We start from the raw sequence: 56,631 nt of genomic DNA on the forward strand, positions 1-56,631 counted from the left end.
GGTCGCGCCATCCGGCATCGACGAGAGCAGTTCGGCGGTGACCATCTTCTGGGTGCTGGGCACGTCCGGGGCGTGGAGGCTCACCACATCGCTGCGCCGGAACAGCTCGGGCAGCTCGACCTTGGTCGCACCGAGCTGCCTGATCGCGTCTGCCTCCACGAAGGGATCGCTGATCAGGACCTCCAGGGAGAAGGGTTGCAGCAGCTCGGCGACCATGGTGCCGATCCGCGAGGCGCCGATGAGGCCGACGACGGCGCCGTAGTTCCCGCCGGCGGAGAGGTCCAGCGTCTTCTCCCGCCCCCGGCTGCGGCGGTGCGCGGCCTCGCGGGCGAGGCTGCGCTTCCCGGCGAGCAGGATCTGGGCGAGCGTGAACTCGGCGACCGGGACCGCATTGGCCTGCGCAGCCGTGGTGACGAGGAGGTCCTCGCGCCTCCACAGGGCCTGGGAGGCGACGTGGCGCAGGGTGCCGGCGGTGTGCACGACGGCGCGCAGCCGCGGCGAACGCTCCAGGACGGCGCCGTCCACGCACGGCGACCCCCATCCCGTGATGAGCACCTCGACCTCGGAGAGCACGGCGTCCGGCGCCGCAGCGAGATCCGGGACGGTCTGCTCCACGTCGACCTCGACCATCCGGCTCAGCTGCTCCAGCTGTTCCGGGGAGAACATCGTGTGCTGGAGCCCGTGCGGCATGGCGAGCAGCGCCTTCATCGGTCGCCCTCCGGACGACCCGGGCGCGCCAGGTCGTGCGGGAGGGCGGCGCTCCCCCGCCGGGCGGGGGTGACCAGGGATCCGCGGCGGCTCAGCGGAGATGTCGTCATCGAGCGTCCAATCGTGGGCGGGGCGTCCTGCCCCGAGTCAAACAGCGAGGGAAGACAGCAATCAAGGAGTTTTGAGGTGCGCGGCGGCGACGACGATCCCCTGGGGGACGCACTCGGTGTCCCCGGTCGCTACGCTCGGAGCGACCGCCACCGCAGGAGGAGACCCCCGCCATGCCCAGCTCGATCCCGGATCGACCGAACATCCTGCTGATCATCTCCGACGATCACGGCTACGCCGACCGCTCCTCCCGCGGCAGCGCCGATGCCCGCACCCCGCAGCTGGACCGGCTCGCGGCCGAGGGGACGGTCTTCGACCAGGGCTACGTCACCGCACCGGTCTGCTCACCCTCCCGGGCGGGCCTCATCGCCGGCGCGCACCAGCAGCGCTGGGGCGCCGAGTGGTTCGACACCTCCGCCTTCCCTCCGGCCTCGCGGCAGGTCATGCCCGAGGTGCTGGGGGAGGCCGGGTACCGCACCGGCTACTTCGGGAAGGTCCACTACGGGCCCGAGCGCCCGGGGGACCGGGCGTGCCCCGAGAACCACGGCTTCGACCAGAGCCTCTACGGCCTGGCCGGGCTCAGCATGGGCCGCCTGCACTACCTCCACCACTCCCGCGAGGCGGTCCAGGAGTACGGCGAGGCCGCCGGCGCGCACGGGGTCAGCCCGCTGTACGAGAACGGTCGCGAGGTGGACTGCGAGGAGCATCTGACCGTCGAGTTCACCGATCGCGCGCTCGACTTCATGGGGGAGGGCGAAGGCGTGGGCGCCGAGGAGGCGCAGGACCCGTTCTTCTGCATGGTCGCCTTCAACGCGGTGCACAACTTCGCCTGGCAGCTGCCACAGGACGAGCTCGCGGCCCGCGCCCTGCCGCATCACGACGACTTCGATCCCGCGGCCACGGACTACCTCGACTGGTACGACGGCGCGATCTCCCCGCGGCTCGAGAACGGCCGCGAGTACTACCTGGCCCAGCTCGAGATCATGGACCGGGAGATCAGGCGGATGCTCGACCACCTCGAGGCCACCGGGCGCAGGGAGCGCACCCTGGTCGTCTACCTCACCGACAACGGCGGCTCCACCTGCAACTACGGTGACAACGCGCCGCTGGACGGCACCAAGTACAGCCTCTTCGAAGGCGGGGTGCGGGTGCCGATGATCCTCTCGCAGCCCGGCACCGTGCCCTCCGGTGCGCGGTCCGCGGCGCTGGTCTCCGCGATGGATCTGCTGCCCACCTTCGCCGCCGCCGCCGGAGCCGAGATCCCGGCGTCCGCGCCGATCGACGGCACGGATCTGCGGCCGGTCTGGGAGGAGCGCAGCGCCGGCCACCAGGCGCTGCACTTCGACACCGGGTTCCAGTGGGCAGTGCGCACCCCGGAGTGGAAGCTGCGGGGCGTGGATCCCACCACCGGGCACCGGGACCATCTGCTCGCCGTCGAGCACACCGATATCGGCGAGGGCCTCACCCTGGTGCGGATGGGCGCGGATCCGGAGCCGGGCAGCGAATCCGCCGCGGCCGACGTCTCCGCAGCGCATCCGGAGGTCGTCGCCGCGCTGACCGCGCTGCACGAGCAGTGGCGGGCGGGCCTCGCAGCCGTCTGAGCATGAGCAGCGGCCCGGGACCAGGCGGTCCCGGGCTGTCGTGACTCGGCAGCGGGGCGAGCGGAGACCGCGCGCCGTTCCCTCAGCCGCGACCCAGCAGGGTGCCCATCGGGACGAAGTCGGTGAACTCCGCATCCAGGCCCGCTGCGGGCGCGGCCGTGGTGGCCGATTCCCCGGAGCTCTCCTCGGAGGCGTCGTTGGCCGGGGCGTCGACGACGCCCGCCCGGAGCATCGTCGTCAGCTCTGCGGCCGCCCGGCGCACCCGCGCGATCTGCGGGGTCCCGTCGGCCTGGCCCTCGGTGTCGGCCCCGAAATCGGAGGAGGCCGCGAAGACTGCGGTGGACACCACCTCGGACTTGAGGTAACCGAACATCGGGCGGATGGCGAAGTCGATCGCGAGCGAATGCCGGGCCGTGCCGGCGGTCGCGCCCAGCAGCAGCGGCTTGTTCCGCCACAGCTCCATGTCCACCGCGTCGAAGAACATCTTGAACAGGCCCGAGGGGCCGACGTTGAAGACCGGGGTGACCGCGATGACCGCATCCGCGGCGCGGATCTGCTCGATGACCATCGTAAGGCGCTCGCTGGGGAAGCGGGTCAGCAGGGCATCGGTGATGTCATGGGCGTACTCGCGCAGCTCCACCGTGGTCACCTCGACCTCGGCGCCGCCCTTCCCGAGCGCCGCCGCGGACTCGCGGGTGAGCTGATCGGTGAGCATCCGGGTGGAGCTGGGGGTGGAGAGTCCGGCGGTGAGGGCCAGGAGGCGGTAGCGGGTCATGAGGTGATCCTCTCAGGAGCGGGAAGCGGGGCGGCGAGGGGGGCGGGCAGCGATCCGGGGCCGCGCGAGGTCTTGTCCCCCGGAGGACCGATTCCGGGTCGCGCATCGGTCCTCCGGCCAGCAAGAGTCGCTGGGTCAGGGGGCCGGGGCGCGCCCGGCCGGGCCGGGATCAGTTCCGGGCGTCCTCGGCGCGCAGACCGGTCCAGTTGTCGCCGGTCTCGAACTTGTAGGCGTCGTCGAAGGCGCCGTTCTTCGCCGCGGCGTCGGCGACCCGAGCGGCGTGGGTGGGTCCGTCGGGGACGTCGGCCGGACGGCGGGCGTCGAGCTCGCGACGCAGCACCGGGACCACCTCGGTGCCCAGCATCTCGATCTGCTCGAGCACCGTCTTCTGCGGGAGGCCCGCATGGTCCATGAGGAACATCTGGCGCTGGTAGTCGCCGACGTTGTCCGCCATGGACAGGTAGCGCTCGATGACCTGCTCGGGGGAGCCGACGGTCAGCGGGGTCTGGGCGGTGAAGTCCTCCATCGAGGGGCCGCCGCCGTAGACCGGGGCGTTGTCGAAGTAGGGCCGGAACTCGTTGATGGCGTCCTGGGAGTTCTTGCGCATGAACGCCTGTCCGCCGAGGCCCACGTACGCCTGGGCGGCCGTGCCATGGCCGTAGTGCGCGTAGCGCTCGCGGTACAGCTGGACCATCTGCTTGGTGTGGCTCATGGGCCAGAAGATGTTGTTGTGCAGGAAGCCGTCGCCGTAGTACGCGGCCTGCTCGGCGATCTGCGGGGAGCGGATCGAGCCGTGCCACACGAAGGGGGCCACGCCGTCCAGCGGGCGCGGGGTGGAGGTGAACTGCTGCAGCGGGGTGCGGAACTGGCCCTCCCAGTCCACGACGTCCTCGCTCCACAGCCGGCGCAGCAGATCGTAGTTCTCGATCGCGATCTCGACGCCCTTGCGGATGTCCTGGCCGAACCAGGGGTAGACCGGGCCGGTGTTGCCGCGGCCCATCACGAGATCGACGCGACCCCCGGTGAGGTGCTGCAGCATCGCGTAGTCCTCGGCGATCTTCACCGGGTCGTTGGTGGTGATCAGCGTGGTCGCGGTGGAGAGGATGATCTTCTCCGTCTGCGCGCCGACGTAGGCCAGCGTGGTGGTGGGGGAGGAGGTGACGAACGGCGGGTTGTGGTGCTCGCCGACCGCGAACACGTCCAGGCCCACCTGCTCGGCGAGCTTGCCCTGCTCGACCATGGACTGCAGGCGCTCGTTCTCGGTCGGGACCTTGCCGGTGGTGGGGTCCGGGGTGATGTCGGCGATGGTGAAGATTCCGAACTGCATGGCGTGCTCCTCGGGTCGTGGGCTGCTCTCGGGGAGCGGTGCGGCACCAGCGGTCGGTCCCGTCCTGCTCTCCGAAGTTAGTGCAACTTTAAACTACTTTGGGGTGGGTGGCAACCCCGACGTGAGCGGCGTCGCCCGACGGGACGCTGCGCAGCGCGCGGGTCCTCGCCCGCGGCGGCTCGTGGCGGCCTCGCGGAATCGGTCGTGCGCCGGTGGTCCCGATGGCAGGATGGCATGTCATGACCTCACAGAGCATCGAGACCCTGCTGGACGCGACCCGCTTGGCCGCACTGGAGACCACCGCGGGCGGCCGGATCCTCGCGAAGGTCTCCGGCCCGGATGCGAAGGGCACCGCCTACCGCAGCGCACTCGTCGAGATCGACGGCGACCGGCTGCTCCCGCTCACCCGGGGCAGCGCCTCGGTCGGCGCGGTCGCCGCCGCCGAGGACGGCACCACCTGCTTCACCGCCCAGCGCGTGGACGAGGACGGCGAGGAGGGCGAGGATGCCCAGCTGTGGGCGCTGCCCGTGCGCGGCGAGGCGCGGGAGCTCGCCTCCCGCCCCGGCGGCTTCGGCGGCCTCGCAGTGGCCGGCCGGCACCTCGTCGTCGAGCTCGAGGTGCACTCCCAGGCCGCCGACGAGGCCGAGCACCGCGTGCTGAGCGCGGAGCGCAAGGACGCGAAGGTCACCGCCGCCCTCCACGCCGGATTCCCCACCCGCTACTGGGATCACGACCTCGGCCCCACCCGGCCCGTGCTCGCGATCGCCGCCCTGCCCGACGACCTCGCCGCCGCGGAGCGCACCGCCGCCCCCGCCGCGGACCTCACCGGTGCCGCCGCCGGTTCCGCCGCGGCGGCCGCGGGCGCGGAGGACGAGGCCGCCCCCACCCAGGTGCTGCACTTCCGCCACCTGGCCATGCCCGCCGGACGCCTGGAGAGCTGGACCGTGGACCGCGAGGGCACCCGCGCCCTGGTGGCGATGGTCGACTCCCGCGACGACCTGGTCGGCGTGCCCGACCTCTACCTGCTGGACCTCGTCGGCGATCAGCCGCCGCGGCTGCTGCGCGAGGCCACAGCGGAGCTCGAGTTCGGCCCCGGCGAGTTCAGCCCCGACGGGACCCGTGCCCTGATCGGCCGGTACCGCAGCTGGACCGAGACCGCCTCCCTCACCGCCTCCGCCGAGCTGCTCGACCTCGCCACCGGCGAGTCCCGCCCGGTGTGGCCCGAGCTGGACCACTGGATCGATCCCGTCTGGCTCGATGACACCACCCTCGTCGCGACCAGCGACGAGCAGGGCCGCGGCGCGGTGTGGAGCGGCGGCGTCGACGAGCCCGCGCCGCGCCGCCTGGCCGGCGGCCCCGAGCAGGAGCTGGCCTTCTCCTCGGCCTCCGTCGCGAACGGCGCCATCATCGCCGTCGCCTCCGGGATCGCGGTGGCCCCGCACCCGGTGCGCATCGACCCCGCCACCGGCGCCGTCCAGACGCTGCCGAACCCGGCCGACCCCGTCGACCTGCCCGGCACGCTCACCGAGGTCGCCGCGACCGCGGAGGACGGCACCGACCTGCGGGCCTGGCTGCGCCTGCCCGAGGGGGAGGGGCCGCATCCGCTGGTGGTCTTCGCCCACGGCGGGCCCTGGGGCTCCTGGAACGCCTGGACCTATCGCTGGAACCCGGGGCCCTTCGTGGCCGCCGGCTATGCGGTGCTGCTGCCGGACCCGGCGATCTCCACCGGCTACGGCCAGGCGATGATCGACCGCGGTCAGCACCAGCTGGGCGGTGCGCCGTACACCGACATCATGGCGCTGACCGATGTCACGGTCGCACGGGCGGACATCGACTCCGAGCGCACCGCCTTCGCGGGCGGGTCCTACGGCGGGTACATGGCGAACTGGGTGGCCGGGCACACCGGCGACCGCTTCCGCTGCATCGTCACCCACGCCTCCCTGTGGGACACCGAGTCGATGGGGCACACCACCGACAACGCCGGCTGGGAGCGGTCGATGCGCGGCCAGAACGCGCGGTACAACCCCAAGGACTTCGTGGCCGAGATCGTCGCCCCGATGCTGGTGATCCACGGGGACAAGGACTATCGGGTGCCGATCGCGCAGGGCCACGCGCTCTGGTACGACCTCCACGAGTTCTCGGCCACCCCGCGCGACGCCGAGGGCCGCACGCAGCACCGTTACCTGTACTTCCCCGACGAGGGGCACTGGATCACCGGCCGCGGCAACGCTCAGGTCTGGTACGAGACGTTCCTGGGCTTCCTCGATACGCATGTGCGGGGCCGGGCGTGGGAGCGGCCGGCAGTGCTGGGCTGAGCGAGGGGTGCAGCGCGCACCGGTGGACGGCGCGCCGGGGACGGCCGACGGGGCGGTATCATCTGCTGTCCCGTCGGCCGTTCCCTCGAACGTCCCGTCGGGTGCTCCAGCGGCCGCCCCGGTGGCCGTTCCGTCGTCATCGCGCACGCATCCGAGGACACAGATGTCCTCGGAATCGGCCGATGCGTCACCGATCCTCCAGGAAACAACGGAATCCTGGTGCACTATGGTGCCCCTCACATCTACTGTGGGCTCGCGCCCTCCCCGGTCATCACCTCACGTCGCGACCTGCGCCGATCTGCCGGGGCCCATGGCATGGAAAGGACCACCACCATGATTCGTAGCAACACAGCCCGCGCCGCCGTGCGCGCCGGAGCGGCACTGGCCGTCTCCGCGCTCGCTCTGGCCGGCTGCGGAGGGTCCACGGGCGGCGACGAGAACGCCGAGGAGTCGTACTCCATCGGCATCTCGCAGTACGTCACCCACCCCTCCCTGGATGCCGCCCGCGAGGGATTCGTCGCCGGCCTCGAAGACTCCGGGCTGGACGTGACCTTCGACGTGCAGAACGCCCAGGGCGACCAGGCCACCGCGAACACCATCGCCGGCACCTTCGCCAGCTCCGACCACGACCTGCTGCTGGCCATCGCCACGCCGTCCGCGCAGACCTTGGCGCAGTCCATCCCGGAGACACCGGTCCTGTTCACCGCCGTCACGGACCCGGTGTCGGCCAAGCTGGTCGAGTCGAATGAGGCGCCCGGGGGCAACGTCACCGGCACGTCCGACGCCAACCCGGTCCGCGAGCAGCTGCAGCTGATCACGGAGCTGGCGCCCGACGCCGAGACGGTCGGCATCGTCTACTCCTCGGGCGAGGTCAACTCCCAGGTCCAGGTCGACTGGGCCCAGGAGGCCGCCGCGGAGATGGGGATCGAGATCCAGGAGGCGACGGTCTCGAACTCCTCCGAGGTCCAGCAGGCGGCCAACTCGCTCGAGGTCGACGCGATCTACGTCCCCACGGACAACGCCGTGGTCTCGGCGCTGGAGTCGGTCATCCGCGTCGGCCAGGAGAAGCAGATCCCGGTGATCGCCGCCGACGGCGCCTCGGTGGAGCGCGGCGCCGTGGCCACCTACGGGATCAACTACCGCGAGCTGGGTGCCCAGACCGCCGACATGGCCGTGCGGATCCTCTCCGAGGGCGCCGACCCGGCCACCATGGCCGTCGAGACCCAGACCACGCCGGAGCTGTACGTGAACCCGGCCGCGGCCGAGAAGATGGGCGTGGAGATCCCGCAGGCGATGCTGGACGAGGCCGACACCGTCGTGGGCGACGGCGCCGAGTAGGGAGCCGCCATGACGATCGCCGTCGAACTCGGCCTCATCTACGCCATCATGGCGCTGGGGGTCTACCTCACCTTCCGCATCCTCGACTTCCCTGACCTCACCGTGGACGGATCGTTCACCACCGGGGCGGCGGTCGCCGCGATCTCGATCATCAACGGGATCAACCCGATCCTCGCGATCGCGATGGCCTTCGTGGCCGGCTTCCTGGCCGGGGTGATCACGGGTCTGCTGACCACGAAGGGCAACATCAACGGCCTGCTGGCCGGCATCCTGACCCAGATCGGGCTGTACTCGATCAACCTGCGGATCATGGGCCGAGCCAACGTCCCGCTGCTGGGGGAGGAGACCGCGATCACCCCGCTGCGGGAGGCCGGCGTCCTGGGCGGCCCGCTCGGGCTCGCCGCGTTCGGCCTGCTGTCCGTCGTCCTGGCCCTGATCCTGGTGTGGTTCCTGCACACCGACATCGGGCTGGCGATGCAGGCCACCGGCGACAACGAGAAGATGATCCGCTCCTTCGGCGTCAACACCGACAACCAGAAGATCCTGGGTCTGGCCCTGTCCAACGGGATGGTCGGCGTGGGCGGTGCGGTGATCGCGCAGTACCAGGGCTTCGCCGACATCGGCATGGGCATCGGCCTCATCCTCGCCGGCCTCGCCTCGGTGATCATCGGCCAGGCGATCCTCGGCCAGCGCACCATCCTGATCGCCGCACTGGCCGTGGTCGTCGGGTCCGTGCTCTATCGGGTGGCGATCCAGATCGCCCTCGAGGCGGGCCTCGACCCCAATGACATGAAGCTGATCTCCGCCGTCCTGGTCGTGGCCGCCCTGATCGTTCCGCAATCGCGCATCTTCCGACGCCGGCGCCGGAGGAAGGCGGCCATGGGCGCCCCGGACGCCGCTGAGGAGACGCCCGGCGCCCCCGCCCTCGCCTCCCCGGCCACCGCGCCGAGCGCGACCCCGACGACCGAGAACGGGGTGCGCTGATGCTGACCGTCTCCTCCGTGGACAAGACCTTCTTCCCCGGCACCCCCAACGAGCGGCGCGCCCTCAACGGCGTGGACCTGCATCTGGAGCAGGGCGACTTCGTCACGGTGATCGGGTCCAACGGGGCCGGGAAGTCGACCTTGTTGAACATCGTCTCCGGGGACCTGCAGCCCGATGACGGCGCCGTGACCATCGCCGGCCGGAACGTCACCCGGCTCCAGGACCACCAGCGGGCCTCGTTCGTGGGGCGCGTGTTCCAGGACCCGATGGCGGGCACGGCCCCGCATCTGTCCATCCAGGAGAACATGGCCATCGCCGACAAGCGGGGGGCGGGCCGATGGCTCGCCACCGGCGTGACCCGTGCGAAGAAGCGGCGGTTCGCGAAGGAGCTCGCCGCCCTGGAGCTCGGGCTCGAGGATCGGCTCACGGCGAAGGTGGGCCTGCTGTCCGGCGGGCAGCGGCAGGCCCTCAGCCTGCTCATGGCCACCTTCTCGCAGCCCTCGATCCTGCTGCTGGACGAGCACACCGCCGCACTGGATCCTCAGCGGGCGGAGCTGGTCACGCGGCTGACCGAGCAGGTGGTGACCGAGAAGCAGTTGACCACCCTGATGGTCACCCACAACATGGAGCAGGCCCTGCGGGTCGGGAACCGGCTGATCATGATGCACGAGGGCCGGATCATCCTCGACCTCACGGAGGACGAGAAGAAGGGGCGCACCGTCAAGGACCTCCTCGACGAATTCGCGAAGACCAAGGGCGCGACCCTGGGCGACGACACGCTGCTGAGCTGACGAGCGGTGACCCGGCGCACCGATCACCACGGCGACGAGCTCCTGCGCGCCGACGGTGGTCGGGGGGAGGGCGGTGCGTGATCTCCGCTCAGAAGGCGGGCAGCAGGGTGGCGCTGTGCTCGGTCTCGAGGAAACTGCGCACGGTGTCGCTGGTCATCGCCCGGCGCAGCACCTGGATCTGCTCGGAGTCCTGGTTGTCCTCGCGGGCCACCAGCGAGATCGTGAAGCGCTGGTCCACGAGCTCCTCGAGGAGGACCGCGTCGGCCGGGGTCAGTCCCACCTTCTTGATGTAGGAGGGGTAGCTGTAGACCAGCGCGATCCCCTCCTCGTCGTAGGCCGAGGGCAGGTTCAGCAGGTCCACCTCGACGAACTCGAGGGACAGGGGGTTGTCCACGATCTCGCTGATCCTGCCCTCGAAGCCGGCGTCCTCGGGCAGCGTGATCACGCCCGCATGATGGAGGATCGCGAGCGCGCGGCCCTGGTTGGTCAGATCATTGGGGATCGCGGCCTTCGCACCCTCGGGGATCTGCTCGACGTCGGCGTACGCCTTGGAGTAGAAGCCGACCTTCGCGTCGTAGATCCCCTCCAGCACCACCAGGTTCGCGTCGTGGGCCTCGTTGAACGCCTGCATGTACGGCTCGTGCTGGGCGAAGTTCGCGTCGACCTCGCCGTCGGCCAGCAGCCGGTTGTACTGCACGTTGTCGGTGACCTGCACCAGCTCGACGGTGAATCCCTCCTCCGCGGCGACCTCGCCGGCGAGGGTGACCACGTCGGTCATCGGCGGCAGGTGGGAGGCGACCTTGATGACGGTGTCCTCGCCGCCGTCGCCGGTGCCGCCGGCTCCGCAGGCGGCGAGGGCGAGCGTGGTGGTCCCGGTGAGGGCGGTCAGGGCGAAGGTGCGTCGTTTCATGGGGTCTCGTTCCTGGTCAGGGGCGCTCAGCGCGCCCGCTTGTCGATGAGGCGGGCAGTCAGGGTGCCCGCTCCCTGGATCAGCATCACGGCCACGATCATGAGCAGGATCATCGTGTACATGAGGTCGTACTCGTAGGTCTGGTAGCCGTACCGGATCGCGAAGTCACCCACGCCGCCGCCGCCGACCACGCCCATGATGGTGGAGTAGCTGACCATCGAGATCGTCACCGTGGTCAGGCTCAGCACCAGGCCGGAGCGCGCCTCGGGGTAGAGGAACAGGCCGATCAGCTGCAGCGGCCCGGCCCCCAGGGAACGGGCCAGCTCGATGGTCTGCTCGGGCACGTCCAGCAGGGTCTGCTCCGAGAAGCGGGCGTACAGCGCGGCGGCCACGAAGGCTAGCGGCACAGAGGCGGCGGTGGTCCCGAAGGAGGTGCCCACCAGAGCGCGGGTGAAAGGGATCAGCGCCACCACGAACAGCAGGAAGGGCACCGAGCGCACCACGTTCACGTACACGTTCAGCGCCCGGTGCAGCATCGGTCGCGGGTAGGGCCCGCCGGGCCGTGCCAGATAGAGCAGGGTGCCGATCGGCAGGCCGACGAGCAGTGCGGCCAGCAGGGAGTTGACCATCATGATCCCGGTCTCGAGGATCGAGATCAGGATCTCGCCGCGGTATTCGGTGAGGCGGGCCAGCAGGGCGCTCATGCCAGGAACTCCCGGGCCCGCGCGGCATAGGAGTCGAAGCGCTCGCGGGGCGGTGGGGGCGAGACCTCCGTGAGGGCGGCCAGCCGGCCCCGGGAGAGCACGGCGGCCCGGTCGCAGGAGGACTTGATGACCTCCAGCTCGTGGCTGACCAGCACGATCGTGGTGCCGAAGCGGTCGCGCACATCGCGCAGGATCCCCATCACCTCCTCGGTGGTGCCGGAGTCCAGGGACGAGGTGGGCTCGTCGCACAGCAGGATCTTCGGCCGCGTCACCAGCGCCCGGGCGATCGCCACCCGCTGCTTCTCCCCGCCGGAGAGCTGGCTGGGGTGCTTGTGGCGGTGGTCCGCCATCTTCACGAACTCGAGCATCCGGGTCACGGTGTCCGGTTCGCGGCGGCGCTGCAGGCGCAGCGGGCGGGCCACGTTGTCCAGGACGGTCGCATTGCCCAGCAGGTTGAACTGCTGGAACACCATGCCGATGTCGCGCCGGCGCACCCGCAGTGCGCGCGGGGACAGGGCGCCGAGGTCCTCGCCGTCCACCCGCACGGTCCCGGAGGTGGGGGCCTCGAGGTGGTTGATCAGCCGCAGCAGCGTCGACTTCCCCGCGCCGGACTCGCCCACGATCCCGAAGATCTCGCGGTCCCCGATGGTCAGGGTGATGTCCTCCAGCGCCGTCACTGCGGAGCGCCCCTGAGGGAAACTCCTGGTGACGTGGCTCAGCTCGATCATCGTCGTGCAAGCGTACCGAGCGCGCTGGTCAGGGGGCTATGTCCTGTATCACGGTCAGTGTTCAACCACCAGCTGCACCTCGGCCGCGACCTGCCCGTCCAGCAGCTTGGAGACGGGGCAGCGCGCATGCGCCGCCGCGGCCAGCTCCCGGGCCCGGTCCGGGCCCAGGGAGTCGATGTGCACCAGGGCGCGGGGGACGAAGCGGAAACCGCCCGCCGGGTCGCGGTGCAGCTCCACCTCGACGTCCACCGAGCTCTCCCGGTCCAGGCCGTGCTCGGCGAGCACCACCCGCAGCGTCTCTCCCAGGCAGGTGCTCCAGGCCATCGCCAGGAACTGCTCGGGGTTGAAACCGCTCGCGGTGGGCCGGGGGCCGCCCGTCGGCAGAATGGTCTCCGCGCTCGCCCCGGGCTCCGGGGAGCCCAGCTCGACGGAGCCGGCATCGCGCACCAGCACCCGGCCCGAGGTGCCGCCGCGGTTCTCGACGCGAGCGGTGTACAGCGCGGTGCCGGCATCCCGCAGGGAGGGATCGGGAGCGGGGGGATTCGTCATCCTGACAGGCTACGCCGCGGTCCTGGTGGCGGAGCGGAGTGCCGGAGCGGCGCAGTGGGCGCTGCCGACGGCGGAGGTGCGGTGCCGACCCTCCCCAACGCTGCACCCCGCGCGGGGAGGGAGATCCGCGGACCCACCACCGCAGCGCCTCCGGGGCGCCGCGGTCACGTCACCTGGTCGAGATCCGCGGCCCAGGTGTTGCAGGCGGAGAGGTCACCGCCGGACTCGAGACCTCGCTCGATCCAGTGCACTCTGATCTCGGACCGAATGGTGGTCGGAGGGTCGCCCTCCGACCAGCGGGACGGATCGGTCAGAGCCTCGCGCAGCGCCGCAGACGGCTCCGCCGCAGTGGGCACCTGCATCGACATGGCTGCGGCCAGGCACTGGTCCTGCAGACTGTCGCGCCGCCAGGCCTCGATGTAGCGCTCCTCGTCGGTGGTCTCGAGCTGCTCGCGCATGGCCATGTAGTAGAAGGCCACCGAGCTGTTCCAGCCCACCGGGTTCGTGTAGACGTATGCGAGGTCCCACAGGTAGGCGCCGGGGACGTTCGCCGGATCGCTGAGTTCCGGGCCGGTCCCGTAGCCCGCGGGCCAGTAGATCGTCGAGTCGAGGTTGCACATCCTGGGGAAGCCCGCCTCGAAGTGCGTGTCGCAGGCGGCGGCTGCGGGCACCTCGGGATGTGTGTAGACCACGACCGTCGGACTCACCCACGGCAGGCCGCGGTCCGAGCTGGCCGTCGCCCACAGCTGGTTCAGGCAGCTCGAGGCCGCATCGAGCACCGCCTGGAGCTCCTCGACGCTGGGCTCGACCGGCGTCGCCGGCAGTTCGCATTCCGCCAGCGCGGGCAGCGAGCCCTGGGTGAGGGGGTTGTCCTCGAGCACCGCCCACAGCTCGTCGACGGTGCCGGTCGGCGGATCGATCGGAGAGGCCACCTGGAAGCCGCCGGTCTCCTCCGTGGGCGTCATCTCCCCCTGGGGGGTCGTCGCCGCCTCGCTCGGCGACTCCGGGTCCGTGGGGGTGGAGGCGCTGTCGGCGGGGGTGGCCGTGGCGATCGCGGTGTCATCGCCCTGGCGGAGAACGAGATACGTGATCCCGCCGCCGACCACCAGGAGCAGTGCCAGCACACAGGTCAGTGCGACACCGAGCAGGATCCACGGACGCTTGCGCTGCGGCTGCTGACCGAAGCCCCCGGGTCCCTGCGGGCGGCCGGGACCCTGCGCGCTGCCGGGACCGCCGGGTCCCTGCGGGCGGCCGGGACCCTGCGCGCTGCCGGGACCGCCGGGTCCCTGCGGGCCGCCGGGTGCACCGTCGCCGGGCGCCGGGGGAGCGCCATAGCTCGGCCCGGCCGCGCCGCCCGACGGGGGCTGCTCGCCTGGGGAGGGGTATCGGCCCTGCTGCGGGGGGCCGTTCTGCTGAGGCTGGCTGGGTTGCCCGTCGTGTGGGGCCCCGTTCTGCCATGGTTCGCTCTGCGGTGCCGTGCCCGGGCCGCCCCATCCTGAGCTCGACATCAGCTCCCCCTCGCGCTCGTCGGTCCGCTGCTGCGGGCAGGATATCCGTGCAGGCCGCACCGATGGAGGCGGTTCGCGCCGATCGCCGCGGGGATCGCCGCCCGGGCTGTCGGCGCCCGCTGCCCCGCACCGCGCTGACGGGCGTGGATGCCCTCAGTGCGGGGGTCCCGATGCGGTCACGAGTCCTCGAGCAGTGAGGGTGTCAGATACGCGAATGGCCCCCGACGTGCGAATGATATCGCAGGTCAGGGGCCATTTTCAGGGCGGAGGATGGGGGATTTGAACCCCCGAGGGCGTTAACCCAACACGCGTTCCAGGCGTGCGCCATAGGCCGCTAGGCGAATCCTCCAGCGCTCGTAAGAGCAGGCATCAGCGTACCGGACGCTCCGGGGTGGTGCGAACCGGGACGGCACAGGTCACACTCGGTACGGATCGGGGTGGTGTCGCGCCTGCGCGCCCTCAGCCCGCCCCGGTCCCTGCAGATGCCCTCTGACGACTCATCGTGGGCGCTCGGATGAGTCGTCAGAGGGCATCTGCACCCGGCTCGCCCGGCGGCACAGGCTCTGCACCGGTCACCGGTCACGGGTCCCGGGCTGCCGGCGCGGGCGCGGTACGGGTTCGGGCCGGGGCCGAGGGCGGCCCAGCATGCGCGCTGCAGGGCCGGCCCAGGCGGTTGCGGGCGGTGCGGGTGCCCCGGCCGCGACGACGCTGCGCCGCAGGGCGTCCAGGAAGCGGGCCGGTTCGCGGATATCCGTCATCGTGAGCCTGCGGAATGTCCAGCCGACCGACTCCAGGGAGTCCTGTCGCGCCTGGTCCTGGCGCCAGGCGTTGCGGCTCCGGTGGATGTCGCCGTCGTACTCGATGGCGATCTTCAGCTCCGGGTAGGCGATGTCCAGACGCCGGATCTCCCCGGAATCGGGATCCCGCACCGGGAGATTCGGCGTCGGCTCCGGGAATCCTGCCCGGAGCAGGAGCAGCCGGGTACGGGTCTCCCCGGGTGATTCGACGGCGTCCCGGGCGTCCCCGAGGGCGCGGAGCAGGCTGCGGTACCCCCGTCGCCCCTCGTAGGGCGCGAGCCGATCACGCAGCATCGGACGGCGGAGAGGTCCGAAGCTCTCCTGCGGGCCGAGCACGTGATCGAGCGCGATGACCACCTCATCATGTTCCAGATGCTGCGCCAGCTCGAGGAGCATTTCACCGGGTGAGGACAGGCAGAGGCCGTGAACCCGCCGTGTCCTGCCGGGATGCATGCGATGGACGCTCACGTGCGGACCCGCGCTCAGTCGAGTCCCCGGAGGCACCCGGCAGTGCAGGCGGGGGATGCAGAGCGTGACCTCGGCGTCGCCGAGCTGCTCGAGGTCGGTCTCGGAGCGAGGTCCCGCCGACGGGTCGTCGCGGCGCCTGCGCAGGGACACCGTGCGGCGACCGGTGTGCGGGTCGCGTCGGGACAGGAGCATCCCGATCCGGCCGTCCGCAGCATGCGGCACCGGGATCCCGTAGAGGACCGCGGCGGTGGTGTGGCTGAGCACGGCACCCGGGACGACGACCTGCTGCAGTGCGCGACACATGGCGTCGAGATCGGCCGGGGAATGCCGCGGCATGTGCAGTCCGGGGAAGAGGCGGACGAACTCGTCACCGGCGAGCCGCCGCGATGAGACTCCCAGCTCGCGCCACTGGTCACGATGCAGGATGACGCCCTTCGGGAGTGGGATCGCTCGCATAGGGGGAGTCTGCAGAACCGCAGGGCGCCGGGGGGCGGTGGAGGCGGCGCAGTGGAGGAGTGTGCGCTGGGGAGGAGAGGTCGATCTCGTGCCGAGTGCGACCGCGTCCGGCGCCGAGCTCTCCACGCGGCGGATCCCCGGTCCCACGGCTCGCTCCACGCGGGCTCCGGGACCACGCGAGCTACTGGACCACAGATGCGCGCTGGCGACTCATGTCATGGATGAACATGAGTCACCAGCGCGCATCTGCACGGGACCCGGCGCGGCCCGGCGGGACCCGGCCCCGCGCGGCGGGACCCGGCGGGACCCGGCGGGACCCGGCCCGGCGCGGGCGGGTCAGTCGTCGGCCTCGGGGTGGCGGGAGAGGTTGGTGATGGCGGCGGCGAGGCCGCCCCAGACGGTCACGATCGCAACGATCATCATGATGATGGCGGAGGTGGACATGGCTGCTCCTGGTGGCTGAAGGGACAGGGGGACTGTGCGGGGGCTGGGGCTCGGGAGCCGAAGGTGCGGGACGGGGCCGGCCGATGTGCAGGACGCGGCCGCCCCCCGTCACGCGGTCACGGCGCCGAACGCAGCTCGTGCGGGGACTTCGCCTCGGGCGTGGAGACCAGGCCCTTGCCGGCCACGGCCTCCGGGGCGATCGGGTCGCCGTCGGAGTCCGCCTTGAACAGGTTCGAGCTGCGTGACCACGGGATCAGTGACAGCCCGATCGCGACGACCACCAGGCCGATCGCCATCAGCCAGCCGAACACCAGGTTGAACCAGCCGGGGTACTCGCTGTAGGTGGTCTCGGAGGTGACCAGTTCGATGGTGCTGAGGACCAAGGACACGCCGAGCACCAGCGGTGCGATCACCGCGACGCACAGCATCCAGATCTTCCCGATGGGGAAGGTCCCCCGGTGATTGAGGTGGTCGCGCAGGGTGGGCAGGCCCCGCACCACATAGGAGACGACGATCGTGGACACCGCCGCGGCGGCGACGATCCCGTACTCGTTGGCCCACTTGTCCATGACGTCCAGCAGCGGGAGCCCCATCGTGGTGGAGAACAGCAGGGTGGAGACCACGCCCATCGGGATGCTGACAGCCAGGGTCGCCGGCACCCGGGCCAGACCGAACTTGTCCTGGACCGCGGAGATGACCACCTCGACGATCGAGACCATCGAGGTGAAGCCGGCCAGCACCAGCGAGCCGAAGAACAGCACCCCGATGATGGCGCCCGCGGGGGCCTCGCTGATGATGGTCGGGAAGGCGATGAACGCGAGGCCGACACCGGAGGTGACGACCTCGTCGATGGCGACGCCCTGGGCCTGCGCCATGAAGCCCAGCGCCGAGAACACGCCGATGCCGGCGAGGATCTCGAAGCCCGAGTTCGCGAAGCCCACCACCAGGCCGGAGCCGGTGAGGTCGGTCTTCTTCTTCAGGTACGAGGAGTAGGTGAGCATGATGCCGAAGGCCACGGACAGCGAGAAGAAGATCTGGCCGTACGCCGCGATCCACACCCCCGGATCCGTCAGCGCGGCCCAGTTCGGCGTGAAGAAGGCATCCAGACCGTCGATCGCGCCGGGCAGGAACAGCGAGCGCACCACCAGGATGATGAACATGACGATCAGCAGCGGGATGAAGATGGCCGAGGCGGCGGCGATGCCCCGCTGCACACCCAGGGCCATCACCACGATCACCGCGAGCCACACCACGATCATCGAGATCAGCACGGCCGGCACGAAGTCGAAGACGACGGTGGCGTCCGCCCCGCCGAGCGCCTGGGTGTACTCGCCGAAGAAGGCTCCGGCGTCCTCACCCCAGCGCTGGTCGACGGAGAAGATCGTGTAGTTCGTGGCCCAGGCCAGGATCAGCGCGTAGTAGAGGGCGATGACCAGGGCGATGAGCACCTGCCACCAGCCGATGAACTCGGTCCAGCGGCGGAAGCGGCGCCAGGCGACGGGCGCGGAGCCGCGCCAGCGGTGGCCGATCGCGTAGTCGAGGAACAGCAGGGGGATGCCGGCGGTCAGCAGGGCGATCAGGTACGGCAGGATGAACGCGCCGCCACCGTTCTCGTAGGCGACCGCGGGGAAGCGCCAGATGTTGCCGAGCCCGACGGCGGAACCGATGGCCGCGAAGATGAAGGTGGTCCGGCCGGCGAACGCGCCACGATCTGCGCGACGGTCGGTGGTGCCGGCGGATGGGGACGTTGCACTCATGGAGAGCCTCCGGGGAACTGCGCCGCGGGGACGGCGCGAGGAGGGGCCGACGACGGTGACGGCCCGGGGAAGGGACGCCGCGAGGACGGCGTCCTTAGCGGTCGCCGGGGGCGACCGGGAACCGCGGGGTGGGCGGTCCGCACAGGATGTGCCGGTGCGGGATCGCCGCAGGGCACTGTGGAAGGGATGGTACCGGTCAGGCCTTCTTGCCGCAGGCCTCGTCCACGACCTGGTGGGGTCAGTCGGTGGGCGGCGGCGGAGGCGTCGGTGCGCCCGCCGGGGGAGCCACCCGCGGGTAACTCCGAGCAGCGGCGAGGATGGGCTGTCCCGTCGTCGAGGTGTCGCCGTGCCCTGCGGCGGAGCCGCCGACGGTCGCACGAGCAGGGGACGGATCCCAGCCGGTGTCGACGAGCCGGCGCTGCATGAGGATGGCACTGCCGAGGATCACGGCGCCGACCACGATCAGCAGCAGGATGCCGGGCAGCACCCCGGTGCGGGCCGAGTAGCCGATCAGGATGCCGAACCAGCCGAAGTCGGTGTCGCCGAAGGTCGTGTTCGCGGACCCGAAGGAGCCCAGCACCTTCAGCAGCAGTGCGGGCAGGAAGGTCACCAGCAGGCCGTTGACGAAGCCGCCGGCGACGGCGCCGCGTCGGCCGCCGGTGGCGTTGCCGTAGACGCCCGCCGCGCCGCCGGTGAAGAAGTGCGGCACCAGACCCGGCAGGATGAGGGCGAGGCCCAGCACCGGACCGAGCCATGCCCCGAGCACCAGCAGCCCGACGAGCCCGCCGGTGAAGCTGGCCAGGAAGCCGATGAGCACGGCGTTCTGGGCGTAGGGGAAGACGATCGGAGCGTCGAGCGCCGGGATCGCGCCGGGCACCACCTTGGCCGCGATGCCCTGGAAGGCGGGCACCAGCTCGCCGAGGATCGTGCGGACGCCGAACAGGATCACGGCGACGGCGATGCCGAACTGCAGGCCCTGGGTCACGGACTGCATGAGGTAGTTCCCGATGTTGCTCGCCCCGCCCTCGAAAGCCTCGAACGCGGTGGCCTGCCCGGCCCGCAGCAAGTACACGACGGCGACCACGAGGTACATGAGGACCATCGACAGGGCGGTGGCGACCATCGAGTCACGCAGGAATCGCAGGGATTCGGGAACCTTGAGGTCCTCGGTGGAGCGGCTTCTGCCCTTGGGGTCCACGACCCGCCCGACGGTGCCCGCGGCGATGTACCCGGCGGTGCCGAAGTGCCCGATCGCGATCGAGTCGTCGCCGGTGATGCGACGTGTCCAGGGTTGGGCGAAGGCCGGCAGGGCCACCATCAGGATCCCGAGCAGCATGGCGCCGAGGACCACGACCACGACCGTGGGCATCCCGGCGGAGGCCATGACCATGGTGATCAGGGTGGCCATGAACAGCAGGTGGTGCCCGGTGAGGAAGACGTAGCGCAGCGGGGTGAAGCGGGCCAGCAGGATCGCCACGATGAAACCGAGGATCATCAGCCATGCGACCTGGGCGCCGAACTCCTCCTGGGCGATGCCGACGATGGCCTCGTTGGTGGGGACGACGCCCTGGGCGCCGAGGGCGCCCTGGATCATGATGCCCAGCGGCGCGAGGGAGGCGACCACGAGTGTGGCGCCGGCGCCGATGAGGAGGAAGCCGAGGACGGCCTTGAGGGCGCCGCCGACCACCTGGCCGACGGACTTGCGCAGGGCGATGAGGCCGATCGCAGTGATCAGGCCGATGAGATAGGCGGGGACGCTGAGGAACTCGTTGACGAGGAACTCAGCGATCGCGACGAGGACGTTCATGGTGATGCTCCGTGAGGTGAGGAGAAGAGAGGGAGCCGCTCAGACGGCGTAGACGCGGCGCAGCGCGGCGTCGATCTCGGACTGCGAGGTGAAGTTCTCGATCACCTCGACCGGGACGCCGACATCGCCGAGGGTCTCGGCGATGGCGCCTGAGGTGAGGATGACGTCCGAGTCGGTGGCCCGGCCCTTGGCGGAGATGGTGTCGGTCGCCTGGATGTCGAGATAGGACGACCAGCCCCAGCGGTCCAGGACCTGCTCCGCGGTGTTCTTGAGGAACAGGCTGGTGCCCAGACCGTTCCCGCACACGGTGAGGATGAGGTGCTTGGAGGGGACGGCGTCCGGGTCCACGACCGCGGACCCCCGGCCCTCGGGAGCGGCCGAGGCGGTGGGGTCCGCGGGCACGGCGGCCGCAGCCGACGGGGTGGCAGCGGAGCTCGTGGTCTCGGCCGCGGGGGAGTCCGCGCCGAGGGCGGTGAGCACCTCGGCCGATGTCGTGGCCGTGTCCAGTGCACGGCGGCCCTCCGGATCGGCGAGCACGCCGGCCAGGGCGGCGAGCGCCGCCTGATGGGCCGACGTATCGGCGGCGGCGAGCGCCATCACCAGGGATACCGGGTCGTTCGCCGGATGGCCGAAGGGGATCGGCGCGGCCAGCCGGACGAAGGACAGAGCCGTGCGGTGCACGGAGTCGTCGGGCCGCGAGTGCGCGAGGGCGAAGCCCGGGGTGATGACGATGTACGGTCCGTGCTCCTCGACGGTGCGGATCATCGCCTCGGTGTAGTCGCTGCCGGTGGCATCGGTGGAGACCAGCAGATCGCCGGAGAGACGGATCGCTGCGCGCCAGTCCTGCGCGGAGGCGTCCAGGAGGATGGCGGAGGGGTCGAGCAGATCGCTGAGCTGTGACATGGGGTCTCTTCCGACGAGGGCCGACAACACACTGCTGCGGAGACCGGGAGAACGTCGCGCGCTCTGCGGGCCGCCGGCGAGTTCACGCAGTTCACGCCTGAGAACCACGTTCCCATCGCGCGATGAGCATCAGCCTAGCGGAGCACTCGTCATCCCGCCCGCTCTCTGCCTATGCTCGCTCGCATGGCTGAACTTTCCGCGGCGTCTGTCGGCGCTCAGCATTCCGAGGTGTCCACCGCCTATCTCGCCCAGCTCGATGAGGAGCGGGAGGCGGCGATGCGGAGCTCGTCCCATCCCGGCTCCGCCTTCGCCGGCGCCGGCGAGGCGCTCCACGAGCGGCTCGAGCAGCAGGTCGCCGCGGGCGCCGCGGAGATGAACGCCCTGCTGCTCGACCTCGCCGCGCACCCCGAGGTCGCTTTCGCGGAGCACCGCTCCGCCCGCGCGCTGGCCGACCACCTCGCCGCGCACGGCATCGAGGCGCAGGTGGGGGTGCACGGCCTGGCCACCGCGGTCCGCGCGGAGATCCGCGGCGCCGGCGCTGAGGCCGAGGGTGCTGAGTTCGACGGCGCGGGCGCGGAGGACCACGTGCCCACCCTCGCGATCCTCGCCGAGTACGACGCGCTGCCCGGCATCGGCCACGGCTGCGGCCACAACGTCATCGCCGTGATGGGGCTCGGCGCCTTCCTGGCCCTGGCGGCGCTCGCGGAGGCGGACCCGTCGGCTGTGCCCGGGCGCGTGGTGTTCCTCGGGACCCCCGCCGAGGAGGGCCACACCGGCAAGGAGCACATGGCCCGCGAGGGGGCCTTCGAGGAGCTGGATGCCGTGGTGATGGCTCATCCCTACGGCTACGACCTGGCCGATCAGACTTGGCTGGGGCGGCGGACCCTCACCGTCGAGTACCACGGGCACACCGCCCACGCCTCCGCCCAGCCGTACATGGGCCGCAACGCGCTGGACGCGGCGAGCCTGATGTACCAGGGGGTCGGCCTGATGCGTCAGCAGACCCCGCCCACCGACCGCATCCACGCCGTGATCCGCGAGGGCGGTGAGCGGGCGAGTGTCATCCCCGACCACGCGAGGCTCGACCTGTACGTGCGCTCCCAGCGTCCCGAGACCCTCCGCGATCTCTCGCAGCGGGTGGAGGACGTGGCCCGCGGCGCCGCGCTGATGGCCGGGGTCGGCGTGAGCGTGCGCTGGGACGAGCATCCGCCGTCGCTGCCGGTGCGCACCAATGAGGCGCTCACCGGGCGCTGGGTCCAGGCGCAGCGCCGACGCGGCCGGGACCCGCTGCCCCACGGGGTGGTCTCCCCCTCGCTCGCGGCCTCCACCGACTTCGGCAACGTCAGCTATCGCGTGCCGGGCATCCATCCGGTGATCCGGATCGCCCCGTCCGAGGTCGCGCTCCACACCCGGGAGTTCGCGGCCTGCGCGGTCTCCGAGGACGCCTCCGCCGCCGCGGCCGACGGGGCCTACGGCCTCGCGGCCACCGTGCTGGATCACCTGCACGACCCGGCGCTCGCCGCGGCGGTCACCGAGGAGTTCGCGGCGGCGGGCGGCGCGATCGACGTCGCGCGCTTCTTCGACTGAGTCGTCCGCCGGGGGTCGCGGCGCTCAGCTGACGATCGTGGCGTCCCCCAGCCGGGCCTGTCGCAGGTGGTCGGGTGGGTACCCGGTGATGTCGATCTCCTGGGCCCGTCCCGGATCGGAGACCAGCAGGTTCCCCCCCCCGCGTCCTCGCCCTGGGCGACGACGAAGTGGCCGTAGTCCGCGTCCTCACCGATCAGGGTGCCGTGGTGGACGTGCAGGATCACGACCGAGCCGTGCGCGGCGGCCTCCAGCCCCTCCTCGTACCGGGCGTGTGTGGCGGTGCCGTCCGCGTCGCGGATCCCCTGCTCGAGGTCACCGAGATAGGTGCCCGTGTAGTCGACCGTCTTGGTCGACGGGTCCTCCCAGGGGGACAGGCCGCAACGGGCACGCATCTCCTGGACCGCGCGGGCGTTGCCACCCCTCTCGGCGCCGTCGGCCCCGGAGATGTAGCGCTCGACCCGACGTCCGGCGGCGACCATGGCGATCACGGCCGAGGTGGGGCCGCAGTTCTCCGCGTCCCAACGCCCGGTGCCCCTCTGGTCGACGACGACGAGATCGCTGGTGGCATGCGCCTGTGTGGACGCGAACAGACCGGCGGCCGCGGTGAGGCCGACGAGTCCGAGACCGCGGAGCGCGGTGCGTCGGCTGACGGTGCTGTGCAGGGGACTGGTCATCCCGGAGACCTCCGAGGGCGGGTGAGGGGCGGTGCACGGGGCACCTCGAGGACCGCTCGTCAGCGGCGCGCCCCGCGCTGCGAGGAGGCTCCACGTTGGGGCGGGCCCGTTGCGGCAAGCTCGACGTGATTCTCCGCTCCTGCAATTCAGGCCACAGTCGGCCCGGAAGCGCGCGGAGTCTCGGAATCGCTGCTGGTCACAGCCGCGCTCCGGGAGACGGGCCCGCGGCGGGTGCCGAGTCAGGAGAGAGCGCGAAGCAGTGATGTGGGCGACCGAAGACCGTAGTGAGTCCCCGGTGGAGGAAGCCGAGCTTCTCCAGCACCCGCGCCGAGGCGGGGTTCTCGACATCGGCCAGTGAGACCAGGCGCGGCAGCTCCAGCGGTCCGAAGGCCGCCTCGATGCACAGCTGCGCCGCCTCCGTGGCCAGGCCCCGCCCCCACCAGCGGCGGGCCAGGGTGTACCCCAGCTCGGTTCCGTGGTCGGTGACTTCCAGTCCGGCGTCCCCGATCAGCTCTCCGCTCCCGCGATCCAGGACCGCCCAGAACGCGAAGCCGTGCTCCGCCTCGTGACGGCGATAGTCGGTGATCATCTCCGAGGTGGTCTCGCGGGAGACCGCCCCACCTGCGCCGACGTACCGCATCACCTCGGCATCGCCGTAGACGCGGTGGGCGGCCGCGGCATCGGCCTCCTCGAAGGGACGCAGCAGCACGCGGTCGCTGAGCAGAGGGACGGGGAATGGCACAGGAGAATTCTGCGGGTGGCGTCGTCGGTGGTCAACGCGAATATCGTGATGCCTCCCGGGCTACCCTGGCCGGGATGTCACGCGCCGCCCTCCTGCCTCCCGTGCTGCTCGGCCTCGTGGTCCTGCTGCTCGCGCAGATGGTGGGCCTGGCCGCGTCGGCCCTGCTCGGCCTGCCCGTGCCCGGAGTGGTCCTCGGGATCCTGGTGCTGGTGCTGCTCGGGATCCTGCGACCCGCGCGCGCGGTGGTCCGCGCCGCGGAGCCGGCCGCCACCCCGCTGCTCGCCCACCTGCAGCTGCTGTTCGTCCCGCCCTGCGTCGGGATCATCCTGGAGCTGCAGACCCTGGCCGAGAACGCGCTGCCGCTCGCGCTCGCCGTCGGCGGCTCCTTCCTGGTGCCGCTGATCGTCTCCGGGATGGTCCTGCAGGCCCTGCTGCGCCGCCAGGACCGCCGACGGGGTGCGGAGGCGCCTGCATGAGCACCCTCATCCACCTGCCCGTCTTCGGGCTCGCCCTCACGCTCGGCGCCTATCTGGCGGCGTACTGGCTCTACCATCGGCTGGGCCGGCCCGGAGTGCTCTCCCCGGTGCTGGTCACCGTGGCGATCGTCGCGACGGTGCTTCAGGTCACCGGTCTGCCCTATGCGGTCTACCTCGAGCAGGTCAGTCTGCTGACGATGCTCCTCGGGCCCGCCACGGTCGCCCTCGCCCTGCCGCTGCTGCGCAACGGGCGGGCGCTGCTCGGCTCGGCGCCTGCGGTGATCGCCGCTCTGGGAGCCGGGGGAGTGTTCAGCATCGCGATCACCGTCGGCGTCCTGCAGCTCTTCGGCGTCGGGGACGAGGTGCTCCTCGCGGCGCTGCCCCGTTCGGTGACCTCGCCCGTCGGGCTGTCGATCGCCGAGGCGCTGCAGGCCTCCGTGCCGCTCGCGATCGTGCTCACCATGGTCTCCGGGGTGCTGGGCGCGGCCTTCGGCCCCGCGCTGCTGTCCCTGGTGCGGGTGCGGGACCAGCGGGCGCGCGGTTTCGCCGTCGGTCTGACCTCCCACGGCATCGGCACCTCACGGGTGCTCTCCGACTCCACCGTGGCCGGTGGCTGGTCCAGCGCCGCCATGGTGCTGAACGCCCTGGTGATGACGATCGTGCTGCCGATCGTGGCGGCGCTCGCCACGGGCTGACCGGGCCCGGCCGCGCGGCGGGATCCGACTCAGCCCAGGTCGAGGAAGGCCCGCAGCTCCGCGAAGGCCGAGGGGACCACCGAGTAGTGCGCCCACCGCCCCTTCCGCTCGCGGGTCAGCAGTCCGGCCTCGACCAGCTTCTTCATGTGGTGGCTGACGGTGGGCTGCGAGATGCCGAGCGGCGCGGTGAGATCGCAGGCGCACACGTCCCCGCAGCCGCGCGCGGCCACATGGGACAGCAGCTGCAGCCGGGTCGGGTCCGAGAGCGCCTTCAGCCGCAGGGCCAGATGCTCCGCCTGCGCGGCGTCGATCGGGCCGGCGCCGAGCGCGCAGCAGTCGAGGGCGGCCGACGCCCCCGGTTCGCACGACGAGGGGCCTGCGGCCGGTCGCGGGCTGCACTCGGAGGTGTCGGATCCAGCGAACGCGTCATGGAGCGTGACGCCCACCGGGCGGGCGGACGGGGTGGAGGGCATCGGCACACCTTACATTGACGACTGTCTATGCGTCAGGCTAGCGTGCGCATCGATATCCGTCTATGAGAAGAGGCAGGCCCCGTCATGACGACGACCACCGCCCCCAGCGCGCCGACCGGTGTCGCCGGGGAGATGTCGTTCCTGGACCGGTTCCTGCCGGTCTGGATCATCGCCGCCATGGTCCTGGGCCTGGCATTGGGCCATCTCGTGCCCGGCCTGGACCAGGCGCTGGAGAGCATGTCCGTCGCGGGCATCTCGATCCCGATCGCGATCGGGCTGCTGGTGATGATGTATCCGGTCCTGGCCAAGGTCCGCTACGACGAGACCCGTCGCATCACCGCCGACCGGAAGCTGATGGTCCTGTCCCTGCTGCTGAACTGGATCGTGGGCCCCGCGCTCATGTTCGCCCTGGCCTGGCTGCTGCTCGCCGACCTCCCCGAATATCGCACCGGACTGATCATCGTCGGGCTCGCCCGCTGCATCGCGATGGTCCTCGTCTGGAACGACCTCGCCTGCGGGGACCGGGAGGCCGCCGCCGTGCTGGTGGCCATCAACTCCGTCTTCCAGGTGCTCGCCTTCGGGGCGCTGGGCTGGTTCTACCTGCAGGTGCTGCCCTCCTGGCTGGGGCTGCCGGTGACCTCCGCCGAGTTCTCCGTCGGCGCGATCGTGCTCTCCGTGCTGGTGTTCCTCGGGATACCTCTGCTCGCCGGCTTCCTCACCCGGGTCTTCGGGGAGCGCGCCAAGGGCCGCGATTGGTACGAGAACCGCTTCCTGCCCCGCATCGGCCCGTTCGCCATGTACGGCCTGCTGTTCACCATCGTGCTGCTGTTCGCCCTGCAGGGCGAGGCGATCACCTCCAGCCCCTGGGACGTGGCCCGGATCGCGCTGCCGCTGCTGTCCTACTTCGTGGGGATGTTCCTGGTCTCGCTGTTCATCGCGCGCGCCGTGGGCCTGAACTACGCGACGTCGACCACGATCGCCTTCACCGCCTCCGGCAACAACTTCGAGCTCGCCATCGCGGTCGCGATCGGCACCTTCGGCGTCACCTCCGGGCAGGCGCTTGCGGGCGTCGTCGGGCCGCTCATCGAGGTCCCCGTGCTGGTGGGGCTGGTCTACGTCTCGCTGTGGCTGGGCCCGCGCCTGTTCCCCGGCGATCCCACCGTCCCCTCCGCCGCCCGCCCCGAGCAGAAGGTCTCCGCATGAGCATCCGGCGCCCCGCCTCCTCCGTCCCGTCCGTCCTGTTCGTCTGCGTGAAGAACGGCGGCAAATCCCAGATGGCCGCCGCCCTCATGGAGGCCCGGGCCGCGGGCGCCGTCGAGGTGCACTCCGCCGGCACGCAGCCGGGTGCCGCGATCAGCGCCCTTGCCGCCGAGGTGGTCGCCGAGGTCGGGGCGGACATGTCCGCCGGATCCACCACGCCGATCGACCCCGTGCTGCTGGCCCGCGTGGACCGGGTCGTGGTGCTCGGCGAGGAGGCCGTGGTCGAGCCCGTGGCCGGTATGACCGGCACCCTCACCACCTGGGTCACTGACGAGCCCTCCGAGCGCGGCATCGAGGGCCCCGAGCGGATGCGCCTGGTGCGCGACGACATCGACCGCCGGGTGCAGTCCCTGCTCACAGAGCTCACGGCCGACGCGGGCTGAGCGCCCGACGCAGACGAGCTCGCCCGGCGCGACGACCTCGAGGGCGAGGGATGCGCCCGCACCCTGATCATCGTGCACATCCTGCACGGCGAGGTCGGGGCCTACAGCCACCGCCACCTCGAGGACAGCTCGCAGCAGACGGAGTCCTGGCCACGCGCGCGTGACGAGCACCGCCGAAAGTCGGTCGCGGCCTCCGGCCGGCTCGGCCAGAATGGAACGCCCCGGGCCGCCCTCGCTCGGCTTCGCGGACAGCCTCTGTCCGCCACTCGCTCTACGCTTCGAGACACCCCCGGCCTGCTCTCCCCGGCGACCGGGCCGCCCCCTCATGTTCCGGGAGACCCCATGCTCTGGACCCTCCTCCGACACCACCTGCGGCCGTATCTGCCCCATGTGGCCGCTGTGATCGTCCTCCAGCTCGCGACCGTCCTCGCGACCCTCTACCTGCCCAGCCTCAACGCCGACATCATCGACAACGGCGTGGCCAGGGGCGATACCGACTACATCTGACGCGTCGGCGGCGTCATGCTGGTCGTCGCGATGGTGCAGGTGATCACGGCGATCGCGGCGGTGTGGTTCGGGGCCCGGGTCTCGATGGGGATGGGCCGGGACATCCGCCGCTCGATCTATACCCGGGTGGACCGCTTCTCCACCGAGGAGATGGGCCGCTACGGTGCCCCCACCCTCATCACCCGCGCCACCAATGACGTCCAGCAGGTGCAGATGCTGGTGCTGATGACGCTGACCTTCATGGTCATGGTGCCGATCATGTCCATCGGCGGGATCATCATGGCGATCCGGGAGGACCCGGGGCTGTCCTGGCTGGTGTGGGTGGCGGTGCCGCTGCTGGTGCTCATCGTGGGCCTGCTGGTCACCAAGCTGATGCCGCTGTTCCAGCGGATGCAGGACAACATCGACGCCATCAACTCCGTGATGCGTGAGCAGATCATGGGCATCCGCGTGGTGCGCGCCTTCGTGCGGGAGAAGCACGAGACCGCTCGCTTCGAGTCCGCCAACGCCACCCTCACCGATACCTCGGTGCGGATCGGGTGGCTGTTCGTGATCATGGGCCCGGCCATCACCGTGGTGCTGCACCTGGCCACCGCGGCCGTGCTCTGGTTCGGCGGCCACCGGGTCGATGCCGGACTGGTGCAGGTGGGCTCACTGACCGCGTTCATGCAGTACCTGCTGCAGATCCTGATGGCCGTCATGATGGGCACCTTCATGATGATGATGTTCCCGCGCGCGATCATCAGCGGCCGGCGCATCCAGGACGTCCTGCAGACCCGCCCCACCCTCGCCGAGCCCGCGCGACCCCTCGCCCTCGACGCGGCCGGCGGCGGCGCTGCCGTCGAGTTCCGTGACGTCACCTTCGCCTACCCCGGCGCCGCCGCCCCGGTGCTGGACGGTGTCTCCTTCACCGCCGAGCCCGGGCGGACCACCGCGATCATCGGCTCCACCGGGGCGGGCAAGACAACCCTGGTCAGCCTCATCCCGCGCCTGCACGACGCGAGCAGCGGCCAGGTGCTGCTGGACGGCGTCCCGGTCACGGACCTCTCCCGAGCGAGCATCTCCGCCGCCGTGGGTCTCGTCCCGCAGAAGCCCTACCTGTTCTCCGGGTCCATCGCCCACAATCTCCGCTTCGGTGATCCGACGGCCGACGACGAGCGGCTGTTGCGCGCCCTGGACGTCGCCCAGGGCACCGAGTTCGTCGAGGGCCGCACCACCGGTGAGGGGGAGGGGGCGGCGATCGGGCTCGAGTCGACCGTCTCCCAGGGCGGCACCACCGTCTCCGGCGGGCAGCGCCAGCGCCTGTGCATCGCGCGCGCCCTGGTCGCCGCGCCGCGGGTGTACGTCTTCGACGACTCCTTCTCGGCGCTGGACGTCACCACCGACGCCCGGGTCCGTGAGGGCCTGGCCCAGCACACCCAGGGCGCGACCACGATCATCGTCGCCCAGCGCATCTCCACCATCACCGGCGCCGATCAGATCCTGGTGCTCGAGGAGGGGAAGATCGTGGGGCGCGGCACCCACGAGGAGCTGCTGGAGGGCTCCCAGACCTACCGGGAGATCGTCGACTCCCAGATCACCGTGGGGGAACCGGCGTGAGCGCGAAGCAGAACTCCGCCAGGGCCTCCGAGGGATCGGGGGCTGAGCTCACCGAGCTCACTGAGCGTGAGATTCTCGAGATGCAGGACTCGATGAGCAGCGAATGGGGCGAGTCCGCACCCCGGAAGGCCAAGGCCTTCTGGCCCTCCGCGCTGCGCCTGGCGGGCACGTTCCGCGATCACAAGCTCGGCCTGACCATCGTGCTCGCCTTCGGTGTGGTCTCCACCGTGCTCTCGGTGTGGGCACCGCTGATCCTCGGCGACGCGATGGACGTCATCTTCGACGGGTTCCTCAGCGGGGAGGGGATCGCCTTCGACGCCCTCGGCCGACTGCTGCTGACCGTGCTGGGCATGTACGTGGTCGCCGCCGTGTTCGACTGGCTGCAGGGCCGGCTGCTGAACGACGTGGTGATGAAGATCGTCTACGTGCTGCGCGAGAGGATCGAGGCGAAGGTGAACCGCCTCCCGCTGAGCTATTTCGACACCCGCCAGCGCGGTGACCTGCTCTCGCGCACCACCAACGACGTCGACAACGTCCAGACCGCCCTCCAGCAGGCCTTCGCCTCCCTGGTCTATGCGGTGCTGACCCTCGTGGGCATCACCGTGATGATGTTCTGGCTGTCCTGGCAGCTGGCGCTGATCGCCCTGATCGCGCTGCCGATCTCCGGGCTGGCGATCGGGCTGATCGGCTCGAGATCCCAGAAGCTGTTCACCGCGCAGTGGCGGCACACCGGGCGGCTGAACGGGCACGTCGAGGAGTCCTTCACCGGCCACGACCTGGTGACCGTCTTCAACCGGCAGGACTCGATGCGCGAACAGTTCGATGAGCGCAACGAGGAGCTGTGGGAAGCGAGCTTCAGGGCGCAGTTCTACTCCGGGATGATCATGCCGATCATGCAGTGGGTGACCTACCTCGGCTACGTCGGCATCGCCGTGGTGGGCGGTCTGCGGATCGCGAGCGGCCAGATGAGCCTCGGCCAGGTCACCGCATTCATCCAGTACTCCCGCGAGTTCAACGCCCCGCTGGGGGAGGTGGCCGGGATGGCGAACATGCTCATCTCCGGCGTGGCCTCGGCCGAGCGGATCTTCGAGCTGCTGGACGCCGAGGAGCAGGAGGCCGATGGGCAGATCACCGAGCCGTCCGGCGCGGGCAGTGCGGGCACTGCCGCTGCCGGCGCCGTCACGTCGGCCGACGGGGCGGTCGCCGCCCGCCGTCGCATCGCGCGCGCCGAGCTCACCGGCCCGACCCGCGGCCGGATCGAGTTCGACCATGTCGCCTTCTCCTACACCCCGGAGAAGCCTCTGATCACAGACCTGTCGCTGACCGCGGAGCCGGGCCAGACCATCGCCATCGTGGGCCCCACCGGCGCCGGCAAGACCACCCTGGTCAACCTCATCATGCGGTTCTACGAGATCGACGGCGGGCAGATCCGCCTGGACGGGGTGGACATCCGCGCCCTGGACCGCGGGGCGGTGCGCTCGCGCGTGGGCATGGTGCTGCAGGACGCGGTGCTCTTCGGCGGCACCATCCGGGAGAACATCCGCTGCGGCCGGCTCGACGCGAGCGACGAGGAGGTGGTCGCCGCCGCGACCGCGACCTTCGTGGACCGCTTCGTGCACACCCTGCCCGAGGGCTACGACACCGTCATCGAGGACGAGGGCGCGAACGTCTCCGCCGGCGAGCGGCAGCTGATCACCATCGCTCGCGCCTTCCTCGCCGACCCGGCGCTGCTGATCCTGGACGAGGCCACCTCCTCCGTGGACACCCGCACCGAGGTGCTGGTGCAGGAGGCGATGGCCGCGCTGCGCACCGATCGCACCAGCTTCGTCATCGCCCACCGCCTCTCCACCATCCGCGATGCGGACGTGATCTTGGTGATGGAGCACGGCGACATCGTCGAGCAGGGCTCCCACCAGCAGCTGCTCGAGGCGGAGGGCGCCTATCACCGCCTGTACTGGTCGCAGTTCGCCGCCGGCACCGACCCCGATGAGGACGAAGCGGTGCTCGAGGGCTCGCTGAGCGTCACCGGTGAGGTCGCGGCGGTGACCGGGGAGACCCCCGCGATCGGAGGGGCTCCGGGGGCGGCCGGGGAGACCCGTGCCACCGAGGCGTAGCGAGCGCGCTCCCTGCGACTCGGCACGCCTGGCCAGCGGATTCCCGGTGGGCGGCGCCGTGCCTGCCCGGTACCGTCGGGGGCATGGACATCACGGTCATCGGCGGCGGCATCGCCGGCCTCGCCCTCGCCCACGAGCTCGCCCCCGACCATGCCGTCACCGTGCTGGAGTCCGCCCCGGGCCCGCACGGCGGCGGTTTCATGATCGACTTCTTCGGCCCCGGCTTCCTCGCCGCGGAGCGGATGGGCCTCATCGAGGAGCTGCGCGCCCGCGGGCATGCCTTCGACGGCGTGCGCTACGGGACCCCCGACGGGCAGGAGTCCGGGCGCATCGACGCGGGACCGCTGGTCGAGGCCGCCGGCGGTCGCTACTTCTCGATCCTCCGCCCCGAGGTGGAGCTCGGACTGCGGGCGGTGCTGCCGCCGTCGGTGGACCTGCGCTACTCGACGCGCGTGACGGCGGTGCACGACCCCGCCCTCGCCGGAGCCCCCGCCACCGGTCGGGCCACGGTCGAGCTGGCCGACGGCACCACCCTCGATGCCGACCTGATCGTCGCCTGCGACGGGGTGCGCTCCGTGGCGCGGGAGCTGGTGGCCCCGGGGCACGGGGCGATCGTGCCGATGGGCTACCGGGCGGCGAGCTACCTGTATGACGATCCGGAGCTCGCCGCCGAGCTGGGGGAGCGGATGCTGATGACCGACACCGTCGGCCGCGTGGGCTGGGCGTACGCGGCAGGCGGCGGGCGCGTCGGCGTCATGCTCGCCGAGCGCGTGCGCGCCGCAGGCACTGCGCGCCCCACCCCGGACCGGGAACGGCTGCAACGGGACTTCGCCGGGCTGCATCCGCAGGTGGACCGGGCCCTCGCCCACGCGCCGGAGAGCTTCTACGACGACCTGGTCGCCCAGGCGATCGCGCCGCGCTGGAGCCGTGGCCGGGTGGTGCTGGCCGGGGACGCCGCCCACGCCCCGTCATTGCTGGCCGGCCAGGGCACCTCCGTCGCGATCGCGGGCGCCGAGGCACTGGCCAGGAGCCTGCGCGCGACCGGCTCGCACCTCGCGGCGGGGCTCGCCGAGTACGAGCGCCGCTGGCGGCCGACGGCCGAGAAGGTGCAGCGCTCCGGGCGGCGCAGCGCCTCGTTCTTCACCCCGTCCAGCCCTGCCCAGCTGCGCCTGCAGCAGATCGCCCGGCGCGCGGTGGGCCTGCCGGGCGTGGGCCGAGTGCTGACGCGGAGCGTCATCGCCCCCTGACGCCGGGGCGGCCCTGCCCCGGCGCCGGGCGCCGACCGTGGTCCTCAGGAGGCCGAGGTGCGGCGCAGTCGGGTGTTGACGAACTCGCCCATTCCCCAGCGACCGAGCTCTCGGCCGAAGCCGGAGCGCTTCACGCCGCCGAAGGGCAGGCCGGGCAGGGTCGTCCCGTGCTCGTTGACGTAGGCCATCCCGACCTCGAGGCGGTCGGCGATGTCCTTCGCGTGCTCGAGATCGCTGCCCCAGACGGACCCGCTCAGACCGAACGGGACGTCGTTGGCCAGCTGGACGGCGGCGTCCTCCGAGTCGGCGCCGTAGATCACGGCGACCGGCCCGAAGATCTCCTCGGCGTAGGCGTCCATCTCCGGCGTGACACCGGTGAGCACCGTGGGCTGCATGAAGGCCCCCTCGCCCGCGATCGCCTTCCCGCCCGTGCGGAGGGTCGCACCCTGGCGCACAGCGGTCTCGACCTGCTCGAGAACCCCGTCACGGGCGCTGATCGAGGAGAGGGGCCCGACGTCGACGCTCTTGTCCAGCGGATCGCCGACGGTCGCGGCCTCGAAGGTCTCGACGACCGTCGCGACGAAGGCCTCGAGCTGTGTCGAGGGCACGATGATGCGCTTCGGGGAGTTGCAGGCCTGTCCCGCATTGGACAGCCGCGCGGTGGCGACCGTCCGGGCGACCTGCTCGAGCTCGGCATCGTCGAGCACGATGAGCGGATCGGAGCCGCCGAGCTCCAGCACCGACTTCTTCAGGTGCTTGGCGGCGGTCTCCGCGACCGCCGCGCCGGCCCTCTCGCTGCCGGTGAGGGAGACCCCGCGCACCCGAGGATCGGCGATCATGTCGGCGATCTGCTCATGGGAGGCGAAGACGTTGATGTAGGCGTCGCGCGGGACCCCTGCTTCGTGGAGGATCTCGGCGATGGCCTCGGCCGATCCGGCGCAGATCTCCGCATGCTTGAGGATGATCGTGTTGCCCGCCATCAGGTTCGGGGCGACGAAGCGCGCCACCTGGTAGTACGGGTAGTTCCAGGGCATCACCCCGACGAGCGGGCCGATGGGCGCGGTCTGCACCAGCGACTCCTGCGCGCCCTGCGGGTCCAGCTGCTCGGCCTCCAGCAGCTCCGGTCCGTGGGTGGCGTACCAGCGGTAGATCGAGCCGGACAGCTTCACCTCGCCGCGGGCCTGCCGCAGGGGCTTGCCCATCTCGACGGCGATCAGCTCTGCCAGTTCCTGGGAGCGGGCGTCGTAGGCGTCGGCGACGCGCTCGAGGATCGCGGCCCGCTCCGTGGCCGCGGTGGCGCGCCACGGGGCGAAGGCGGCGTGGGAGCGTTCGAGCACCTGCTCCACCTCTCCATCGCCGAGGGTGGTGAATTCCTTGTCAGTTCGTCCGGTGGTCGGGTTGGTCGTCGTGTAGAGAGCCATCTGCCCACTCTCGTCCTCGCCCGCCGACCTGTAAAGGCGACTGTCCGATCGGTCGTCGGAGGGCGGCGAGGTCGCCTCCCGGCGAGGTCGCCTCCCGGGGAGGTCAGCCCTCCAGTATCCGCGACCTGGTGAGGAACCGCTTCCCGTCGGGCGATTCGAGGCTGAACCCGCCGCCGCGGCCGTCGACCAGGTCGATCGTGAGGTGGGTGTGGCGCCAGTAGGCGAACTGCTCGCGGCTCATCCAGAAATCGAGCGGTGAGGTGCCGCCGTCCGGCAGCGGCACCTGGACGTGGCCCATCCTCACGTCCGCGTCCCCGGTGAGGAAGTCCCCCTCGGGGAAGCACATGGGGGAGGAGCCGTCGCAGCAGCCGCCGGACTGGTGGAACATCAGCGGGCCGTTGCGGTCGATCAGGCGCTGGATCTGCGTGAGCGCAGTCCGGGTGAAGGCGACGCGGGAGAAGTCCTCCCCCTCGACCGTCGGCTCCATCTCGAGGATGTCGTCGCCCGCGGTGGGCTCCGGCAGGCCGGGGCCCGGGGGGTCGGGGTCCGGTGCCCGGCCCGGCCGAGGGCCGGGACCGGAGCGGTCGGGTGCGGCGGAGGACGTGCTCATCTCGGTCTCCTTCCAGGAGGAGCGCCGTCGGGAGGTCGGGGACCGATGACGCTGAGGCAGTGACGCACGTCACCAGCCTACGCCTCGGCCGCAGACGCGGCCGGGGGGCCGGTCCTAGGGTGGCGACATGGAACATCGTCACCTCGGCCGCTCCGGCCTCAAGATCAGCGAGATCATCTACGGCAACTGGCTCACCCACGCCTCCCAGGTCGAGGACGAGCGTGCCCGTGCCTGCGTGCGCGCCGCCCTCGATGCCGGCATCTCGACCTTCGACACCGCCGACACTTACGCCAACACCGCCGCCGAGGTGGTCCTCGGCGAGGCGCTGAAGGGGGAGCGGCGCGAGTCGCTCGAGATCTTCACCAAGGTCTACTTCCCCACCGGTCCCCAGGGGCACAACGACACCGGCCTGTCCCGCAAGCACATCCGCGAGTCGATCGACGCCTCGCTGCAGCGCCTGGGCACCGACTACGTCGACCTCTACCAGGCCCACCGCTACGACTACGCGACCCCACTCGAGGAGACGATGCAGGCGTTCGCCGACGTCGTCCACTCCGGCAAGGCGCTGTACATCGGGGTCTCCGAGTGGAACGCCGACCAGCTGCGCGCCGGCCATCAGCTGGCCCGGGAGCTCGGCATCCAGCTCATCTCCAACCAGCCCCAGTACTCGATGCTGTGGCGCGTGATCGAGGAGCGCGTGGTCCCCGCCTCCCGCGAGCTGGGCATCTCCCAGATCGTGTGGTCGCCGGTGGCGCAGGGCATCCTCACCGGCAAGTACAAGCCCGGCGCCGAGGCACCCGAGGGCTCCCGCGCCCGCGACGAGAAGGGCGGCGCGGACATGATCAAGCGCTTCCTGAACGACGAGGTGCTCACCGCCGTGCAGGGCCTGCTCCCGATCGCCGAGGAGCTCGATCTCACCCCGGCGCAGCTCGCCGTGGCCTGGGTGCTCAGCAACGACAACGTGGCCGGCGCGATCATCGGCGCCTCCCGTCCCGAGCAGGTCACCGAGAACGTCCAGGCCGCCGGCGTGACGCTCGAGGCCGACGTCAAGGCCCGCATCGACGAGGTGCTCGGCGAGATCCCCGAGACGGACCCCGCCAAGACCCTCTCCCCGGCGCAGCGCCTGGCCTGAGCCCGGCGGTTCCCGGGGGTGTGACAGCCCGGGACGGTGGTCGCCTGCTGGCGTCAGGGCGTTCTGTACGGCCATATGGGCATACGCATCGCTCCGACGCCAGCAGGCGACCACGGTGGGTAGTCGACGGGAAGGGGCAGTCGGCCACCGCGGATCCGAGGATCAGGTCACCTGGCGACGCCCTCGTCCTCGAGCTCGCCGCCACTGCGACCCTGGAGGTCGAGGCCATCGGCCCGCAGCTCCCAGAACTCCGCGTTCTCGATGCCGAGCTTGCGCGGATCGAACTGCGGATCCAGGCCGGCCTTCTTCTGCTGGCGGTAGTCCTTCAGCGCCTTCAGGGCAGGTACCTGCAGCACCAGGATGCCGATCACGTTCAGCCAGGCCATCGAGCCCACGCCGATGTCACCGAGGCCCCAGGCGGCGCCCGCGGAGGTCACTGCGCCGTAGGCCACGGAGACCAGCACCAGTGCCTGGAGGAGGCGCTGCAGCGCCCGCGCCAGCAGACGGTTCTTCATCTTGCGGGTGAGGTAGGTCAGGTTGACCTCTGCCATGTAGTAGTACGCCACGATCGTGGTGAACACGAAGAACGCGAGCGTGATGGCGATGAACGTCGGGCCCCATCCGGGGAAGACCCCATCCAGGCCGCCCTGGACGTAGCCGGGTCCGGGCTCGACCTGCAGGCTGAGGTCGCCGACGCCGCGACCGACGGTGTCGGCCTCGGTGGCGGCTCCCGTGCCCGGGTAGTCCTCGTTCGTGAAGGTGTTGAACATGCCGGTGGAGATGATGATGAACGCGGTGGCGCTGCACACCAGCAGGGTGTCGACGTAGACGGAGAACGACTGGGCGAAGCCCTGCTTGGCCGGGTGGGAGACCTCCGCGGCCGCGGCCGCGTGCGGTCCGGTGCCCTGACCGGCCTCATTGGAGTAGATGCCGCGCTGGACGCCCCACTTGACGGCCAGGCCGATGATCGCGCCGAAGATCGGCTGGACGCCGAAGGCGCTGCCGAAGATCAGCCCGAACACCCGCGGGATCTCCTCGAAGTTCATGAAGAAGACGATGATCGCGACGATGATGTACGCGATCGCCATCACCGGGACCGCGACCATGGCGAAGTGCGCGATGCGCTTGACGCCGCCGATGACGATGAAGCCCAGCAGGATCACCAGGCCGATGGCCGTGACCCAGGTGGGGATGCCCCAGGCGTTGTCGATGGCGGAGGCCATGCCGTTGGCCTGCACGCCGGGCAGGAAGAAGCTCATCGCGACGATGGTGACGATCGAGAAGAGGATCGCGTAGAACAGCGACAGGCGGGGGGCCTTGTGCTTGTAGGCCCTCTCGAAGTAGAACGCCGGGCCGCCGCGGTACTCGCCGGTGTCCGGGTCCTTCTCCTTGTAGATCTGTCCCAGGGTGCACTCGATGAAGGAGGTGGAGGCGCCGAGGAAGCCGGAGACCCACATCCAGAACACGGCGCCGGGGCCACCGAACGCGATCGCGGTGGCGACGCCGCCGATGTTGCCCATGCCGACACGGCCGGCCAGCGACATCATCAGCGACTGGAAGGAGGAGGTGCCGTCCGGGGAGACCTCGCCCTTCTTCAGCTGGTCGATCATGTCGGGGAGGTTGCGGAGCTGGAGCAGTCCGGTGCGGATGGTGAAGTACAGGCCGACGATGAGCAGGCCGCCGATGAGGGGGATGGACCAGATCAGGTTGTTCGCACCGTCGATGATTTCGGCGAGCATGGATGCTCCTGGGGGTAGGGGAAGCGATGACACCGTGGATGCCGCGCGCGGGGGTGAGCGGCGTCACCTTCGGGTGCTGGGGGGAACTTACCGGACCACCCGGGCTCTGCGGCTCCTTTCGGGCACCCGTTGCCTTCTCGTGACCTTCGTCGCGGTGTGCCGATTGCGTCGCCCCAGTTCAGGCCGGTAGGGCCGGAGCGTACGCGGTGGGTGCTGGTGTGTCGTGAGCAGTGTCGCGTCCGCGAGTTCGAGGACAGGGCGGAGGAGCCGGTACACTCGTTCGCGACCCCTCGTGCGGTGTCATCTTGCTGAACTCCCCCAGGGCCTGACGGCAGCAAGGGCAGGTGAGCTCTGGCAGGTGCACGAGGGGTCGCTCCATGCCCGATCCGGGGCTGGACTGCGGCGCGTGCGGCCCCTGGTCAGCGACGCGTCGGATGCGTAATGTGGGGAGACCACGCAGCTCCGGCCCCAGGGGGACCCATGAGGATCCGCTCGACGACCCGTCTCCCCCATGCGCCGGCGACGGTCCTGGGCTGGCACGACCGGCCCGGCGCCCTGGTGCGTCTCACCCCGCCGGGCCTCGCCTCCGCGGATGCCCCCGCCGAAGGCGGCATGCAGGCCGGTCGCCTGGTCACCGCGCATCTCGGACCACCGATGCTGCCCACCGCCCTGCGGCCGCAGTGGACCCTGCGCCATCTCGAGCACGACCCGCAGGGCCGTTTCGTGGACCAGCAGGTCCGGGGCCCCTTCCGCACCTGGCGCCACGAGCACAGCATCGAGGCCGACGGCCCGGGCACCGCGATCCACGACAGCATCGAGCTGGAGCTGCCGCGCGGACTGGAGCGACTGTCGCCGCTGGTCGAGTCGCAGGTGCGCCGCCTGCTCGGTTTCCGGGAGCGGCAGCTGCGGGACGACCTCGCCTTCCATGCCCGCTGGGTGCACCTTCCGCGCCGCACCATCGCCATCACGGGCTCCTCAGGCCTGATCGGCACCCAGCTCGCGGCGCTGCTGGAGACCGGCGGGCACACGGTGCGGCGGATGGTCCGTGAGGACCAGGTGGGTGCGGGTGAGATCTCCTGGGACCCGAAGGCCGGTCAGCTGGATCCTGCGGACCTCGAGGGCGTGGACGTCGTCGTGAACCTGGCCGGTCGCTCGATCGCGACCCGCTGGAGCCCCACGACCCGTCGGGAGATCCGCGACTCGCGGGTCAACGGCACCGCGTTGATCTCCCGCACCCTCGCCGGCATGCACGACGGCCCCTCGGCTCTCGTCCAGGCCTCCGCCATCGGCGTCTACGGCCCGCGCCGCCCGGGTGAGCTGCTCACCGAGGCGGACGGCGGCGGGAAGGGCTTCCTCGCCGACCTGGTCCGTGACTGGGAGGGCTCGACCCGCGCCGCCGCCGAGGCCGGGGTGCGGGTCGCCCAGGTGCGCACCGGGATGGCGCTGACGGACGGCGGCGGGCCGCTGCTGCCGCAGCTGCCGCTGTTCCTGGCCGGGGTGGGTGGCCGGCTCACCGATGCCGAGGCCATGACCTCATGGATCTCGCTCGACGACATCGTGCGCAGCTTCGCCCATGCCGCCCTCGCCGCCGAGCTGCACGGGCCGATCAACGGGGTCGGCCCGCAGCCGGTCAGCGCCCGCGAGTTCGCCCGCACCCTCGGGAAGGTGCTGCGTCGGCCCTCCCTGCTGCCGGTGCCGCCGCTCGGCCCACGGATGGTGCTGGGAGGCGCCGCTGCGGACGAGCTGATCCGCACCGATCAGGACGTCTCCGATGCACGGCTGCGGGCCAGCGGCTTCGCACCGGCCCACCGCACCCTCGAGGACGCACTGCGCCACGTGCTGCGACGGTAGGTCGGGGCCGCGTCCCTGAGGCCTCCAGAGCGGTGCCGTGCGACGCGGAGCCGTCCGCGGTGGGGCGTCCGTCTCAGAGGTGCTCGGTGGGCAGCTCGGTGAGCGTCCGCGCCTCCGCCCGGGCCTCCTCGTCGCTGAGCCCGTGCGCGTGCGGAGCGGCGGTGGCCGACTCCCGGCAGGCGAGCGCGTTCACCACGGCGGCCAGCATCACGAGCGTGGCCGCGCCGACCGGCAGCCACATCGCGACCTGGGAACCGGCGTTCTCGGCGACCGCGCCGGTCAGGGCCGAGGCGGCGGACTGGCCGACGATCGTGGCCGAGCCCAGCATCGTCATCACGGTCGCCGAGCGACCCTGCGGGGAGCGCTCCGCGGCCAGGCTGAACAGGGTCACGATCGTCGGCCCGATGCCGATGCCGGCGATCGCCATCGCCCAGATCAGTCCGGCGAGCCCGCCGGCCAGCCCGAAGCCGATCATGGCCGCGAGCATCAGGGAGGAGAACACCAGCCAGCGCGCGAACAGCCGGAACCGCGCCGGGAACAGGGTGATGCTCAGGGCCAGGATCGTGGAGCCGATGCCCATCACGCCGTAGACCAGCCCGGCGGAGTCCCCGCGACCGGAGTCGGCGAGGAAGGCCGTCAGCGAGGTCAGCACGGTGCCGAAGAAGAGGCCGACGCCGAGCGCGCCCGCGACGACCACCAGCACTCGGAGGGTGAGCAGCTCCCGTGCCGGGGCCTGGATGGCGGGCTCCTCGGTGGTCGGGGCGGCGGACTGCGCGGTGGGGTGCAGGGCGAAGGCGGTGACGAACACCAGCGTCAGCACCGCGGCGCCGATCATGGGGGCGGCCGGGTTCAGCGTGGTCGCCAGTAGGCCCACCACCAGGGGCCCGAACACGAAGGCGGTCTCGTCGGCCGCGGATTCGTAGCCCATGGTGCCGTTGAGGCTGTGCGCGCGGCGGGCAGGAGGCAGCTTCGTGAGGATCAGCTGCACCAGGCGGCTGCGGGAGAACGGACCGATCTGCGGGGAGGAGGCGCCGATCAGGAAGCCGACGGCGAGCACCGCGAGATCGGGCAGCGCGCTGAAGGCGACCGCCGCCAGTGCCAGCAGCGCCAGGGAGTGCACGATCCCGGCGACGAGGATGACCCGGCGCTGGCCGATCCGGTCGGCGGCGGCGCCGAGCAGGGGGCCGATGAGGGCGGAGCCGAGGCCGACGACCGCCGCGTTCAGCCCGCCCAGCGCGATCGACTCCCGGGCCGAGACGACCAGGGTGAGGGTGCCGACCACCATCATCGCGAAGGGGAAGCGGGCGATGAAGGCGATGGGGAAGTAGGCAGGGCCGGCGGCGCGGAACAGGGTGCTGCCCTGCTGCGGTGCGGGGGGTGTCTGCGAAGTGGTCATCGTTGCTCCGGACGGTGGGTGCCGCCTTGGACGATCCACACTGTGGACCCGAGGTAGATGCACTGCGGGTGGCCCGTGGAGCCGGGCCGGTCTGACGCTCCCACTGTACGAGGTGCCGTCTCGGGCGGCCAGGGCCGGGGGCCCGGTGGTGCGCGGATTCACCACTCCGCCGCCTCGCCCTCGCCGACCATCCGCCGATGGAGAAATGTCCCGGCACGACCCATCCCGACGGGCGGATGGGTCGTGCCGGGACATTTCAGCCTCCGGTGCGCGCGGGTCAGGCGGTGGCGGGCTGCCTGTCGCGCTCGCCGTCGGCGGGGTCGGATTCATCCTGAGCGGCGTTCGCGGGATCCGCAGCCTCCGTGGTGGCCACGTCCTGGCCGTCGGCCGCCCGGGCTTCCTCGACCTGGATCGCCTGGAAGGAGGTCCGCCGGGCCGCCTCGTACGCGGATCGGTCCAGGATCTGCTCGCGCTTGGCGACGATCACGGGCACCAGCGCCTGGCCGGTGACGTTCAGGGCGGTGCGGCCCATGTCCAGGATCGGGTCGACGGCCAGCAGCAGGCCGACGCCCTCCAGGGGCAGACCCAGCGTGGACAGCGTCAGGGTGAGCATCACGGTCGCGCCGGTCATGCCGGCGGTCGCGGCGGAGCCCAGCACCGAGACCAGCACGATCAGCAGGTAGTCGGTGATGCCCAGCGGCACCCCGTAGAAGTTCGCCACGAAGATCGCGGCCAGAGCCGGATAGATCGAGGCGCAGCCGTCCATCTTGGTGGTCGCGCCCAGCGGGACCGCGAAGGAGGCGTAGTGGCTGGGCACCCCCATGCGCTCGGTGACGGACTTGGTCATCGGCATCGTGCCCAGCGAGGAGCGGGAGACGAAGCCGAGCGAGGTCGCGGGCCACACGCCGCGGAAGAAGGAGCCGATGGAGAGGCCGTTGAGCTTCAGCAGCACCGGGTAGACCACCAGCAGCACGATCGCCATGCCGATGTAGACGTCGGCCACGAACACGCCGAGCGAGCCGATCGCGTCCCAGCCGTAGCTGGCCACGGCGTTGCCGAGCAGACCGACGGTGCCGATCGGGGCGAGCCGGATGACCCACCACAGCAGCTTCTGCACGATCTCCAGAGCGGAGCCGGTGAACCTCAGGAACGGCTCGGCCTTCTCGCCCACGGAGAGCACCGCGATGCCCACGGCGATCGAGATGACGAGGATCTGCAGGGCGTTGAAGCCGAGGGAGACGGAGCCGTCATCGCCTGCGGAGCCGCTGATGCCCAGGAAGTTCGAGGGCACCAGGCCGTTCAGGAAGTCCAGCCAGCCACCCTGGGTGTCCGAGGCCTGCGCGGCGTCGGCCGTGACCCCGGAGCGTGCCCCCGGAGAGGTCAGGGCGCCGAGGGCGATGCCGATCGAGACGGCGATCAGGGCGGTGATCGCGAACCAGAGCAGGGTCTTCCCGGCCAGGCGCGCAGCATTGGTGACGTTGCGGAGATTGGCGATCGAGGTGACGATCGCGAGGAAGATCAGCGGCGGGACCAGTGCCTTCAGCAGCGTCACGAAGATCGAGCCGATGGTCTGCAAGGTGGTGGTCAGCCAGTTCGCGCCGTCACCGCCGTCCTCGCCGGCGCCCGGGACCGGACCCATCTGGGCGGCGACGAGGCCGAGGATCACGCCGAGGATCAGGCCGATCAGGACCTGCCAGCCGAAGGGGATGCCGACGATGGCGCGCAGCGGGTGGCGCCGGGCCGGGGTGGCCGTGGGGGAGGGGGTGGAGATGCTCACGGGAGAGGACGCTACGCCGCTGGACGCCCTCTTTCAACATCAGAGCTTAGGGGTCACATTAATTTGCCTTGGGGGTTCGTCGAGTGTTCATCGACGGGCTTGGGGTCCGACGATCGACGGGGTCGAGCACGACCCGACGGCCGAGGAGGCGGCACGGGTGGCTCAGGAGGGCACCGAACAGGGCTCGGAGGCGGACCCCCGGGGTGCTGGCAGCTCCCAGGCCGACGCCGACGACCTGCGGTTCACGCTCCAGGGCGGCGTCAGGACTCTGCGCTGCACCGTGCGTCGCCCCCGCGAGGACGGGGACCACGGGAACTCCGAGGTGATCACCCGCTGTGCCGCGGGGCGCGGCGGGCGGGTGACGACCGGCGCTCCGCGCTCGCGAAGGATCCTCCACAGGGTCGATGCCTCCACAGCGGTGGGGAGGGTCGGCGCCCTCGACTAGCCTGTCGGGGTGGCCACTGCTCTGTACCGTCGTTACCGCCCGGAGTCCTTCGCCGAAGTGATCGGCCAGGACCACGTCACCACGCCCCTGCGGCGGGCGCTGCGCGCGGGACGGATCGGTCATGCCTACCTGTTCTCCGGCCCGCGCGGCTGCGGCAAGACGACCTCGGCGCGCATCCTCGCGCGCTGTCTGAACTGCGCCCAGGGGCCGACGGACGTCCCCTGCGGCGAGTGCGACTCCTGCCGTGACCTCGCCACCGGCGGCGCGGGCAGTCTCGACGTGGTGGAGATCGATGCCGCCAGCCACGGCGGTGTGGACGATGCCCGCGAGCTGCGGGAGCGGGCGTCCTTCGCGCCGGTGCGCGACCGCTTCAAGGTGTTCATCATCGACGAGGCCCATATGGTCACCTCCGCCGGGTTCAACGCCCTGCTGAAGCTGGTCGAGGAGCCGCCCGAGCACGTGAAGTTCGTCTTCGCGACCACCGAGCCGGACAAGGTCATCGGCACCATCCGCTCGCGCACCCACCACTACCCTTTTCGGCTGATCCCGCCGCAGGTGCTGGGTCCCTACCTCGAGGAGGTCTGCGCGGCCGAGGGCGTGCAGGTCGGTGAGGGCGTGATGCCGCTGGTGGTGCGCGCCGGCGGCGGCTCCGCCCGGGACTCGATGTCCGTGCTGGACCAGCTGATGGCCGGCGCCGGGGACGAGGGCCTGGACTTCCCGACCGCGATCGCCCTGCTGGGCTTCACCGACACCGCCCTGCTGGACACCGCGATCACTGCGGTCGCCGAGCGAGATGCGGCCGCGCTGTACGGGTCGGTCGAGCACGTGCTGGCCACCGGTCACGAGCCGCGGCGCTTCGTCGAGGACCTGCTCGAGCGGATGCGTGATCTGATCGTGCTCGCCGCAGTGCCGGACCGTGGCGCCGACCTGCTGCCGCAGGTCCCGGCCGACGAGCTCGAGAGCATGCGCGGCCAGGCGGCGCTGTTCGCCCCGGCGGATCTCTCCCAGTGCGGTGACCTGGTCCACGAGACCCTGTCGACGATGAGCGGCGCCACCTCGCCCCGGCTGCATCTCGAGCTGCTCGCGGCGCGCCTGGTGCTGCGCGATGAGCGGGCCGCGCTGGCCGCGGCCGGTGCCCCCGCGCCGGCCGTCGACCACCGGGGCGGTGCCCCCACCGGCGGTGGTCAGCCCGGTGCGGCGCCGCCCCAGGGTGTTCCCTCCGGGGCGTCGGAGGCCCGTGAGCAGGCGCGACGCATCGCGCAGGAGAAGGTCGAGGCCGCGCGGCAGGCCCGCGGCGGCCGCGGTGGCGCGGAGGCGCCCGCTCCCGCCGCCGCCCAGCCTCCTGCGCCCGAGCAGCAGAGCGCAGCGCCCGCAGCGCAGGAGACTGCGCCGGCGTCGAGCGACCCGGCGGCACCGGCGGAGCCCGCCGCGGCCCCGCCGGAGCAGGCGCCGTGGGGAGACGCCGCACAGCAGGCAGCTCCGCAGCGACAGGCCGCATCGGCAGCTGCCGCCCAGGGCTCGGCCGCACCGGCCCCATCGCAGCAAGCACCAGCGCAGCAGGCCCCGACGCAGAACGCCGCAGCGTCACAGCCCCCGGCTTCGGCGCAACCCGCGTCGAGCGGAGGGATCGATGCGGATCAGGTGCGGGGCCACTGGTCCGCGATCCTCGACGAGCTGCAGCAGATCCGGCGGCCCAGCTGGGCGCTGATCTCCCAGAACGGCCACGTCCACGGCGCGCACAACAACACGCTGGTGATCGGATTCCGCACCGAGGGCCTGGTGGGGGCCTTCCACCGCGGCACCGCCGCACAGAACCTGGCCGATGCGGTGCGTCGCATCATGCACCTCGAGGTCACCATCGAGGCCGTGGTCGGGGACGACCCCGGGCCCGGCCCCGGCAATGCCCCCGGGCCCGGGCCCGGCAATGCCTCTGGCCCCGGTGCTGCTGGCCAGGGCGGAGGCGCTGGCGGGCCCGGTGCCGCGGGGCCGGCAGCGCCCGGAGCCGGCAGCACGGCAGGTGGTGGCGGCCCTGCGAGCAATGGCCCGGCGCCGTCCGGCGGAGCACGCGGAGCTGGTCACCCCGTCGGCAGCAGCACGGCCGACGCCTCTGCCCCTGGCCAGGAGCAGAGCGGACAGGGCGCCGAGGACCCTGCGACGGATCCGCAGTCCGTGGGAGGCCCCGGCCGGCCGGAGCAGGCGGCGCCCGTCCGCTGGGGCGATGCCGTCCCCGCGATGACCCCGCGCGAGCCCGCGCCCGCCACCGGTCCCGAGCAGCCTCCGGCGGAGTCCGCAGGGCAGCGGGCATCCGAGCGGGCGATGCGGGCTGCGGAGCGAGCCTCCAGGACCGGCCGTCCCGGTCCCTCGGCCGAGCGGATCGAGGACTTCCCGCCGGAGCCCGACGATCCCTTCCCGCCGGACCCCGAGGACGACTATCAGCCCCGGACCCCGCCGCCGACCGGTGCTGCATCCGGCCCAGCGGCCGCACCGGCGAGCGGTGCACGCTGGTCCGACGCCCTGGCCGGGGCCGGGGCGGCCGCAGTCGGCCGGACCCCGCCCGGGGAGCCTGCCGAGGTGGAGGACGAGGGCCGTGACAGCCTGCCGCCCGAGGAGTCCCGCACCTACGGACAGAGCGCACTGCGCCGCGCGATCGCCGAAGGCCGCGTCGTCCGCTCCCGGCCCGCACCGACCCGCGGCGCGGGTGCTGACTCATCCGTCGCCGATGACGCCGAGGCCGGGAGCCCCGGTGCGCCGACGGGAGGTGTCCCTGACCATGACGGACAGGAGGTCGACGCCGGGCGTCCGGCACTGCAGACCGCGACGCCCACGGGGCCACGCTCCGCAGACGGAGCGGCATCGGCGGACGCCGCACCGGCGATGCCCCGGGCGGGATCCTCCGCGACCGCACGCGCCGCCGCGTCATGGGGGACCGCCGCGACCGTCCCTGCCTCCACAGCCCCTGCCTCCACAGCCCCTGCCTCGACCGTCCCCGCCTCGCAGTCACCGCCCGCGAGCCCTGCAGGAGGATCTCCCGTGGCGGCCGCGTCATGGTCAGCGGCTTCTCCGTCCACTGCTGGACCGTCGACTGCTGCGCCGACCACCGTGGCGCCGCCCGCCCCCCGCAGCGGTGCCGCGCTGGTGCGCGAGGCGGCACAGGCCTCCCGCGATGCCGGCCAGCGCGCCGGTGGGCCGCGCGGCGGAGCGCCCGTGGAACCGGCCGCGGAGCCCGACCCCACCGGAGGGGCGACGCGCGACGACGAGGACGCGGTGGTCGCCACCCGCAACGGCCGCGAGGTCGTCGAGAAGCTGCTCGGCGGCAAGGTCCTCGAGATCATCGACGAGAACCGCAGCTACTAGGCCGGCTGCTTCTTGATACCCCGCACGGCAGGGACAGGCCGACAGACCAGGAGCGCACGATGGACGTCTCTGCATGTTTCGATCCGTACAGAGACATCGGTTCCCCCGCCCGATATCTGGTGCGGGTATGGGTGCCGGTGGAGCGGCCGCACGAGCGGTGGCGGACCTCCGACTGGTGGCTGACCGAGGCCGACTCGGTCGCGGAGGTCATCGGATGGGCGCGCGAGCGTGCGGGCGCGGACCCGTCGGAGGTGTTCGCCGAGATCCCGGACGGCACGCTGCTGCTCCTGTGGGGTGCGGCGCCGGGGGACGCCTCGCAGACTGTGACCGTGACGCTGTGGGGCGACGAGGATCGCGACGTCCCACCGGCATGACCTGCCGAGGATCCGGCGCTCAGGCCTCGCGCGGCTCGAGCAGGCTGAACAGGTCGGTGCGCAGCGTCGCCGGATTGACCTCCGGCGAGGGTGGGGTCACGTAGAACTCCCAGAACGGGTAGGTCATCTGCTCCTCGGACTCACCGATGTCCTCGGTGAAGGCTCCCCACTTCTCGGCGAGCCCGCCGTACCCGCCGAGGTGCGAGGTCCAGGCCACCCGACCGGCCGGCAGCACGGAGGCCGTCACCTCGAACCCGCTCGGCAGGGTGAGGGGCTCGGTCAGCGGCGCGTCGATCGGGAAGCCCACCTCCAGGTCAGCGGTGGAGACCGGGGCGCGATGATGCAGCGCGAACGCCGGGCCGATCGGGCTGAGCCCGACCCCCTCCAGCGCCCTGGCCAGATGCGAGAAGGTCCCGTCCATCAGGGACGGTAGCTCGTGCATCGGGAAGTCCCGCTGGACGACGACAGCGGTGGGCACCTCGGGCGCCTGGGCCACCTGGCACTCGGCGGCCGGCTCCGCGGCGTCATAGGGAGGCGGCATCGACGACATCGGTCCACGTCCTGTTCAGAGTCGACAGCGGGCCGCGCCGGGCAGCAGCGACCCGCCCTGACGGTACCGCGCCCGCCCCGGCGCTGCCACTCCTCAGCCCGCAGGCGGGACGTGCAGGTCGCGGCCCACGCCGGCGAGGTCGAGGGCCAGTTCGCAGAACATCGAGTTCGACCAGGAGAACCACTCCCGGGTGAACGTCGTCGGCTCATCGACGTGGACGCCCTCGTGCATCATCCCGGTGCCGCCGTCGGTGCGGATCAGCTGGTGCAGGATGCGCAGCTTCTCCTCACGGTCCGTGGTGGTGAGCCCCTCGATGGACTTCGCGATCGGCCAGACATGGTCCTTCGGCGTGTGCGGGGAGCCGACGCCCTCCAGGAACAGGCCCGCGTAGTAGTACGGGTTGTGCCGTGACAGGACGGCGGCGCGGGTGGCGACCTGCACCGGGTCCTCGACGTCGGTGCAGCCGAGGTAGGGCAGCGACAGCAGGCTGGGCACGTTCGCGTCGTCCAGGAAGCGGTGCTCGCCGCGGCCGTCGATCTCGTACGCCCAGATCGGCTGCCCCTCGGGGCCGTCGATCAGCGCATGCTCTTCCAGCGCCGCACGGATCTCGGCGGCGCGCAGACGCGCCTCGGCCGCCTCGTCCGCAGCGGCGGCGACCTGCTCGAGCAGCTCCGCCAGCCGCTCCAGCGCGAGGGCCAGGAAGTGGTTGCCGGGGATGTTGTACCCCAGCTCGCAGGCGTCGTCCGAGGGACGGAAACCCGCCCACACCAGCCCGTTCGCGGCGGTCAGGGAGCCGCGACCCTCACGGGCGAGGGTGTCCTGGGAGGGTACACCCGTGCGGCGGAAGACGTACTGCGAGCGCTCCTCGTGATGCTGCTCGGTGGCGACGGTGGCGAGGATCGCCCGCGCCGCGGGCAGGAAGTGCTCATCCGCCCAGGAGGTGTCCCCGGTCGCGCGCCACAGCCGCCATGCCAGATCCGGCCCGTAGGAGAGCGAGTCGAGCTCGAACTTGCGCTCCCACGCCCAGGGGTTCTCGAACTCCGTCTCGTCCTGGTCCCAGTGCGCGGAGTCGGGGAGACGGTTGAAGGCGTTGGCGTAGGGGTCGATCTCGAGGTACTGCCAGTGGCGGCGCAGCAGCCCGCTGAGCAGCGAGACCAGCACCGCACGGTCCTCGTCGGTGCCCACCCCGCCCGCCACCAGTCGCAGCAGCGGCGTGAGCTGCGCGGCCGAGTCCCGCAGCCACATGGCAGGGATGTCCCCGGTGATCACGAAGGTGGTGCCGTCTTCCTCGACGCTCACCGTGGTCTCGGCGGTGTTGCGCAGGTAGCCGACCACGCGGCCGGCGATCTCGTCGGCGAGGGCGTGGTCGGTGCCGTCGAGCTCGGTGCCGACGAGGTCGGCGAGACCGGTCAGGATGCGGTCGTGGACCGCGTCGAGCAGGGGGGAGGGCAGGGTGGCCACGTCTCTCCTCAGCGAGGTCGGGCGGCCGGGCGTCCCGGGACGGGTCCGGCGTGGTCGGAGCACACTGTATCCGGGTCCGGGCCGCAACCGCCCATTCGGGATCCGCTCACAGTGGAGAGCCCGCAGACCTCGCCGGTCGGCCCGGACAACTACAGTTGAGGCCGTGTACGAAGGCATCGTTCAGGACCTCATCGACGAGCTCGGCAGGCTGCCGGGCATCGGCCCCAAGTCGGCGCAGCGGATCGCATTCCATCTGCTGGACGCCGACGACGCCGCCGTGCGCCGACTCGCGGAGGTGCTCGTCCAGGTCAAGGACACGGTGCGCTTCTGCGAGATCTGCGGGAACGTCTCGGCCGACGAACGCTGCCGCATCTGCACCGACCCCCGTCGCACCGACGAGGTGATCTGCGTGGTCGAGGAGTCCAAGGACATCGTCGCGATCGAGAAGATCCGCGAGTTCAAGGGCCGCTACCACGTGCTCGGCGGCGCCATCGACCCGATCGGCGGCGTCGGCCCCAACGACCTGCGCATCACCCAGCTGATGAGCCGCCTCGGCTCGGGCGAGACCCAGGAGGTGATCCTGGCGCTGGATCCGAACATCGAGGGTGAGGCCACCTCCGCCTACCTCTCGCGCCTGCTGGGCCCGCTCGAGCTCACCGTCACCCGCCTCGCCTCCGGCCTGCCCGTCGGCGGCGACCTCGACTACGCCGATGAGATGACCCTGGGCCGCGCGTTCCTGGGCCGACGCTCCGTCTGAGCGGGACCCCTCGATGACCTCGCCGCCCGCCCGCCCCCTGCCGCCGCTGCGAGAGCTGCCGCCGCCGCCGCAGCTGCCCTGGGAAGCCGCCTCGCTGGTGCCGCCGGGTGAGATCATCGCCGAGTCCAAGGCCGCGATCCGGCGGCGGCTGCTGCGGATGCTGTGGGCGCCCGGCCTGGTGCTGCTGGGCCTGTGGTACCTGCTGCTGGTGCTGTACGTCGCCGGCGCCTCCCCCGCGTTCTGGTTCTTCTCGCTGCTGGCCGTGCTCGGGGATCCGAGCTTCCTGGACGTCGCGATCGTGAGCCTGGGCTTCACCCCCGCCGGTCTGGGCACGGCCTTCCTGCTGGTCCCCGCCGCGCTGACGCTGCTGAGCCTGCTGCCGGCACTGCTGGCCCCCTCGCTCGTCGCCGGTCTCCAGCCTCGGCGCTTCCTCAGCGAACGCGGGTTCCAGCGGGAGGTGGCCACTCGGGTCACGGCGCTGCTGATGCTCCCGCCGATCCTGGTCGTGCTGCTCCTGCCGCTCACCGTGCTGCTGGACCTCACACAGCCCTGGTCCGGTCTGGGGGCCGGTCCGCTGTCCTCCTGGTGCCTGGGGCTCGCCGCACTCCAGCTCGCCTGGGTGCTGGTGCGCCGGCTCGTCCCGGCCGCGAGGCTGCTGGGGATCGCCGAGCCAGGAGCCCTGGCCACCACCGCGCGTCTCGAGCGTGACCTCGGCAAGCGCGCTGCGGCCGCCGCGCAGGTGCGGGCGCAGGACCGGCGCCACCTGCCGCCGACCCCTGCACTGGGTCGCGCCGCCACCCCGCGCGGTGCGCTGCGCGCGCTGGGGCTCATCGCGCGCTCGAGCCTGACCTGGGTGGTGCCGGCCGCGCTCGGCACCGGCTGGCTGATCTTCGGGATCACCGACCTGGTCACCGTGCTGTCCGGGCTGGCCAGCATGGATCTGACGCAGATGACCTCCCCGCTGCACTGGCAGCAGCTGGCGGTCGCGGCCCCGCTCACCGGGCTGGTGCTGCTGGGCCTGGCCCTGTCGCCGGCGCTCTCGGTCCTCCTGGCCGCGACCCAGCGTGACCAGGTCAGGGACCAGCGCACCTACGAGGAGTGGGCGCATCGCGCCCGGGTCAATCCCTGGGAGGCCCGCGTGGTGGGCCTGACCGGCTGGTTCGCGGCGGGCTGGATGCTGCTGGGCGCCGTCCTGGCGGCGCTGGTGCTGCAGCTGCTGCAGGTCGCGACCGCCCTGAGCTGGGTGTGGATCGTGATGATCGTGCTCGTGCTGGCGCCGCTGCAGGGACTGGCCGCCGCCGCCGCGATGCGCGCGGGACTGCGGGACGTGCTCTATGGGCCCGCCGGTGATTTCATGCGGCGCGAGAGCCCGTACGCCCTGGTCGCCCCCGACCTGGGCACCCGCGCCGAGCGTGCCGAGGACCCGGCGGTGCGGGCAGCGCTGCGCAAGCGCCTGCAGGCCGGAGGAGGCGACCACTCGCTCGAGATCTTCGACCTCGACATCGCCGGCGAACGGCTCTGGGTGGACGACAGCGACCCCGGAGCGAGCGACACCGCCGTGCGCGAAGCCGATCTCGCCCGTGGCGCCCTGCCCGACTTCGGCGGCGAGGGCTCGGCCTTCACCGGGGGCGGGCAGGCGCCCGCGGAGATCGAGGCCTCGCAGCACGGCATCCCGGAGTCGCTCGGCGGGCTGCAGGACCGCCGCCGCTGAGAGGCGGGACGGTCCCGGACTCGGCACCGGGTCCGCTGCCTGCGCCGTCGTCCGCGTGCCGACGGGCGCGGCGTCAGGCGATGCGGGTGCCCCTGGACAATCGCCGGACCGGCACCGCGAGCTGCCGGACCGCCACCGCCAGGGACGCTCCGCCGGCGAGCATCCACAGTCCCAGCCCCATCGGCCAGACGGGCCGGTTCGGCGGCTCACCGATCCCCTGGGGATATCCGATCTCGTCCGGATCGCAGTAGATGCTGTGGGCCGGGTGGGTGACGGTGGCAGCGGCGTTCACGCCCGACTTCAGCATGCGCAGCACGTCCAGGGACTCCTCCTCGCGGCCCCAGTCGTTCATGGGCAGAGGGGTGGCGGTCTCGGCCAGCAGCACGACCGGGTTGCCCCACAGCAACGGCAGGCTGAGATCGACCCGCGGCACAGAGGTGGTCACGGTCTCTGATTCGCACCGGCCCTCGCCCAAGGAGTGCGAGTCCGAGTACGAGGAGTAGTAGCTCGTCACCTCCCGCTCCTGCTGGAGGAAGACCGCCGAGCTGCCCCAGGCGACCGGCAGCACCACCGTCACCCCGAACACGATCACATAGGCCAGCACCACCGAGCCGAGCTGGCGCTGGGTCAGGGCGGACAGTCCCAGCCCGATCGCGGTCACGCACAGCGTGAGCACGATGATCACGAGCACGAGGCGGAGGAAGTACAGCGAACCGACCGCCCCCAGCAGGGCTATCGGCACCACCGACGGCAGCGCCAGCACCAGGAAGGCGAGCCCGGTCAGGAACCCTGCCAGCAGCTTGCCCAGCGCGATCTCGAGCGGGCTCAGCAGGCTCGCCTGGAGCGTGGCCAGCGTCCCCGCAGTGCGGTCGCCGTTGATCGACCCGGCCGAGAGCGCCGGCACCACCAGCAGCATCGCGAACAGCACCAGGACCATCTGCAGGCTGAACACCATGGCGGCCGCCGGCTGCAGGCTGTCCCATTGGGCGGAGTACAGCGTCGGTGCCAGCCCCAGCGCCCCGATGCCCAGCATCACCAGGGTCCAGACCGCGAGCGCCACATACCAGCGCGCGGTCCGCACCCGCTGGCGCAGCTCGAGCGAGGTCACCAGCCACAGGCCGCGGGGACGCAGTGCGAGGGTCCCGTTCAGGGCACGGCTGCGGCCGGTGGGGGAGCGGTGGTCGCGGGAGGGCGCGGCGGAGGAGCGGTCGTCGGGCTCGTCGGCCCCGCCCGGGTGACCGGCAGGGGTGGCGGGCCCGGGCTGCCCGCCCGGCGGCGTCGTGGGCGTGCTCATCACGCTGCTCCTTCCCGGTGGGCGGCGTCCGAGGCGAGATAGGCGGCCTCGAGCCGTCCGCTGGCCGGACCGAAGCCGATCACCTGCGCGTCGGCGGTGGTGAGGTCCGTGAGCAGGCGGGCGGCGGTCGCCTCGTCGGGCAGCTGCACGAGCACCTCGGCGTGACCCGAGGCGGTGCGCTCCGGACCGAGCAGCTCGCCGTGGCGCACCCCGAGACGGCTCAGCGCCTCGACCAGCCGCTGCTGGTGCAGGGACGCGATCCGCCAGGGTCGGGGGCGTGCGGCCAGCTCGCGCACGCTCGAGGCCTCCACCACCCGCCCGGCGTCCATGAACACGACGTGGTCGGCCATCTCCTCGAGCTCGCTGAGGATGTGGCTGGAGATCAGCACGGTGGTCCCGGCGGCCGCGAGCGATCGCACCACCTGCAGCAGGCGGCGCCTGGAGGCGGGGTCGAGTCCGGAGGCGGGCTCGTCGAGGATCAGCACCGAGGGGGCGTGGATCAGTGCGCGGGCCAGGCCCAGCCGCTGCTTCTGGCCGCGGGAGAGCACATGCGCGGGCTGCTGGGCGAGCGAGGCCAGATCCATCAGCTGCAGCAGCTCGTCGATCCGCCGGCGCCGCTGTGCGCCGGGCAGGAAGTAGGCGCGGGCCACCACCTCGAGCACCTCGGCGACTCGCAGCGAGTCCCAGGCCCCGAACTGGTCCGGCATCCAGCCGATGCTCGCCCGCACGCTCGGGGAGTCGACCGCCGGATCCACCCCGCCGATCAGCACCCGCCCCGAGTCCGGGGACAGCAGCGAGGCCAGCATCAGCATCAGCGTCGACTTGCCGCAGCCGTTGGGCCCCACCAGCGCCGTCACCGCCCCGCGCGGTGCGGTGAAGCTCAGGTCCAGCACCGCCTGCACACTGCCGAAAGCGCGCGAGACGTGCTCGGCGACGATGCCGGGCGCGGAGCCCGCGGGGACCGAGGCTGGGTTAGCGGAACCCGCGCGAGCTGGGCCTGGGGGAGCGGAGTTCCCCGGAGCTGCGGCCGGGGCGGGCCCTCCGGACGGGCCGGGCCGGGAAGCGAGCTGCGGTGCGGGGTCATCCTTCCCCGGGGCGCGGTAGGCGTAGTCGTTCCCGGCAGCTCCCTCCTGCGGGCCCCCGCTCTCCTGTGGGCCTCGTCCCTCCTGCGGGCCCCCGCTCGGGGAGGTGTGCTGTGTCATGTGCATAGAGTGACATGCCCACACCGGGTGCGGGAGGGACCTGCGCGCACGGTCTGTGCACGAGCTATGGGGAAGTGGTGGAGGTGCGTGGTCGCGTACTGGCGCGGCAGCGATGACTACGGCGATATTTCCGCAGAGGTCGCTGTGACGCCAGTACCTGACGGTGCCCGCCGCCCCGCGACCGCTGGTGCCCGTGCTCGTGCCCGCCGCCCGGCACCTGCCGGCCCCGGTCACGTGCAGCCCCCGGCACCTGCCGGCCCCGGGCCCGTGCAGCCCCCGGTCTCACCCGGCCATGGCGGCGTTGCCCTCCTCCTGCGCCTGCGGGATACCCTCCTCGGCGGTGAGCCGGCCGATGAAGACCTCCTGGAAGATCGGCATCACCGTCATCAGGCCGGCGTTCGCGCGAGCGCCGGTGTCGGCCTCCGCGGCGTTCTTCGCGGCCTCGACGAACACGCTGACGTCCACGCCCTTCTCGTCCCAGAAGGAGATGAACGCGTCCTGCGCCTCCACGTGGCCGGGGAAGGCGACGCCCTTCTCGGCCAGGGGCAGCTGCCCCTCCTTGGAGCCCAGCCAGGTCAGCAGTTCGGTGATGCCGGCCTGTTGGGTCTCGTCGGCCTGCGCGTTGCCCACCGCGACCACGCCGTGGACCAGGGACTTCGCTCCGGCCGGACCGGCCACCGGCGCCGCCAGCGCCCACTCGAAGGAATCTGCCACGCCCTCGGAGATCGGCAGCAGGTTGTACGGGCCGGACTGGAACAGGCCGAGCTTGCCCTGGGTGAACAGGTCGCGGGTGAAGTCGCCGTTCTCGTTGGTGTCGGCGGCGCTCGGGGCGACGTGCGCGACGTTGATGAGGTCGGCCATGTATCCGAAGGCTTCGATGCCCTCGGGGGAGGCGAAGACGTACTCGTCGTCCTCCTGCCACTGGGCGCCGTTGGAGGCCAGCAGCGGGCCGATGATCGCCTGGCGGTCGGCCTGCGAGTTGACACCGAACTGCTCGCGGGAGTCGACGTCGAAGCCGTCCTCGCCCGGATGCTTGCCGGCGCCGTCGACGGTCAGCACGGTCCCGGCCTCGCGCAGCGAGTCGGTCTCCGTGGTGGGGTCGAAGGCGAGGGCCGAGGGGTCCACGCCCGCCTCCTCGACCAGCGCCTTGTTGAAGAACAGGGCGATGGAGTCCCAGATCTGCGGGACCCCCCAGAGGCCGCCGTCGCGGGTGTAGAGATCCACCACGGACTGCTCCCACTGGCCGGCGCCGTCGGGGATCACCTGGTTGATGTCCAGCAGCGCGTCGGAGTCCTTGTACTGGACGAAGTTCGCGGAGTTCATCCAGTACACGTCCGCCGCATCACCGCTGGCCACGTCCAGCGGCAGCCGCGTCCAGTAGTCACCCCACGGCACCACGTCGATGTTCACGTCCCAGCCGCTGGCCTCGGTGAACGCAGCGAACGACTCCTCGTAGGCGGGCACCGCGTTCTGGTCCCAGAGCCGGAAGGTCAGTGTGCCCTTGCCCCCGCCGGAGCCGCCGGCGTCGCTGCCGCCCGCACCATCGTCACCGCCGTCGCTGGAGGGGGAGCAGGCCGCGGCGGTGCCGAGCAGGCCGGCGGCGGCGAAGGACGAGAGGAGAGTACGACGCTTGAGCATGGAGTGCTCCTTCCAGGGGGACGTGTGCTCCCATCATCAACCATCGGCCCCGGCGATGGGGGAACGGAAGGCCCCGGAGGGCACCGGTCAGCGCAGCGTGGTCTCGCCGACGGAGCGGGTGATCTGCTTCTGGAACATGATCATCAGCAGCACCAGCGGCAGCATCGCCAGCGTCGTCCCCGCCATCACCAGCGTCCAGTTGTTGTTGTACTGCGACTGCAGGGCGGAGGTCGCCACCGTGATCACCCGCCACTCGGGGCCCGAGGTGATCACCATCGGCCACATGAAATTGTTCCAGTGGGTGACCACGGTGATCAGCACCAGCGTCACGATGATCGGCCGGTTCAGCGGCACCACCAGGTGCCACAGCAGGCGCAGGGTGCCCGCGCCGTCGATCCGCATCGCGTCCATCAGCTCGCTGGGCACGCCGCGGAAGTTCTCCCGCAGCAGGAAGATCGCGTAGGGGGAGCCGAGCACGAAGGGCAGCACCAGCGCCCAGAAGGTGTTGCGCAGCCCCACCTCGCTCATCATCAGGTACAGCGGCACCACCACGACCACCTGCGGCACCATCAGCGTCGCCACGTACACCCAGAACAGCAGGTCACGACCGGGGAAGCGGAGCTGGGCGAAGGCATAGGCCGCCAGCACCGAGAAGACCATCTGACCGGCCAGGATCACCGCGACCATCTGCACGGTGACGACCACCGGGGTCACGAAGCCGTCCTGGCCGGCGGACGGCGTGAAGAGCCCCAGGAAGTTCTCCAGCACCGCCGGCGCCGGGATCGCCAGCGGCCCCTGCTGCGCGAACTGCTGCGTGGAGGTGAACGCCGTCATTACGGAGAACAGGAAGGGGCCCAGCGTCAGCGCCGCGGCCGCGCCGAGCACCAGATAGGTGGCGAGGTGGGCGAGCAGCCGCCGCAGCAGCAGCGAGCCGGTGAGGCGCCGGGGCCGACGGGATGGGCTGCGCCCGTCGGCCGGGGATCCCGGGGGATGCGCCGTCGGAGCTGAGGCGGCAGTGCGGGGGGCCGGATCGGTGCTCATCGTCTCTCCTCCTCTCAGCTCATGTCGTAGGTGATGCGGCGGGAGAACCAGCGCTGCTGGGCCACCGTGATCGCCACCAGCAGGAGGAACAGGATCACCGCGACCGCGCTCGCGCGACCCAGGCGGCTGGAGACGAAGGCCTC

Annotated in this window: 47 protein-coding genes, 1 tRNA gene, 1 other RNA gene and 1 pseudogene (2 of these 50 running past the window's edge); 21 read left to right on the forward strand and 29 right to left on the reverse strand. The window is 71.6% G+C overall.

The annotated features are described in order from the left end of the window. Nucleotides 1–708: the 5' portion of a hydroxyacid dehydrogenase gene (locus ACHUEU_RS01020; RefSeq protein WP_394214016.1), read on the reverse strand. Its footprint begins 282 nt before the window's first position; only the first 708 of its 990 coding nucleotides appear in the window; the start codon lies at nucleotides 706–708; its stop codon lies off the left edge, out of view. A 281-nt stretch (nucleotides 709–989) separates the two neighbouring features. Between ACHUEU_RS01020 and ACHUEU_RS01025 the strand changes: the two genes are divergently transcribed. After that, nucleotides 990–2,417 (forward strand): sulfatase family protein, encoded by a 1,428-nt coding sequence (locus ACHUEU_RS01025; protein WP_394214017.1) that lies wholly within the window; start codon nucleotides 990–992, stop codon nucleotides 2,415–2,417. An 82-nt stretch (nucleotides 2,418–2,499) separates the two neighbouring features. On the opposite strand, the gene ACHUEU_RS01030 is transcribed toward ACHUEU_RS01025, so the two are convergent. Together ACHUEU_RS01030 and ACHUEU_RS01035 are read right to left on the reverse strand one after the other, a co-directional pair. Beyond that, the gene (locus ACHUEU_RS01030; protein WP_394214018.1) at nucleotides 2,500–3,192 is read right to left on the reverse strand and encodes a CE1759 family FMN reductase; all 693 of its coding nucleotides are present in this window, start codon (nucleotides 3,190–3,192) and stop codon (nucleotides 2,500–2,502) included. A gap of 169 nt (nucleotides 3,193–3,361) precedes the next feature. Next, a complete protein-coding gene (locus tag ACHUEU_RS01035) occupies nucleotides 3,362–4,519 on the reverse strand; it encodes an LLM class flavin-dependent oxidoreductase (protein WP_394214019.1) in 1,158 nt (385 codons plus the stop codon). Nucleotides 4,520–4,758: 239 nt separating this feature from the next. On the opposite strand from ACHUEU_RS01035, the gene ACHUEU_RS01040 reads away from it, so the two are divergent. From ACHUEU_RS01040 to ACHUEU_RS01055, 4 genes are all read left to right on the forward strand, one after another. Next, complete coding sequence (locus tag ACHUEU_RS01040; RefSeq protein ID WP_394214020.1) at nucleotides 4,759–6,834, forward strand: S9 family peptidase; 2,076 nt, start codon at nucleotides 4,759–4,761, stop codon at nucleotides 6,832–6,834. A 333-nt stretch (nucleotides 6,835–7,167) separates the two neighbouring features. Next, nucleotides 7,168–8,172, forward strand: a complete 1,005-nt coding sequence (locus ACHUEU_RS01045) for an ABC transporter substrate-binding protein (RefSeq protein ID WP_394214021.1) — start codon at nucleotides 7,168–7,170, stop codon at nucleotides 8,170–8,172. A 9-nt stretch (nucleotides 8,173–8,181) separates the two neighbouring features. Continuing rightward, nucleotides 8,182–9,156: an ABC transporter permease gene (locus ACHUEU_RS01050; protein WP_394214022.1), complete on the forward strand. Its 975-nt coding sequence runs from the start codon at nucleotides 8,182–8,184 to the stop codon at nucleotides 9,154–9,156. Further along, on the forward strand, nucleotides 9,156–9,947 hold the full coding sequence (locus ACHUEU_RS01055; RefSeq protein ID WP_394214023.1) for an ABC transporter ATP-binding protein: 792 nt from the start codon (nucleotides 9,156–9,158) through the stop codon (nucleotides 9,945–9,947). The genes ACHUEU_RS01050 and ACHUEU_RS01055 overlap by 1 nt, the downstream gene beginning before the upstream one ends. An 88-nt stretch (nucleotides 9,948–10,035) precedes the next feature. Here the strand turns inward: ACHUEU_RS01055 and ACHUEU_RS01060 are convergent, their stop codons facing one another. The 11 genes from ACHUEU_RS01060 to ACHUEU_RS01110 all read right to left on the reverse strand — a co-directional run bounded on the left by ACHUEU_RS01060 (nucleotide 10,036) and on the right by ACHUEU_RS01110 (nucleotide 20,978). Further along, the gene (locus ACHUEU_RS01060; RefSeq protein ID WP_394214024.1) at nucleotides 10,036–10,857 is read right to left on the reverse strand and encodes a MetQ/NlpA family ABC transporter substrate-binding protein; all 822 of its coding nucleotides are present in this window, start codon (nucleotides 10,855–10,857) and stop codon (nucleotides 10,036–10,038) included. 26 nt (nucleotides 10,858–10,883) lie between these two features. Further along, nucleotides 10,884–11,561: a methionine ABC transporter permease gene (locus ACHUEU_RS01065; RefSeq protein WP_394214025.1), complete on the reverse strand. Its 678-nt coding sequence runs from the start codon at nucleotides 11,559–11,561 to the stop codon at nucleotides 10,884–10,886. After that, nucleotides 11,558–12,289: a methionine ABC transporter ATP-binding protein gene (locus ACHUEU_RS01070; protein WP_394214026.1), complete on the reverse strand. Its 732-nt coding sequence runs from the start codon at nucleotides 12,287–12,289 to the stop codon at nucleotides 11,558–11,560. Before ACHUEU_RS01070 ends, ACHUEU_RS01065 begins: the two co-directional genes overlap by 4 nt. 54 nt (nucleotides 12,290–12,343) lie before the next feature. Beyond that, nucleotides 12,344–12,838, reverse strand: coding sequence for an OsmC family protein (locus ACHUEU_RS01075; protein WP_394214027.1), 495 nt, complete (start codon nucleotides 12,836–12,838; stop codon nucleotides 12,344–12,346). 164 nt (nucleotides 12,839–13,002) lie between these two features. After that, nucleotides 13,003–13,962 carry a neutral zinc metallopeptidase gene (locus ACHUEU_RS01080; protein ID WP_394214028.1) on the reverse strand — a complete coding sequence of 320 codons (960 nt, stop codon included), beginning with the start codon at nucleotides 13,960–13,962 and terminating at the stop codon, nucleotides 13,003–13,005. Between the two features lie 648 nt (nucleotides 13,963–14,610). Next, nucleotides 14,611–14,695, reverse strand: a tRNA-Ser gene (locus ACHUEU_RS01085). Between the two features lie 223 nt (nucleotides 14,696–14,918). After that, nucleotides 14,919–16,067 (reverse strand): endonuclease domain-containing protein, encoded by a 1,149-nt coding sequence (locus ACHUEU_RS01090; RefSeq protein WP_394214029.1) that lies wholly within the window; start codon nucleotides 16,065–16,067, stop codon nucleotides 14,919–14,921. A gap of 336 nt (nucleotides 16,068–16,403) precedes the next feature. After that, nucleotides 16,404–16,511, reverse strand: coding sequence for a methionine/alanine import family NSS transporter small subunit (locus ACHUEU_RS01095; protein ID WP_394214031.1), 108 nt, complete (start codon nucleotides 16,509–16,511; stop codon nucleotides 16,404–16,406). Nucleotides 16,512–16,627: 116 nt separating this feature from the next. Beyond that, on the reverse strand, nucleotides 16,628–18,268 hold the full coding sequence (locus ACHUEU_RS01100; RefSeq protein ID WP_394214032.1) for a sodium-dependent transporter: 1,641 nt from the start codon (nucleotides 18,266–18,268) through the stop codon (nucleotides 16,628–16,630). A 238-nt stretch (nucleotides 18,269–18,506) separates the two neighbouring features. Further along, nucleotides 18,507–20,075 carry a PTS ascorbate transporter subunit IIC gene (locus ACHUEU_RS01105; protein WP_394214033.1) on the reverse strand — a complete coding sequence of 523 codons (1,569 nt, stop codon included), beginning with the start codon at nucleotides 20,073–20,075 and terminating at the stop codon, nucleotides 18,507–18,509. A gap of 39 nt (nucleotides 20,076–20,114) precedes the next feature. Further along, a complete protein-coding gene (locus tag ACHUEU_RS01110) occupies nucleotides 20,115–20,978 on the reverse strand; it encodes a PTS sugar transporter subunit IIA (protein WP_394214034.1) in 864 nt (287 codons plus the stop codon). A 183-nt stretch (nucleotides 20,979–21,161) separates the two neighbouring features. Between ACHUEU_RS01110 and ACHUEU_RS01115 the strand changes: the two genes are divergently transcribed. Continuing rightward, nucleotides 21,162–22,565, forward strand: a complete 1,404-nt coding sequence (locus ACHUEU_RS01115; RefSeq protein WP_394214035.1) for an amidohydrolase — start codon at nucleotides 21,162–21,164, stop codon at nucleotides 22,563–22,565. On the opposite strand, the gene ACHUEU_RS01120 is transcribed toward ACHUEU_RS01115, so the two are convergent. Both ACHUEU_RS01120 and ACHUEU_RS01125 read right to left on the reverse strand, forming a co-directional pair. Continuing rightward, entirely contained in the window at nucleotides 22,475–23,239 is a 765-nt protein-coding gene (locus tag ACHUEU_RS01120) for a hypothetical protein (RefSeq protein ID WP_394214036.1), read from the reverse strand. The genes ACHUEU_RS01115 and ACHUEU_RS01120 overlap by 91 nt on opposite strands. A gap of 196 nt (nucleotides 23,240–23,435) precedes the next feature. Then, complete coding sequence (locus ACHUEU_RS01125) at nucleotides 23,436–23,981, reverse strand: GNAT family N-acetyltransferase (protein WP_394214037.1); 546 nt, start codon at nucleotides 23,979–23,981, stop codon at nucleotides 23,436–23,438. Between the two features lie 74 nt (nucleotides 23,982–24,055). Here ACHUEU_RS01125 and ACHUEU_RS01130 point away from each other — a divergent pair, with 74 nt between their 5' ends. Then, entirely contained in the window at nucleotides 24,056–24,457 is a 402-nt protein-coding gene (locus ACHUEU_RS01130) for a CidA/LrgA family protein (RefSeq protein ID WP_394214038.1), read from the forward strand. Then, nucleotides 24,454–25,152 (forward strand): LrgB family protein, encoded by a 699-nt coding sequence (locus ACHUEU_RS01135; RefSeq protein ID WP_394214040.1) that lies wholly within the window; start codon nucleotides 24,454–24,456, stop codon nucleotides 25,150–25,152. The genes ACHUEU_RS01130 and ACHUEU_RS01135 overlap by 4 nt, the downstream gene beginning before the upstream one ends. A 29-nt stretch (nucleotides 25,153–25,181) precedes the next feature. Here ACHUEU_RS01135 and ACHUEU_RS01140 read toward each other — a convergent pair whose 3' ends face one another. Next, nucleotides 25,182–25,625 carry an ArsR/SmtB family transcription factor gene (locus ACHUEU_RS01140; protein WP_394214041.1) on the reverse strand — a complete coding sequence of 148 codons (444 nt, stop codon included), beginning with the start codon at nucleotides 25,623–25,625 and terminating at the stop codon, nucleotides 25,182–25,184. Between the two features lie 84 nt (nucleotides 25,626–25,709). On the opposite strand from ACHUEU_RS01140, the gene arsB reads away from it, so the two are divergent. The 5 genes and pseudogenes from arsB to ACHUEU_RS01165 all read left to right on the forward strand — a co-directional run bounded on the left by arsB (nucleotide 25,710) and on the right by ACHUEU_RS01165 (nucleotide 32,735). Then, a complete protein-coding gene (arsB, locus tag ACHUEU_RS01145; protein ID WP_394214042.1) occupies nucleotides 25,710–26,828 on the forward strand; it encodes an ACR3 family arsenite efflux transporter in 1,119 nt (372 codons plus the stop codon). Next, nucleotides 26,825–27,268 (forward strand): arsenate-mycothiol transferase ArsC, encoded by a 444-nt coding sequence (locus tag ACHUEU_RS01150; RefSeq protein WP_394214043.1) that lies wholly within the window; start codon nucleotides 26,825–26,827, stop codon nucleotides 27,266–27,268. The genes arsB and ACHUEU_RS01150 overlap by 4 nt, the downstream gene beginning before the upstream one ends. A 342-nt stretch (nucleotides 27,269–27,610) precedes the next feature. Beyond that, nucleotides 27,611–29,374 (forward strand): annotated as a pseudogene (locus tag ACHUEU_RS01155) (ABC transporter ATP-binding protein). An 80-nt stretch (nucleotides 29,375–29,454) separates the two neighbouring features. Then, on the forward strand, nucleotides 29,455–31,488 hold the full coding sequence (locus tag ACHUEU_RS01160; protein WP_394214107.1) for an ABC transporter ATP-binding protein: 2,034 nt from the start codon (nucleotides 29,455–29,457) through the stop codon (nucleotides 31,486–31,488). An 83-nt stretch (nucleotides 31,489–31,571) separates the two neighbouring features. Next, nucleotides 31,572–32,735 carry an FAD-dependent monooxygenase gene (locus ACHUEU_RS01165; protein ID WP_394214044.1) on the forward strand — a complete coding sequence of 388 codons (1,164 nt, stop codon included), beginning with the start codon at nucleotides 31,572–31,574 and terminating at the stop codon, nucleotides 32,733–32,735. A 44-nt stretch (nucleotides 32,736–32,779) separates the two neighbouring features. Here the strand turns inward: ACHUEU_RS01165 and ACHUEU_RS01170 are convergent, their stop codons facing one another. After that, nucleotides 32,780–34,156 carry an NAD-dependent succinate-semialdehyde dehydrogenase gene (locus ACHUEU_RS01170; protein ID WP_394214045.1) on the reverse strand — a complete coding sequence of 459 codons (1,377 nt, stop codon included), beginning with the start codon at nucleotides 34,154–34,156 and terminating at the stop codon, nucleotides 32,780–32,782. A 103-nt stretch (nucleotides 34,157–34,259) separates the two neighbouring features. Further along, nucleotides 34,260–34,766 (reverse strand): DUF779 domain-containing protein, encoded by a 507-nt coding sequence (locus ACHUEU_RS01175; RefSeq protein ID WP_394214046.1) that lies wholly within the window; start codon nucleotides 34,764–34,766, stop codon nucleotides 34,260–34,262. A 127-nt stretch (nucleotides 34,767–34,893) separates the two neighbouring features. Here ACHUEU_RS01175 and ACHUEU_RS01180 point away from each other — a divergent pair, with 127 nt between their 5' ends. After that, a complete protein-coding gene (locus tag ACHUEU_RS01180) occupies nucleotides 34,894–35,898 on the forward strand; it encodes an aldo/keto reductase family protein (protein WP_394214047.1) in 1,005 nt (334 codons plus the stop codon). A 167-nt stretch (nucleotides 35,899–36,065) separates the two neighbouring features. Here ACHUEU_RS01180 and ACHUEU_RS01185 read toward each other — a convergent pair whose 3' ends face one another. Beyond that, nucleotides 36,066–37,637, reverse strand: coding sequence for an alanine/glycine:cation symporter family protein (locus tag ACHUEU_RS01185; RefSeq protein ID WP_394214048.1), 1,572 nt, complete (start codon nucleotides 37,635–37,637; stop codon nucleotides 36,066–36,068). A gap of 281 nt (nucleotides 37,638–37,918) precedes the next feature. Here ACHUEU_RS01185 and ffs point away from each other — a divergent pair. Then, nucleotides 37,919–38,015, forward strand: an RNA gene (gene ffs / locus ACHUEU_RS01190) — signal recognition particle sRNA small type. 102 nt (nucleotides 38,016–38,117) lie between these two features. Further along, on the forward strand, nucleotides 38,118–39,488 hold the full coding sequence (locus tag ACHUEU_RS01195; protein WP_394214049.1) for a TIGR01777 family oxidoreductase: 1,371 nt from the start codon (nucleotides 38,118–38,120) through the stop codon (nucleotides 39,486–39,488). Nucleotides 39,489–39,561: 73 nt separating this feature from the next. Here ACHUEU_RS01195 and ACHUEU_RS01200 read toward each other — a convergent pair whose 3' ends face one another. Continuing rightward, a complete protein-coding gene (locus tag ACHUEU_RS01200; protein WP_394214050.1) occupies nucleotides 39,562–40,884 on the reverse strand; it encodes an MFS transporter in 1,323 nt (440 codons plus the stop codon). A gap of 277 nt (nucleotides 40,885–41,161) precedes the next feature. Beyond that, on the reverse strand, nucleotides 41,162–42,661 hold the full coding sequence (locus tag ACHUEU_RS01205) for a dicarboxylate/amino acid:cation symporter (RefSeq protein ID WP_394214051.1): 1,500 nt from the start codon (nucleotides 42,659–42,661) through the stop codon (nucleotides 41,162–41,164). A gap of 157 nt (nucleotides 42,662–42,818) precedes the next feature. On the opposite strand from ACHUEU_RS01205, the gene ACHUEU_RS01210 reads away from it, so the two are divergent. From ACHUEU_RS01210 to ACHUEU_RS01220, 3 genes are read left to right on the forward strand one after another with little or no spacing between them, the layout of a single operon-like run. Then, entirely contained in the window at nucleotides 42,819–43,106 is a 288-nt protein-coding gene (locus ACHUEU_RS01210) for a hypothetical protein (RefSeq protein WP_394214052.1), read from the forward strand. A gap of 9 nt (nucleotides 43,107–43,115) precedes the next feature. Then, nucleotides 43,116–46,460 (forward strand): DNA polymerase III subunit gamma and tau, encoded by a 3,345-nt coding sequence (locus tag ACHUEU_RS01215; RefSeq protein WP_394214053.1) that lies wholly within the window; start codon nucleotides 43,116–43,118, stop codon nucleotides 46,458–46,460. 59 nt (nucleotides 46,461–46,519) lie between these two features. Next, complete coding sequence (locus ACHUEU_RS01220; RefSeq protein WP_394214054.1) at nucleotides 46,520–46,834, forward strand: hypothetical protein; 315 nt, start codon at nucleotides 46,520–46,522, stop codon at nucleotides 46,832–46,834. 19 nt (nucleotides 46,835–46,853) lie between these two features. On the opposite strand, the gene ACHUEU_RS01225 is transcribed toward ACHUEU_RS01220, so the two are convergent. Both ACHUEU_RS01225 and ACHUEU_RS01230 read right to left on the reverse strand, forming a co-directional pair. After that, complete coding sequence (locus tag ACHUEU_RS01225) at nucleotides 46,854–47,384, reverse strand: GyrI-like domain-containing protein (protein ID WP_394214055.1); 531 nt, start codon at nucleotides 47,382–47,384, stop codon at nucleotides 46,854–46,856. Between the two features lie 93 nt (nucleotides 47,385–47,477). Then, nucleotides 47,478–48,845: a glycoside hydrolase family 125 protein gene (locus tag ACHUEU_RS01230; protein ID WP_394214056.1), complete on the reverse strand. Its 1,368-nt coding sequence runs from the start codon at nucleotides 48,843–48,845 to the stop codon at nucleotides 47,478–47,480. A gap of 163 nt (nucleotides 48,846–49,008) precedes the next feature. Here ACHUEU_RS01230 and recR point away from each other — a divergent pair, with 163 nt between their 5' ends. Then, nucleotides 49,009–49,602 carry a recombination mediator RecR gene (gene recR / locus ACHUEU_RS01235; protein ID WP_096801980.1) on the forward strand — a complete coding sequence of 198 codons (594 nt, stop codon included), beginning with the start codon at nucleotides 49,009–49,011 and terminating at the stop codon, nucleotides 49,600–49,602. Between the two features lie 13 nt (nucleotides 49,603–49,615). Then, on the forward strand, nucleotides 49,616–51,313 hold the full coding sequence (locus ACHUEU_RS01240) for a hypothetical protein (protein WP_394214057.1): 1,698 nt from the start codon (nucleotides 49,616–49,618) through the stop codon (nucleotides 51,311–51,313). Nucleotides 51,314–51,386: 73 nt separating this feature from the next. Here the strand turns inward: ACHUEU_RS01240 and ACHUEU_RS01245 are convergent, their stop codons facing one another. From ACHUEU_RS01245 to ACHUEU_RS01265, 5 genes are all read right to left on the reverse strand, one after another. Then, entirely contained in the window at nucleotides 51,387–52,607 is a 1,221-nt protein-coding gene (locus ACHUEU_RS01245) for an ABC transporter permease (protein ID WP_394214058.1), read from the reverse strand. Then, the gene (locus ACHUEU_RS01250; RefSeq protein WP_394214059.1) at nucleotides 52,607–53,500 is read right to left on the reverse strand and encodes an ABC transporter ATP-binding protein; all 894 of its coding nucleotides are present in this window, start codon (nucleotides 53,498–53,500) and stop codon (nucleotides 52,607–52,609) included. The genes ACHUEU_RS01245 and ACHUEU_RS01250 overlap by 1 nt, the downstream gene beginning before the upstream one ends. Before the next feature lie 591 nt (nucleotides 53,501–54,091). Continuing rightward, a complete protein-coding gene (locus ACHUEU_RS01255) occupies nucleotides 54,092–55,447 on the reverse strand; it encodes an extracellular solute-binding protein (RefSeq protein ID WP_394214060.1) in 1,356 nt (451 codons plus the stop codon). A gap of 87 nt (nucleotides 55,448–55,534) precedes the next feature. Next, nucleotides 55,535–56,488: a carbohydrate ABC transporter permease gene (locus ACHUEU_RS01260; protein WP_394214061.1), complete on the reverse strand. Its 954-nt coding sequence runs from the start codon at nucleotides 56,486–56,488 to the stop codon at nucleotides 55,535–55,537. Nucleotides 56,489–56,502: 14 nt separating this feature from the next. Continuing rightward, nucleotides 56,503–56,631, reverse strand: the final stretch of a protein-coding gene (locus ACHUEU_RS01265) for a carbohydrate ABC transporter permease (RefSeq protein ID WP_394214062.1). Its footprint extends 735 nt past the window's final position; the window shows 129 of its 864 coding nt (coding positions 736–864); its start codon lies beyond the right edge, outside the window; its stop codon occupies nucleotides 56,503–56,505.

The organism is Brachybacterium vulturis (genome assembly GCF_043641765.1).
In the GTDB taxonomy this organism is placed as follows: Bacteria; Actinomycetota; Actinomycetes; order Actinomycetales; family Dermabacteraceae; genus Brachybacterium; species Brachybacterium vulturis_A.

Bases quoted from the DNA above. Each gene is read 5' to 3' on its own strand.
- ACHUEU_RS01025 (WP_394214017.1), top strand. From the start codon at position 990: ATGCCCAGCTCGATCCCGGATCGACCGAACATCCTGCTGATCATCTCC.
- ACHUEU_RS01030 (WP_394214018.1), bottom strand. From the start codon at position 3,192: ATGACCCGCTACCGCCTCCTGGCCCTCACCGCCGGACTCTCCACCCCC.
- ACHUEU_RS01035 (WP_394214019.1), bottom strand. From the start codon at position 4,519: ATGCAGTTCGGAATCTTCACCATCGCCGACATCACCCCGGACCCCACC.
- ACHUEU_RS01040 (WP_394214020.1), top strand. From the start codon at position 4,759: ATGACCTCACAGAGCATCGAGACCCTGCTGGACGCGACCCGCTTGGCC.
- ACHUEU_RS01045 (WP_394214021.1), top strand. From the start codon at position 7,168: ATGATTCGTAGCAACACAGCCCGCGCCGCCGTGCGCGCCGGAGCGGCA.
- ACHUEU_RS01050 (WP_394214022.1), top strand. From the start codon at position 8,182: ATGACGATCGCCGTCGAACTCGGCCTCATCTACGCCATCATGGCGCTG.
- ACHUEU_RS01055 (WP_394214023.1), top strand. From the start codon at position 9,156: ATGCTGACCGTCTCCTCCGTGGACAAGACCTTCTTCCCCGGCACCCCC.
- ACHUEU_RS01060 (WP_394214024.1), bottom strand. From the start codon at position 10,857: ATGAAACGACGCACCTTCGCCCTGACCGCCCTCACCGGGACCACCACG.
- ACHUEU_RS01065 (WP_394214025.1), bottom strand. From the start codon at position 11,561: ATGAGCGCCCTGCTGGCCCGCCTCACCGAATACCGCGGCGAGATCCTG.
- ACHUEU_RS01070 (WP_394214026.1), bottom strand. From the start codon at position 12,289: ATGATCGAGCTGAGCCACGTCACCAGGAGTTTCCCTCAGGGGCGCTCC.
- ACHUEU_RS01075 (WP_394214027.1), bottom strand. From the start codon at position 12,838: ATGACGAATCCCCCCGCTCCCGATCCCTCCCTGCGGGATGCCGGCACC.
- ACHUEU_RS01090 (WP_394214029.1), bottom strand. From the start codon at position 16,067: ATGCGAGCGATCCCACTCCCGAAGGGCGTCATCCTGCATCGTGACCAG.
- ACHUEU_RS01095 (WP_394214031.1), bottom strand. From the start codon at position 16,511: ATGTCCACCTCCGCCATCATCATGATGATCGTTGCGATCGTGACCGTC.
- ACHUEU_RS01100 (WP_394214032.1), bottom strand. From the start codon at position 18,268: ATGAGTGCAACGTCCCCATCCGCCGGCACCACCGACCGTCGCGCAGAT.
- ACHUEU_RS01105 (WP_394214033.1), bottom strand. From the start codon at position 20,075: ATGAACGTCCTCGTCGCGATCGCTGAGTTCCTCGTCAACGAGTTCCTC.
- ACHUEU_RS01110 (WP_394214034.1), bottom strand. From the start codon at position 20,978: ATGTCACAGCTCAGCGATCTGCTCGACCCCTCCGCCATCCTCCTGGAC.
- ACHUEU_RS01115 (WP_394214035.1), top strand. From the start codon at position 21,162: ATGGCTGAACTTTCCGCGGCGTCTGTCGGCGCTCAGCATTCCGAGGTG.
- ACHUEU_RS01120 (WP_394214036.1), bottom strand. From the start codon at position 23,239: ATGACCAGTCCCCTGCACAGCACCGTCAGCCGACGCACCGCGCTCCGC.
- ACHUEU_RS01130 (WP_394214038.1), top strand. From the start codon at position 24,056: ATGTCACGCGCCGCCCTCCTGCCTCCCGTGCTGCTCGGCCTCGTGGTC.
- ACHUEU_RS01135 (WP_394214040.1), top strand. From the start codon at position 24,454: ATGAGCACCCTCATCCACCTGCCCGTCTTCGGGCTCGCCCTCACGCTC.
- ACHUEU_RS01140 (WP_394214041.1), bottom strand. From the start codon at position 25,625: ATGCCCTCCACCCCGTCCGCCCGCCCGGTGGGCGTCACGCTCCATGAC.
- arsB (WP_394214042.1), top strand. From the start codon at position 25,710: ATGACGACGACCACCGCCCCCAGCGCGCCGACCGGTGTCGCCGGGGAG.
- ACHUEU_RS01150 (WP_394214043.1), top strand. From the start codon at position 26,825: ATGAGCATCCGGCGCCCCGCCTCCTCCGTCCCGTCCGTCCTGTTCGTC.
- ACHUEU_RS01160 (WP_394214107.1), top strand. From the start codon at position 29,455: ATGCAGGACTCGATGAGCAGCGAATGGGGCGAGTCCGCACCCCGGAAG.
- ACHUEU_RS01165 (WP_394214044.1), top strand. From the start codon at position 31,572: ATGGACATCACGGTCATCGGCGGCGGCATCGCCGGCCTCGCCCTCGCC.
- ACHUEU_RS01170 (WP_394214045.1), bottom strand. From the start codon at position 34,156: ATGGCTCTCTACACGACGACCAACCCGACCACCGGACGAACTGACAAG.
- ACHUEU_RS01175 (WP_394214046.1), bottom strand. From the start codon at position 34,766: ATGAGCACGTCCTCCGCCGCACCCGACCGCTCCGGTCCCGGCCCTCGG.
- ACHUEU_RS01180 (WP_394214047.1), top strand. From the start codon at position 34,894: ATGGAACATCGTCACCTCGGCCGCTCCGGCCTCAAGATCAGCGAGATC.
- ACHUEU_RS01185 (WP_394214048.1), bottom strand. From the start codon at position 37,637: ATGCTCGCCGAAATCATCGACGGTGCGAACAACCTGATCTGGTCCATC.
- ACHUEU_RS01195 (WP_394214049.1), top strand. From the start codon at position 38,118: ATGAGGATCCGCTCGACGACCCGTCTCCCCCATGCGCCGGCGACGGTC.
- ACHUEU_RS01200 (WP_394214050.1), bottom strand. From the start codon at position 40,884: ATGACCACTTCGCAGACACCCCCCGCACCGCAGCAGGGCAGCACCCTG.
- ACHUEU_RS01220 (WP_394214054.1), top strand. From the start codon at position 46,520: ATGGACGTCTCTGCATGTTTCGATCCGTACAGAGACATCGGTTCCCCC.
- ACHUEU_RS01225 (WP_394214055.1), bottom strand. From the start codon at position 47,384: ATGTCGTCGATGCCGCCTCCCTATGACGCCGCGGAGCCGGCCGCCGAG.
- ACHUEU_RS01240 (WP_394214057.1), top strand. From the start codon at position 49,616: ATGACCTCGCCGCCCGCCCGCCCCCTGCCGCCGCTGCGAGAGCTGCCG.
- ACHUEU_RS01245 (WP_394214058.1), bottom strand. From the start codon at position 52,607: ATGAGCACGCCCACGACGCCGCCGGGCGGGCAGCCCGGGCCCGCCACC.
- ACHUEU_RS01255 (WP_394214060.1), bottom strand. From the start codon at position 55,447: ATGCTCAAGCGTCGTACTCTCCTCTCGTCCTTCGCCGCCGCCGGCCTG.
- ACHUEU_RS01260 (WP_394214061.1), bottom strand. From the start codon at position 56,488: ATGAGCACCGATCCGGCCCCCCGCACTGCCGCCTCAGCTCCGACGGCG.